General features: G+C 68.7%; 44 protein-coding genes, 1 tRNA gene and 1 pseudogene (1 of these 46 cut by a window edge). 21 read left to right on the top strand and 25 right to left on the bottom strand.

Going from position 1 to position 50,435, the window contains the following annotated elements; all coding sequences use genetic code 11:
* Positions 1-29: 29 nt before the first annotated feature.
* The 5 genes and pseudogenes from FHR90_RS10470 to FHR90_RS10455 form a co-directional block, all read right to left on the bottom strand.
* Complete coding sequence (locus FHR90_RS10470) at positions 30-425, bottom strand: hypothetical protein (protein ID WP_183275183.1); 396 nt, start codon at positions 423-425, stop codon at positions 30-32.
* A complete protein-coding gene (locus FHR90_RS10465) occupies positions 422-928 on the bottom strand; it encodes a hypothetical protein (protein WP_176625433.1) in 507 nt (168 codons plus the stop codon). The genes FHR90_RS10470 and FHR90_RS10465 overlap by 4 nt, the downstream gene beginning before the upstream one ends.
* A gap of 131 nt (positions 929-1,059) precedes the next feature.
* On the bottom strand, positions 1,060-2,238 hold the full coding sequence (locus tag FHR90_RS10460) for a tyrosine-type recombinase/integrase (RefSeq protein WP_183275182.1): 1,179 nt from the start codon (positions 2,236-2,238) through the stop codon (positions 1,060-1,062).
* Positions 2,239-2,421: 183 nt separating this feature from the next.
* A pseudogene (locus tag FHR90_RS17805) lies at positions 2,422-2,589 on the bottom strand (DUF6538 domain-containing protein); the annotation flags it as partial.
* 101 nt (positions 2,590-2,690) lie between these two features.
* A tRNA-Gln gene (locus tag FHR90_RS10455) sits at positions 2,691-2,764 on the bottom strand.
* A 145-nt stretch (positions 2,765-2,909) separates the two neighbouring features.
* Between FHR90_RS10455 and FHR90_RS10450 the strand changes: the two genes are divergently transcribed.
* From FHR90_RS10450 to FHR90_RS10435, 4 genes are all read left to right on the top strand, one after another.
* Entirely contained in the window at positions 2,910-4,064 is a 1,155-nt protein-coding gene (locus FHR90_RS10450; protein WP_246330196.1) for a Ppx/GppA phosphatase family protein, read from the top strand.
* 12 nt (positions 4,065-4,076) lie between these two features.
* Positions 4,077-4,790 (top strand): RlmE family RNA methyltransferase, encoded by a 714-nt coding sequence (locus tag FHR90_RS10445; protein ID WP_176624088.1) that lies wholly within the window; start codon positions 4,077-4,079, stop codon positions 4,788-4,790.
* Positions 4,791-4,860: 70 nt separating this feature from the next.
* The gene (locus tag FHR90_RS10440; RefSeq protein ID WP_176624089.1) at positions 4,861-7,635 is read left to right on the top strand and encodes an MGH1-like glycoside hydrolase domain-containing protein; all 2,775 of its coding nucleotides are present in this window, start codon (positions 4,861-4,863) and stop codon (positions 7,633-7,635) included.
* Between the two features lie 44 nt (positions 7,636-7,679).
* Positions 7,680-8,171 carry an Mpo1 family 2-hydroxy fatty acid dioxygenase gene (locus tag FHR90_RS10435; protein ID WP_176624091.1) on the top strand — a complete coding sequence of 164 codons (492 nt, stop codon included), beginning with the start codon at positions 7,680-7,682 and terminating at the stop codon, positions 8,169-8,171.
* On the opposite strand, the gene FHR90_RS10430 is transcribed toward FHR90_RS10435, so the two are convergent.
* The 11 genes from FHR90_RS10430 to gltX form a co-directional block, all read right to left on the bottom strand.
* Positions 8,172-9,140, bottom strand: coding sequence for an alpha/beta hydrolase (locus tag FHR90_RS10430; protein ID WP_183275181.1), 969 nt, complete (start codon positions 9,138-9,140; stop codon positions 8,172-8,174).
* Positions 9,140-10,279 carry an OmpA family protein gene (locus FHR90_RS10425; protein ID WP_176625411.1) on the bottom strand — a complete coding sequence of 380 codons (1,140 nt, stop codon included), beginning with the start codon at positions 10,277-10,279 and terminating at the stop codon, positions 9,140-9,142. Before FHR90_RS10425 ends, FHR90_RS10430 begins: the two co-directional genes overlap by 1 nt.
* Positions 10,280-10,420: 141 nt before the next feature.
* Positions 10,421-10,759, bottom strand: coding sequence for a DUF1491 family protein (locus tag FHR90_RS10420; RefSeq protein WP_176625413.1), 339 nt, complete (start codon positions 10,757-10,759; stop codon positions 10,421-10,423).
* 12 nt (positions 10,760-10,771) lie between these two features.
* Positions 10,772-12,445, bottom strand: a complete 1,674-nt coding sequence (locus FHR90_RS10415; RefSeq protein ID WP_183275180.1) for a S41 family peptidase — start codon at positions 12,443-12,445, stop codon at positions 10,772-10,774.
* Between the two features lie 10 nt (positions 12,446-12,455).
* The gene (gene rnr / locus FHR90_RS10410; protein ID WP_183275179.1) at positions 12,456-14,657 is read right to left on the bottom strand and encodes a ribonuclease R; all 2,202 of its coding nucleotides are present in this window, start codon (positions 14,655-14,657) and stop codon (positions 12,456-12,458) included.
* A gap of 96 nt (positions 14,658-14,753) precedes the next feature.
* Positions 14,754-17,423, bottom strand: a complete 2,670-nt coding sequence (topA, locus tag FHR90_RS10405; protein ID WP_183275178.1) for a type I DNA topoisomerase — start codon at positions 17,421-17,423, stop codon at positions 14,754-14,756.
* Positions 17,424-17,665: 242 nt separating this feature from the next.
* Complete coding sequence (dprA, locus tag FHR90_RS10400; RefSeq protein WP_266153024.1) at positions 17,666-18,802, bottom strand: DNA-processing protein DprA; 1,137 nt, start codon at positions 18,800-18,802, stop codon at positions 17,666-17,668.
* Positions 18,799-19,437, bottom strand: coding sequence for a glycerol-3-phosphate 1-O-acyltransferase PlsY (gene plsY / locus FHR90_RS10395; RefSeq protein ID WP_183275198.1), 639 nt, complete (start codon positions 19,435-19,437; stop codon positions 18,799-18,801). The genes dprA and plsY overlap by 4 nt, the downstream gene beginning before the upstream one ends.
* On the bottom strand, positions 19,437-20,714 hold the full coding sequence (locus tag FHR90_RS10390; protein ID WP_183275177.1) for a dihydroorotase: 1,278 nt from the start codon (positions 20,712-20,714) through the stop codon (positions 19,437-19,439). Before FHR90_RS10390 ends, plsY begins: the two co-directional genes overlap by 1 nt.
* Positions 20,715-20,904: 190 nt before the next feature.
* On the bottom strand, positions 20,905-21,867 hold the full coding sequence (locus FHR90_RS10385) for an aspartate carbamoyltransferase catalytic subunit (RefSeq protein WP_176625418.1): 963 nt from the start codon (positions 21,865-21,867) through the stop codon (positions 20,905-20,907).
* Positions 21,860-23,293: a glutamate--tRNA ligase gene (gene gltX, locus FHR90_RS10380; protein WP_183275176.1), complete on the bottom strand. Its 1,434-nt coding sequence runs from the start codon at positions 23,291-23,293 to the stop codon at positions 21,860-21,862. The genes FHR90_RS10385 and gltX overlap by 8 nt, the downstream gene beginning before the upstream one ends.
* Here gltX and FHR90_RS10375 point away from each other — a divergent pair.
* The 3 genes from FHR90_RS10375 to FHR90_RS10365 are packed head-to-tail and all read left to right on the top strand — an operon-like array spanning position 23,292 to position 25,629.
* Positions 23,292-24,218 (top strand): alpha/beta hydrolase, encoded by a 927-nt coding sequence (locus FHR90_RS10375; RefSeq protein WP_183275175.1) that lies wholly within the window; start codon positions 23,292-23,294, stop codon positions 24,216-24,218. The genes gltX and FHR90_RS10375 overlap by 2 nt on opposite strands.
* Positions 24,215-24,823: an alpha/beta hydrolase gene (locus FHR90_RS10370; protein ID WP_176625978.1), complete on the top strand. Its 609-nt coding sequence runs from the start codon at positions 24,215-24,217 to the stop codon at positions 24,821-24,823. The genes FHR90_RS10375 and FHR90_RS10370 overlap by 4 nt, the downstream gene beginning before the upstream one ends.
* Positions 24,820-25,629, top strand: a complete 810-nt coding sequence (locus FHR90_RS10365) for a hypothetical protein (RefSeq protein WP_176625980.1) — start codon at positions 24,820-24,822, stop codon at positions 25,627-25,629. Before FHR90_RS10370 ends, FHR90_RS10365 begins: the two co-directional genes overlap by 4 nt.
* A 1-nt stretch (position 25,630) precedes the next feature.
* On the opposite strand, the gene FHR90_RS10360 is transcribed toward FHR90_RS10365, so the two are convergent.
* Both FHR90_RS10360 and gpmI read right to left on the bottom strand, forming a co-directional pair.
* Positions 25,631-26,911, bottom strand: a complete 1,281-nt coding sequence (locus tag FHR90_RS10360; protein ID WP_183275174.1) for a peptidoglycan DD-metalloendopeptidase family protein — start codon at positions 26,909-26,911, stop codon at positions 25,631-25,633.
* A 4-nt stretch (positions 26,912-26,915) separates the two neighbouring features.
* The gene (gene gpmI, locus FHR90_RS10355; protein WP_246330174.1) at positions 26,916-28,436 is read right to left on the bottom strand and encodes a 2,3-bisphosphoglycerate-independent phosphoglycerate mutase; all 1,521 of its coding nucleotides are present in this window, start codon (positions 28,434-28,436) and stop codon (positions 26,916-26,918) included.
* Between the two features lie 100 nt (positions 28,437-28,536).
* On the opposite strand from gpmI, the gene FHR90_RS10350 reads away from it, so the two are divergent.
* Positions 28,537-28,680 carry a hypothetical protein gene (locus FHR90_RS10350; protein ID WP_176621793.1) on the top strand — a complete coding sequence of 48 codons (144 nt, stop codon included), beginning with the start codon at positions 28,537-28,539 and terminating at the stop codon, positions 28,678-28,680.
* 3 nt (positions 28,681-28,683) lie between these two features.
* On the opposite strand, the gene ypfJ is transcribed toward FHR90_RS10350, so the two are convergent.
* The gene (ypfJ, locus tag FHR90_RS10345; protein ID WP_176621794.1) at positions 28,684-29,589 is read right to left on the bottom strand and encodes a KPN_02809 family neutral zinc metallopeptidase; all 906 of its coding nucleotides are present in this window, start codon (positions 29,587-29,589) and stop codon (positions 28,684-28,686) included.
* Between the two features lie 137 nt (positions 29,590-29,726).
* Here ypfJ and FHR90_RS10340 point away from each other — a divergent pair, with 137 nt between their 5' ends.
* From FHR90_RS10340 to FHR90_RS10295, 10 genes are all read left to right on the top strand, one after another.
* On the top strand, positions 29,727-29,993 hold the full coding sequence (locus tag FHR90_RS10340; RefSeq protein WP_176621795.1) for a neutral zinc metallopeptidase: 267 nt from the start codon (positions 29,727-29,729) through the stop codon (positions 29,991-29,993).
* Complete coding sequence (msrB, locus tag FHR90_RS10335; RefSeq protein ID WP_176621796.1) at positions 29,983-30,396, top strand: peptide-methionine (R)-S-oxide reductase MsrB; 414 nt, start codon at positions 29,983-29,985, stop codon at positions 30,394-30,396. Before FHR90_RS10340 ends, msrB begins: the two co-directional genes overlap by 11 nt.
* A gap of 17 nt (positions 30,397-30,413) precedes the next feature.
* A complete protein-coding gene (gene upp, locus FHR90_RS10330; protein ID WP_176621797.1) occupies positions 30,414-31,094 on the top strand; it encodes a uracil phosphoribosyltransferase in 681 nt (226 codons plus the stop codon).
* 200 nt (positions 31,095-31,294) lie between these two features.
* Positions 31,295-32,260 carry a GAF domain-containing protein gene (locus FHR90_RS10325; protein ID WP_176621798.1) on the top strand — a complete coding sequence of 322 codons (966 nt, stop codon included), beginning with the start codon at positions 31,295-31,297 and terminating at the stop codon, positions 32,258-32,260.
* A gap of 143 nt (positions 32,261-32,403) precedes the next feature.
* Positions 32,404-33,924: an aldehyde dehydrogenase gene (adh, locus tag FHR90_RS10320; protein WP_176621799.1), complete on the top strand. Its 1,521-nt coding sequence runs from the start codon at positions 32,404-32,406 to the stop codon at positions 33,922-33,924.
* A gap of 73 nt (positions 33,925-33,997) precedes the next feature.
* Positions 33,998-35,032 (top strand): alcohol dehydrogenase AdhP, encoded by a 1,035-nt coding sequence (gene adhP, locus FHR90_RS10315; protein WP_176621800.1) that lies wholly within the window; start codon positions 33,998-34,000, stop codon positions 35,030-35,032.
* Positions 35,029-35,415 carry a DUF779 domain-containing protein gene (locus FHR90_RS10310; RefSeq protein WP_266152641.1) on the top strand — a complete coding sequence of 129 codons (387 nt, stop codon included), beginning with the start codon at positions 35,029-35,031 and terminating at the stop codon, positions 35,413-35,415. The genes adhP and FHR90_RS10310 overlap by 4 nt, the downstream gene beginning before the upstream one ends.
* Positions 35,416-35,452: 37 nt before the next feature.
* Positions 35,453-35,683 (top strand): dodecin, encoded by a 231-nt coding sequence (locus tag FHR90_RS10305; RefSeq protein WP_176621801.1) that lies wholly within the window; start codon positions 35,453-35,455, stop codon positions 35,681-35,683.
* Positions 35,684-35,792: 109 nt separating this feature from the next.
* Complete coding sequence (locus FHR90_RS17470; RefSeq protein WP_176621802.1) at positions 35,793-38,156, top strand: TonB-dependent receptor plug domain-containing protein; 2,364 nt, start codon at positions 35,793-35,795, stop codon at positions 38,154-38,156.
* 10 nt (positions 38,157-38,166) lie between these two features.
* Positions 38,167-39,246 carry a pyridoxal phosphate-dependent aminotransferase gene (locus tag FHR90_RS10295; RefSeq protein WP_176621803.1) on the top strand — a complete coding sequence of 360 codons (1,080 nt, stop codon included), beginning with the start codon at positions 38,167-38,169 and terminating at the stop codon, positions 39,244-39,246.
* On the opposite strand, the gene FHR90_RS10290 is transcribed toward FHR90_RS10295, so the two are convergent.
* A complete protein-coding gene (locus FHR90_RS10290) occupies positions 39,221-40,768 on the bottom strand; it encodes an FAD-dependent oxidoreductase (protein WP_176621804.1) in 1,548 nt (515 codons plus the stop codon). The genes FHR90_RS10295 and FHR90_RS10290 overlap by 26 nt on opposite strands.
* 97 nt (positions 40,769-40,865) lie before the next feature.
* On the opposite strand from FHR90_RS10290, the gene FHR90_RS10285 reads away from it, so the two are divergent.
* Positions 40,866-41,417, top strand: coding sequence for a YceI family protein (locus FHR90_RS10285; RefSeq protein WP_176621805.1), 552 nt, complete (start codon positions 40,866-40,868; stop codon positions 41,415-41,417).
* 3 nt (positions 41,418-41,420) lie between these two features.
* Here FHR90_RS10285 and FHR90_RS10280 read toward each other — a convergent pair whose 3' ends face one another.
* The 5 genes from FHR90_RS10280 to carA all read right to left on the bottom strand — a co-directional run bounded on the left by FHR90_RS10280 (position 41,421) and on the right by carA (position 49,064).
* A complete protein-coding gene (locus FHR90_RS10280; protein ID WP_176621806.1) occupies positions 41,421-42,617 on the bottom strand; it encodes a threonine ammonia-lyase in 1,197 nt (398 codons plus the stop codon).
* A gap of 13 nt (positions 42,618-42,630) precedes the next feature.
* Positions 42,631-43,104, bottom strand: a complete 474-nt coding sequence (greA, locus tag FHR90_RS10275) for a transcription elongation factor GreA (RefSeq protein WP_176621807.1) — start codon at positions 43,102-43,104, stop codon at positions 42,631-42,633.
* 96 nt (positions 43,105-43,200) lie between these two features.
* Positions 43,201-46,461, bottom strand: a complete 3,261-nt coding sequence (gene carB, locus FHR90_RS10270; protein WP_176621808.1) for a carbamoyl-phosphate synthase large subunit — start codon at positions 46,459-46,461, stop codon at positions 43,201-43,203.
* A 13-nt stretch (positions 46,462-46,474) separates the two neighbouring features.
* The gene (locus FHR90_RS10265) at positions 46,475-47,644 is read right to left on the bottom strand and encodes an ATP-binding protein (protein ID WP_176621809.1); all 1,170 of its coding nucleotides are present in this window, start codon (positions 47,642-47,644) and stop codon (positions 46,475-46,477) included.
* Positions 47,645-47,699: 55 nt separating this feature from the next.
* On the bottom strand, positions 47,700-49,064 hold the full coding sequence (gene carA / locus FHR90_RS10260; protein WP_176621810.1) for a glutamine-hydrolyzing carbamoyl-phosphate synthase small subunit: 1,365 nt from the start codon (positions 49,062-49,064) through the stop codon (positions 47,700-47,702).
* Positions 49,065-49,194: 130 nt separating this feature from the next.
* Between carA and FHR90_RS10255 the strand changes: the two genes are divergently transcribed.
* Both FHR90_RS10255 and dnaG read left to right on the top strand, forming a co-directional pair.
* On the top strand, positions 49,195-49,650 hold the full coding sequence (locus tag FHR90_RS10255; RefSeq protein ID WP_176621811.1) for a GatB/YqeY domain-containing protein: 456 nt from the start codon (positions 49,195-49,197) through the stop codon (positions 49,648-49,650).
* 18 nt (positions 49,651-49,668) lie between these two features.
* Positions 49,669-50,435, top strand: the 5' end (the start) of a protein-coding gene (gene dnaG, locus FHR90_RS10250) for a DNA primase (RefSeq protein WP_183275173.1). Its footprint extends 1,084 nt past the window's final position; 767 of the gene's 1,851 nt are visible here — the first part of the coding sequence; the start codon lies at positions 49,669-49,671; its stop codon lies beyond the right edge, outside the window.

Here is a 50,435-nt window from a genome sequence, read left to right as displayed (position 1 = left end):
TCCCATTCCGACCGGTCTATTTACGGAATCTATAGTCTAATTATGCGGACTTTCGGCCAGGCCACTGCTCGCAGCACCATCACGCGCAGCAGCTGCTCTGGCGCCGGGTGACACAGCCCATCATCGCGATACCTGCATACACCGCCGCCCACCCACCGCATCCGGGCATCGAGCTCATTCCGCGACAGCACGAGCTCACCGCTGCAGATATCGGCTCGGCCGACGATGACCGGCATATCGCCCGGGTCCGCGGCAGCTACCGGCAGCCGGCACAGACGCATGATTTCGAGCGCCGCAATGTCGCAGTCGGGAGACCAGGACCTGAACATCCGCATCTGATGTCTGATGAGCTGCATCTGCGGCGCGGTCAGGGTCCATAGCGTCGGCGGGCGGGGTGCTGGCGGCCGGATGATGCGGCGCCTCAAGATTCTACGCCGGCGAATTTCAGCAGATGGCGGCGGTTCTGCTGCGCGTATGCGTCGTCGGCGCGCTTGTATTTGTGCAGCTGAGCGGACCGCTCGCCCGCTTCGATATCCTGCTCTTCGAGGTGCTGATACAGGTCCGCCCAAGCCCGTTCCCACGGTTCCGAAATGCCGTGCAGCAGACATGCTTGGGCGCATCCGCGCGCCAGGAATGCATGTCCGCTGAGCGCGGCGTAGACGAAGATTCTGATGCGAGCCCAGAGAACCTGGCTGTTATCGCCGAGGCCGAGCGCAACCAAGTCTGTGTTCGCTTGCATCATGTCTGCAATCGCGGCTCCGCCTTCCAGCGGAGCGATGCAGCTCAGAATCTGCTGGGCGGCATGAGACTGCTCGGCGGCAATGCGGAATCGCATCACCCAAGACGTCATGTCGGCGCTGATGGAGTTGTGCAGGAAAACAGCGCCAGCTAGCAGCTCGCGCTCGGTCGGCAGGGTGGGGTCGGGCACATGTGACTCCTGAGATATCGATGATGAAGACGACAGCGGCCGCGCGATGGCGGCCGAGGCTTCAAATCGATATCGAGGAGCGAATGCTGGTCATGTGCGGCGGTGTTGGTAGCCGAGATGGATGCGATTTGTCAATGAGTATGAGCGCCCTGCCCCGTCTCCCAGCGTAGCAGCGCTGGCAGGTCGACGTCATCGTATCTAATAGAATCAATCGTCCGGCACAGATTCTTGGCGCCGATTTTGTGCAGATACGTGCGGGCGCCCTCACTACGCTCTGAGCTGCGATGGCCGAGCACGGCATCAATCCAGCTCTCTCGAATCTCCGCCGCCTGGTTTCGCAGCATCGTTGAAATGTTGTGCCGCCAGGAATGAAAGACGGTCGAGTCTGATACGCCGGCGGCGCGTTTATGATTCGAGAACGCCTTGCTCAGCATAGCTGACAATTCACCATCTCGGCTGCCTGGTCGCAGGTCATGGAACAGATGCTGTGAGTCTCTCCGCTTCATTCGTTCGACGTGCTCCATCAGACCAAGGGACAGCAGTTCCGGATGCACCGGGACCGCACGCTCGCCGGAGTCGGTTTTCGGGCTCCATCCATCTGGATGACGCTGAATAATCATCATCCAGCGCCCATCGTGCCGCTCGAAATCGTGAGCAGGACGCAGTCGGCAGATTTCTTCCATCCTCATGCCGCTGTAGGCAGCGATGCCCACCGACAGCCTGAACGTGTTGTTCGAAACCGCGGTCGAGCGCCATGGCCGAGCGAACAGTGCCCTGATGTCAGACGGGCTCCAGACGTCCCTCGGCGACGGCGCCCTCGTGCCGGCAAACCGGAAACCCGACCAAACATTTCGCTCGACCAGCTCTCTTGGCCGGGCGTAGGTCCAGATGGCGCTGACCGACGAACAGTGCCGTTTGACCGTTTTCTCGCTGATGCGCGGGACGGTGGCCCGGCTCGCATCCGCGGCAGCGATGGCCTTGGTGGCGGTCATCGGCCTGCCAGATTTCCCATGATTCGACGGCAGCCTCCGCAGCCAATCCAGGAACCGCCCTGCATCTCGGCCGGTGTACTCGCCGATTGGACGGTCGCCGAGGTGCTCGGTCAGCAGGTCCGCCGTGAGACGAGTCTGCCGGCGAGTGGTCTCCGTATAATGAGTAGCTCCGGCTAGGAATTCGGCCGCGACTAAGCTGAACAGCGGCAATGGCGATGCCTCGGAAGCCGGGGGCGTTGGCGTCGCCGGCGCTTGGGCGGTAGTAGCCGGCTGGTGAGCGACCTGCAGGCCCGCCAGTAGCTCGGCCAGCATCCGCATCATCTCCGGTCGGTCGGGTGCGGCGGCCTGGAGATGGGTCTGACTAGGCAGCTCCAGCCGCTGAAATCGCTCCGCCCGACGGCTGAACCCAGCCACCGCGGCCGCCCACTCCTGCTCAGCTGCTCGCAGGCCAGTTCGCCCCGCCCCGTCGGCCTGGCCGGCGGCCAAGACGGTCCGGGCCGCCTGAAACAGCGCATCGCCGAGCACATACAGCTGGGCAGCTCGACTGGCAGCCTGAGGCCTGGATGAGGTTCCGAGCGATGCCAGCAGCTCCCTGCGGCCTAGAATATCTCGCAGCTCAGCCGGAATCGCTCGGCGAAAATAGTACCCGGAGGCTCGGCGCTGGAGCACGGTAGCGGCACTCTCTGTATCGAGCTCTGTATCCAGGATACAGAAGCCCGGTTGCGGGTGCCTGCTAAGCCGTTGAAATCGTTGATGTTTTTGGAGCGTTTTGGCTGGGGGACCTGGATTCGAACCAGGGCTGACCGGGTCAGAGCCGGTAGTTCTACCGCTAAACTATCCCCCAAGCGGCGTGCGGGGCGGGTCGTAGCACCGGGTGACGGGTTGCGCAACCTCTGTCGTCGCGGACAGTGGGTCATCCTTTGCTTGCGATCGCCTCCGGGTCGGGGGACTATGGCGCCAGCGACACGATAGGGATGCATTCGGTGGATATGGCGGTCAGCGAGGGGGAGGGGGTCAGCAGGGCGCAAGTCGCCGGCGCGATCGGCCTCGCGACGCCGTCTGCCCCCGGGCGGTACCGCGAGTCGCGCCGGACGCGCATGCGGGGCGCGCCGGTGTTCGCTGCGATCGATCTCGGCACCAACAACTGCCGCATGCTGGTCGGCACACCCGAGGCGCGGGGCTTCCGCGTGCTCGACAGCTACAGTCGGCTGACGCGGCTGGGCGAGGGGCTGCACGGCGAGGGACGGCTCGGCCAGCCGGCGATGGAGCGCACGCTCGCCGCACTCGAGGTCTGTGCCGGGCGGCTCGAGCGCACCGCACCGCGCGCGATCCGGGCGGTGGCCACCGAAGCCTGCAGGCGGGCGAGCAATGGCGGCGATTTCCTGCGCGAGGTGCGCGCCCGCACCGGCCTGCCGATCGACATCATCACCACCCGCGAGGAGGCCGAACTCGCCGTCGAGAGCTGCGCGCCGCTGCTGACCGCGGCCTCTGCCGCGGACGGGCGGGCGATCCTGTTCGATATCGGAGGCGGCTCGACCGAGATCGCCTGGCTGCGCGTGCCCCGGGCAAGTGCGGGTGCCGACCGGCGTGCGCCGGCGCGTCCGGAGGTGATCGGCTCGGTGTCGATCCCGTTCGGGGTGGTGACGCTCGACGAGGCCTATGGCGGCATGCTCGATCCCGCCGGCTACAGCCGCATCGTCGACCAGGTGATGGGCGCACTCGGCGATTTCGAGCGCACCCACTGCATCCGCCGCGAGATCGCGCGCGGGCCGGTGCGCATGATCGGCACCTCCGGCACGCTCACCACGCTTGCCACCATCAGCCTCGGCCTGCAGCACTACCAGCGCGAGCGGGTGGACGGGCTGGTGCTCGACGCCGGCACCACGCGGGCCGCCACCCGCACCCTGCGCGGGCTCGGCATGGCGGGCCTGCGAGAGCATCGCTGCATCGGGCCGTCGCGGGCGAACTACGTGCTGCCGGGATGCGCGATCTTCGAGGCGTTGCAGGTGATGTGGCCGGTGGGCCGCGTCACCGTCGCCGATCGCGGCCTGCGTGACGGGATGCTGCTGCGCATGATACGCGACCACGCGAGCCGGCCCGCGGCGATGGGGCGGCCGCATACCGTGGTGCATTGCCGGGGCTGATCGAGACAGACCATGACACAGGGGACAGGGGGCGGTGGCAGATCGTCGGGGGGGAAATCCGGCGGGCAGCGCCTCAAGACCGTCAGCCTGCGCACGGCGCGCAAGCGCACCACCGCCCAGCAGCGCTGGCTTTCACGCCAGCTCAACGACCCCTATGTCGCCGCCGCCCAGCGCGAGGGCTGGCGATCGCGCGCCGCCTTCAAGCTGATCGAACTCGACGAGCGCTTCCACCTCATCAAGCCGGGCATGCGCATCGTCGATCTGGGTGCCGCTCCCGGCGGCTGGAGCCAGGTGGCAGTCAAGCGCGGGGCGGGCGAGGTGGTGGGCGTCGACCTGCTCCCCGTCGACCCGGTGAGCGGTGCGACCATCATTCAGGGCGATTTCAACGATCCCGACCTGCCGGACCGGCTGCGCGAACTGCTCGGCGGCCCGGCCGACCTCGTGCTGTCGGACATGGCGCCCAACACCACTGGCCATGCCGCGACAGACCATCTGCGCATCATCGCGCTGGCCGAACTGGCCCTGCATTTCGCGACCGAGATCCTCGCCGAGGGCGGCGGTTTCGTCGCGAAGGTGTTCCAGGGCGGCTCGGAGCGCGACATGCTGGTGCCGATGAAGCAGGCTTTCGCTTCCGTCCGGCACGCCAAACCCCCGGCCAGCCGCAAGGAATCGAGCGAGCTCTACGTGGTGGCGACCGGTTTCAGGGGCCGTCGCTCCGGCGAGTGAACGTTCGCCTGATCGATACGCTCGACCAATATGCTTGACCGGGGCAGCCGGCTCGGACCTTCATAGGGCAATGAGCGCTGCCCCTCCCGAACAGCCGAGCCCGCCCGATGCGGAGCGCAGGCGCCTCGATGAGCAACGTCATGGCATGCGCGACTGGCGCCTGTGGGGGCCTTATCTCGCCGAGCGCCAATGGGGCACGGTACGGGAGGACTACTCCGAGCACGGCGACGCATGGAACTACATTCCGCACGAACACGCCCGCTCGCGCGCCTATCGCTGGGGTGAGGACGGCATCGCCGGGCTGTGCGACGACAGTCAGGCGCTGTGCCTGTCGCTCGCGCTGTGGAACGGCGCCGACCGCATGCTCAAGGAGCGCATGTTCGGCCTCACCGGCCCGCAGGGCAATCACGGCGAGGACGTCAAGGAACTCTACTGGTATGTCGATGCGCTGCCCTCGCACGCCTATCTGCGCATGGTCTACAAATACCCGCAGGCGGCCTTTCCCTATGACGAGCTCGTCGACGCCAGCCGCAACCGATCGCGCCTCGAGCCCGAGCTGGAGCTGATCGATACCGGGGTATTCGACCAGGATCGTTACTTCGACGTCACGATCGAATATGCCAAGGCCGACGAGGCCGATATCCTGATGCGCATCACCGCGACCAATCGCGGCCCCGATCCCGCGCGCCTGCATCTGCTGCCGCAGCTCTCCTTCGCCAATCATTGGTCATGGACGCAGAGCCACCCGAAGCCCTCGATGCGTGTCGAGGCCGACGCGGTGATCGCGGACCACCGCCGCCTCGGCCGCTACTCGCTGCACCAGGAAATCGCGGCTCCGGTGCTGTTCTGCGAGAACGAGACCAATCCCGCGATCCTCGGCCTGCCTGCCCAGGAAGGCGCGGTCTACAAGGACGGCATCCACCGCCGCGTCGTCGATGGTGTCGAGAGTGCGGTGCGCAGCTATGGCCCGGCGACCAAATGTGCGCTGTGGCACGAGGCGGAGATCGCGCCCGGCGAGAGCTGGACGGTGCGGGTTCGGCTGATGCGCGGCGATCCGATCATTCCGCCCTTCGCCGGGTTCGACGCACTGGTCGACACGCGCCGCAACGAGGCCGACCGTTTCTACGGTCTGTTGCAGACCGACATTCCCGACGCCGACGCGCGTCTGGTGCAGCGTCAGGCCTTGTCCGGCATGGTGTGGAACAAGCAGTTCTATCACATCGACATCTATCGCTGGCTGCGCGGCGACCCGGCTCTGCCCGATCCTCCACATGCGCGCCGGCAGGGGCGCAACGCCGACTGGCGACACCTCTATGCCTGCGACATCATCTCGATGCCCGACAAATGGGAATATCCCTGGTTCGCGGCCTGGGATCTCGCCTTCCACTGCGTCACCTTCGCGCTCATCGACACCGACTTCGCCAAGGCGCAGCTCCTGCTGCTGGCGTCGGAAACCTACATGCATCCGAACGGGCAGATGCCTGCCTATGAGTGGAACTTCTCCGACGCCAACCCGCCGGTGCATGCCTGGGCGGCCTGGCGTGTCTATCAGATCGAGCGCGAGCTGCACGGCACCGAGGATCGCGTGTTTCTCGAAACCGTGTTCCACAAGCTGCTGCTGAACTTCGCCTGGTGGGTGAACCGCAAGGATGCGCAGGGTCACAACGTGTTCCAGGGCGGCTTCCTCGGCCTCGACAATATCGGCGTGTTCGACCGCTCGCGTCCGCTGCCGATGGGCGGCCATATCGACCAGACCGACGGCACCGCCTGGATGGCGATGTTCGCGCTGTCGATGCTGCGCATCGCGATCGAGCTCGCCTTCAGCGACCACGCCTTCGAGGACATCGCCTCGAAGTTCTTCGAGCATTTCCTCTACATCGCCCAGGCGCTCAACGACGCGCAGGACGAGGGCGTCGGCCTGTGGAGCGAGACCGACAAGTTCTTCCACGATATCCTGCGCCTGCCCGATGGCCGCGTGCAGGAACTGCGCCTGCGCTCGATGGTGGGGCTGACGCCGCTGTTCGCGGTCGAGACCATCGAGCCGGAGACCATGCGCCGACTGCCGCGCTTCGCCGCCCGCATGCGCAGCTTTCTCGACCGTCGACCCGACCTCGCCCGCCATGTCGCGCACTGGACCGAACCCGGCGTCGGCGAGCGGCACCTGCTGTCGCTGGTGCGCGGCCACAAGCTCAAGCGGCTGCTGCACCGCATGCTCGATCCCGAGGAGTTCCTCTCCGATTACGGCATCCGTTCGCTGTCGCGCGTACATGCGACACAGCCCTATGTCTATGAGAACGACGGTTCGCGGGTCAGCGTCGGCTACGAGCCGGGCGAGAGCCGCACCGACATGTTCGGCGGCAACTCCAACTGGCGCGGTCCGGTCTGGCTGCCGATGAACTACCTGATCGTCGAATCGGTGCTCAGCTTCCACCATTATTACGGCTCGGATTTTCTCGTCGAATTCCCGACCGGCTCGCGTCGCTTCCGCACCCTGCGCGATGTCGCGCTCGACCTTGCCGAGCGGCTGACGAAGCTGTTCCTGCGCGACGCCGACGGTCGACGGGCCGCACTCGGCGACCGCGAGATCCTCCAGTCGAACCCGCATTTCGACGGGCTGCTGCTGTTTCACGAATATTTCCACGGCGACAGCGGCGCCGGACTGGGCGCCGAGCACCAGACCGGCTGGACGGCGCTGGTCGCCAACCTGATCATCATGCTCGCCGCCCCGCGCGGTCCGGCCGAGGCTGCCGACGCGCAGACGGTGCCGGAGGAGCCCGTCATCCGCGCCCGCGAACCGGTGGTCCCGCTCGGTCCGATCCGCAGTGGACGCGGCCCGATCACCTGACGTCACATTCTGCTATCCTGCCGCAAAACCAACGGGAGGACGCGATGCTCGTGCATCATCTGGCGAAATATGCCGCCTATCACCGCAATCCGCGCAACATCGCCACCCACATGATCGGCATTCCGCTGATCGTGCTGGCGGTGGTGGTGCTGCTGTCACGGCCGGTGGTGCCGGTCGGCGCTGTCGCGCTCACGCCGGCCATGCTTGCGGCCCTGGCCGCGACGATCTGGTATCTGCGGCTCGACCGGCCGTTTGGCTGGGCGATGGCGGCGGTACTGGCACTTGCCTGCCTGGCCGGGCTCGCGATCGGCCGTGCCGCAACACCGGTCTGGCTCGCGACCGGGATTGGCACGTTCGTGCTGGGTTGGGCGATCCAGTTCGCCGGCCATGCCATCGAGGGCCGCAAGCCGGCCTTCATCGACGATCTGCGCGGCCTGCTGGTCGGCCCGCTCTTCGTGCTCGCTGAAATCGTGTTCGCGCTGGGCGGCCGCCCGGCGATCCATCGCGCAGTGCAGGCGGAACAGACGCGCTTCTGATCAGGGGCTGGCGAATCCTCGCGCCGCCAGCCAGGCCCGTCCGGGCCCGGGCCATAGCATCGACGCCGTGCCGGGGCGACCCATCCCGAAACCATGCCCGCCGGTGGCATAGAGATGTCGCTCGCAGGGTACGCCCGCCGCCTGACAGGCCGCGAGCATGATCGCGGTGTTGTCGGGGCTGGCGACCGGATCGTCTTGTGCCTGGGCCATGAAGACCGGCGGGGTGGCGCGACCGACATGGGTCTGCGCCGACCAGCGGGCGGCATTGGCGGCGCCATCATCCCCGGCGAGCAGCACCCTGGCGGTATGGGTGGTCTGATAGGGTGCCTCGACGGTGATGACCGGATAGACCAGCATCGCCAGGGCAGGGCGGTCGGACAGCCGGTCCGCCGCATCGATCGGCGGATAGGCCGGCCAGGAGGGGCTGGTCGCCGCCATCGCGCTCAGATGTCCGCCGGCGGAGAATCCCATCACGCCCACGCGGTGCGGATCGAGTCTGTCGGCCGCGGCACCGGCCCGGATCAGCCGGATGGCGCGCTGCGCATCGGCGAGCGGTGCGAGGCCGACACCCGCCCAGCCCTCCGGTGGCAGGCGGTAGCCGAGCACGTAGGCGGTGATGCCGAGACTGTTGAGCCAGCGCGCCGCCGGCAGTGCCTCCGGCCCGATCTCGATATACTCATATCCGCCGCCCCCGCTGACCAGCATGGCCGCGCCGTTCGGTCGTTCGGGACGGAAAATGGCAAGAAATGGCGCGGCGATATGGTCGATCGCGCCGTGACGGGTCGGGCGCGGCGGGCCCGACAGCCCGGCGCCGGCACGCAGCCGGCCGGGCGGCGGCCCGGGCCAGAGCACGCGCCGAGGCGCCGAGTCCAGCTCCATCAGTGCCCGCGCCTCGTTGGCCCGCGCGGCCGACAGGACGGCTCCGGCCGCGCCCCCGGCGATGACCGCCCGCCGGGTCGGCAGCCGCATCAGTGCAGGATGATTTCCACGCGGCGGTTCTGCGGCTCGCGGGCGTTCGGGCCGGTCGGCACCAGCGGATGGCTCTCGCCATAGCCATGGATGTCGATCGCCGAGGCCGGCACGCCGTCATGGATCAACTCGGCCTTGACGGTGGTGGCGCGACGGACCGACAGGCCCTCGTTGTATTTCGCACCCGCAGCGCCGCCGCGGGCGGAGGAGGTGTCGGTGTAGCCGTTGACCTCGATGCGCGTGGTCTGCACGTGGGTGGAGGCCTGGGCCGCCTCGGCGACGATCTGGCGTGCGCGGGGCGTGAGGTTCGAGCGATCCCAGTCGAAGAACACCAGATAGGTGCGCGCCGCCTCGGGGGCCGGGGCGCTGACTGGGGCAGGGGCCGCGACCGGCGGCGGCGCGGTGTCGAACGCATAGCGCAGGCCGAGCATCGCCGAGTGGTTGTAGTCGGTCTTGATCGACTGACGGCCCTGCTGGACGCCGTGGGTGAGGCTGTTGTTCGCACCGAACGCGTTGCCACCGAAATGCTCGTCGCCGAGCACGCTGAAGAAGCGGTATTCGGCGGTCATCGACAGACCCGGCGCGAACGCGATCGGGAACGACAGGCCGAAAATGCCCTGGTAGGCGAAATTGCCGTCGGTGCCCTGGATATTGTTCACGTAGGGATAGTTCGACCCCGAATACCAGGTATCGAGTCGCGTCCAGCTGTAACCGACACCGGCGCCGAAATACGGATAGATCCAGTTGCGGCCGATATCCATGTCGAACAGCACGTTGAGCATGCCGCCATAGTTCTCTTGCTTGCCGCCCGAACTGGTCGGAAACGCCGTGCCGAGAAAATGCTGCAGCCCGTTCTGGCGGTAATTGCCCTCGACCTCGACGCGGAAGCCGTTGCCGAAGCCCCAGCCGACCGCGCCCGCCCCGGCGAGGCCGCCGCCGAAGCGCAGCCGCCCGGAGGGGAACTGCGACGACTGCTTCAGCGTCTCGTCCTGCAGCAGATTGCCGCCGGCGCCGAGGCTGACATAGATGCCGTGGATCGGCTGCGCGAAGGCGACGGTCGGAGCAACAAGCAGTGCCGTTGCGCCGCAGGCGGCCAGGCTGGCGAGCGCGGTTGATACCCGCAGGTTCAGCTTCGTCATCTCAATTCCCCAACCGACCCGTCAGCGGGTCGCATCCCATCCGGCACCGATCCTACGCCCCGGCGACGGTTTCGTTCTGTCCCACGTCTGGACTGAACGATCGGTCAGCGCAATCTGTGGCACAGACGCCACAGGGCTGGACTACAGCAGTTTCGCCTCGAACGGCGGCATCAGGGTCGGGCCGTCGAACTCCACCACCCACAGATCCGGGTCGCGCGCCGTCTGCCGCGCAACATAGGCATTCGCGGTCGCCTCGTCGACCGGCTCCGGACCGGTGCCGCGCAGCCAGGCCTGCCGACCCTCCGCATCGCGGGTCTGGCTCAGCACGCTGAACTGTCCGGAATGGTCGCGCAGCACCGCCAGCACGCCACCCGCATCGTCGTCGCCATGCCTGAGCACCAGCGCGAACACGCCCTGCTGGCCGGCGTGCAACGCGGCCATGCCGACCCATAATCCGGTGCGCAGCCTGGGTTCGCTCATCGGGACGGACCTTCACTCTGGGGGTGCATTGGGGTCCTGCGGCGGCACCAGCGCGGCGTGGTAGCGGGTGGGGTCGCCGACCAGCGTGCGGGCGACCTCCAGATCGGCATCCGTGCCGATCGCGGCCGGGCAGTTCGCACGCAGATCCAGCACCCGTGACGACGGCAGCGGCGCGCGCGACCGGCGCCACTCCACCAGCGCGTCCTCCAGCAGGTCGTGGCCGCCGCCCAGTGCGGCCATCTGGTTGGCGATCTGGTCGGCACCACCCGCGGTGCAGATTTCCGGCAGCACGCCCAGGCCCTGCAACGGCCAGCCCTGGGGGGCCAGCATCCGGCTCCAGGTCACGAACAGCTCGCCGCCATCCGGCATCTGGCCGATCGTCTGCACCAGCCCCTTGCCCAGCGTCGCCGAGCCGATCACCACCGCACGGCGCTGGTCGGCGAGTGCGGCCGCCATGACCTCGGCCGCACTCGCCGTGCGGCCATCGACCAGGATCGCGATCGGCGCGCCATCGGTGAGATCGCCCCCGGCGACCGACCAGACATGGTTGGCCTCCGGATCGCGCCCCCTGGTGATGACCGCCACGCCCCGATCGAGCAGCAGCGCCACGGTGGTCACCGCCTGCTGGAGCACGCCGCCGCGATTGCCGCGCAGGTCGATGATGACCCCCTTGAGCTTCGCCGAGCCCTGATGGGTGGCCTCGTCGAGGAACTCGCTCACCTCCTGGGCGGTGTCGCCGGCGAAGCCGGTGATGCGCAGGATCAGGATGTTGTCGTTGCGGAACGCGAACACCGTCTCTGGCGGCACCGACGCACGCTGCAGGCTGACGGAGCGGGTCTCGCTGCGACCTTCACTGCGTCCTGCCTGCCGCCCGCGCGCGCCGCGCAGGGTCAGGCTCAGCGGTGTGCCGGCCGTCCCGCGCATCCAGCCCTCGACCACCGCAGCCGGCTGGCCGCGCGTCGAGCGGCCATCGACCTCGATGACCGACCAGCCGGCACTGACTCCGGCCGCCCAGGCAGGCCCGTTGGCGTTGACGTCGCTGATGGTGGGGTAGCGGTCGCCATCGACAAGGCTGATCCCCGCGCTGGCTGCCCCGCCGGTGCGACGGTCGCGCTCCGCATCCGCCGGCTCGGGCGGCACGTAACGCGAATACGGGTCCATATGGTTGAACATCTCGTCGAAGAAGCTCTGCAGCATCGCCTGCGCGCCTGCCGCGCGCACCGTCGGCGATCCGCCATAGGCGCGCGCGGCCATCGCGCTGGCGCTGCGCGCCCAGCCCTCGATGTCACCGGCTGCCGGGGCAGGTCCGACGAACAGCGTCAGCCGCCCCTGGGTGAGGCGCAGCGCGCCGCCCTGCTGGGATACGAGCAGCGACGGATCGATCGCGGTCAGCCCGTTCAGCCCCCACAGCGCGAGCTGGGCCGCGGTGTAGGGTTCGAGCGTGCGTGGCAGCATGAAGCGCAGGCCGGCGCCGATCACCGAGGCCGACAGGGCCGGATCGAAGCCGCCCGCATCGGGTGCGGCCGTACCGGCGGCCTGGTCGGCGCCGTCGAGCGTGGTCTGTGCCACCGCCCGGCCCAGGGACGCCGTCAGACAGACCGCCAGCAAGAGGGCGGCGACGCCGGCGCGCACGCGGCGCGTGCGCCACGCCGGTGTCAGACCGGACGGGAGGCGAGGCGGCCGCATCGCGCGCGCCTCAGCGTCGCCGGCCCGGCTTGCGGGAGCTCGTGCGGCCGTCCTGCCGCCCGGTCCCATGGCGGGACGGGCCTTCTCCGGCCAGCGCGAACACCATCCCGCCGGTGATCGGCGTCGCCTCGACCAGCACCACCTCGACGGGTTGCGCGAGGGTGAAGCGGCGGTGGGTGCGCCGTCCGATCAGCGCCTGTGCGGTCTCGTCGTGCACCCAGTAATCGTCCGGCAGAGTGGCGATCGGCACCAGCCCGCTGGCGCCATTCTCGATCACCGTCACGAATAGCCCGAAACGGGTCACCCCGGATATACGGGCGGCGAAGCGGGCGCCGATTTTGTCGGCCATGTAGGCAGCAAGGTAACGGTCGATCGCATCGCGCTCGGCGAGTGCGGCGCGCCGTTCGGTGGCGGTGATGTGTTCGGCGGTCGCCTCGAACTCCGCCGCCTCGCCGTCGCCCAGGCCGCCCAGGCCCAGTTTCAGCCCGGTGATCAGCGCGCGATGCACCATCAGATCGGCATAGCGACGGATTGGCGAGGTGAAATGGGCGTATTTCGGCAGAGCGAGGCCGAAATGACCGATATTGTCGGGGCTGTATTCGGCCTGACTCTGCGCGCGCAGTACTGCCTCGTTGACCTGCGCCGCCGCCTCGGTCCCCACTACCTGTTGCAGCACCGCATCGAGATCCGCCGGCCGCAACTCACCGCCCGGCTTGAGGCTCAGGCCGAGGGTGGAGAGAAACCCGCGCAGGTTCTCGAGCTTCTCGTCGCCGGGCGGGGCATGGACGCGATATTGCGCCGGCTGGCGCAGCCGTTCGAGTTCCTCCGCGGCGGCGACATTGGCCAGCACCATGAATTCCTCGATCAGCCGGTGGCTGTCCAGACGCGGGCGCGGCTTGATTTCGGCGACCTTGCCCGCCTCGTCGAGCACCACCTTGCGTTCCGGCAGGTCGAGATCGAGCGTGCCGCGGTCCCGCCGTGCGCCCAGCAGCGCCCCGAACGCCTCGTACAACGCGTCGATCAACCCGGGCGGCACGCCTTCGGGGGTCGAGCCCTCGTCGCGTGCCTGCTGTACCTCGGTGTAGGTGAGGCGCGCGAAGCTGCGCATCAGTCCGCGCCCGAAGCGATGGGCGATCTTGCGCCCCTGCGGGTCGATCTGCATCTCGACGAACAGGCAGCCGCGTTCCTCGCGGGGCTTGAGCGAGCACCAGCCGTTCGACAGCGCCTCCGGCAGCATCGGCACCACGCGGTCGGGGAAATAGCACGAATTGCCGCGCTTCCTCGCCTCCACATCCAGCGGCGTGCCGGGCCGAACATACCAAGCGACATCGGCGATCGCGACCACGAGCCGCAATCCGCCGCCCTCGACCGGTTCGGCGAACACCGCGTCGTCGAAATCACGCGCATCCTCGCCGTCGATCGTCACCAGGGGCAGGTCGCGCAGGTCGGTGCGCCGGCCCAGCGCGACACCGCGGGCCTTTCTCGCCTGTTCCAGCGCTTCCGGCGGGAACACCTGCGGAATATCGTGCGTGTAGAGGCAGATCAGGCTCACCGAGCGCGCATCGCCCATCCGCCCCAGCCGCTCGACGATGCGCACCGGCTTCAGCCCGTAGGGTGCGCGGTGCAGCGATTGCGGCAGGGGCTCGGCGAGACAGATTTCTCCCGGCTCGGCGCCCATCGTCTCGCCCTCGGGCACCAGCCACTCCGCCTTGGCGCGCCGGTCGGTCGGCACCAGCCGCAGCGCACCCTCATGGCGCACATCCTCGCTCGCGCGCAGCAGCCCGAGCACGCGCGGGGCGCTCTCGCCGAGCCGCTTGAGCGTGCGCCCCTCATACTTGTTGCCGCCGATCGGGCGCAGTTTCGCCAGCACACGCTGTCCCGGCGCGAGTGCTGCGCGCCCGCGCGGTTCCGGCGCCATCAGCACCATCGGGACCGGACCTTCGCCCTCCCACTCCACCGGCCGGCCGATCGGATCGCCGTCGCGGTCGGTGCCGGTGATCTGCACCACCGCCGCCTCCGGCAGCCGCCCCGGAGCCCGGAACCGGCGCGCGCCGGCGGGCGCGACCTCGCCCTCATGCGCCAGCGAACGCAGGATGCCGCGCAGGGCGACGCGGTGCTCGGGGCCGAGACGGAAGGCGCGCGCGATCTCCCGCTTGCCGACCCGGCCCTGCTGCGAGGCGATATAGGCCTTGATTTCGGCCCGCGACGGCATCGCGACGGGCGCCTCGCCGCCGCCCTTCTCCCGCTTCGGCTTTCCGGGTCGCGCGGGGGAGGGCCCGCCACCCCCCTTGCGACGCCCGGCCACCGCTCAGCCGGCCTTCTTCGCGGCGGGCTTCGCGGCGGCCTTCTTCGCGGCGGGCTTGCGTGCCGCGGGTGCCTTCGCCGGCGCCTTGCGCGGAGCGGCTTCGCCTGTCGCCGGCGCCGCCTTTTTCGCCGGCGCCTTCGCGGCCTTGCCCTTGGCGCCCTTCGGCTTCAGCGGCTTGCCCTTCTCGGCCAGCAGTGCGACCGCCTCATCCATCGTGAGATCGTTCATGTCGACGCCGCGCGGCAGGTTGGCGACCATGCTGCCATGCTGGACATAGGGCCCGAACCGACCCTTCTTGATCACCACCGGGGCGTGGTCCTTCGGGTGCTCGCCGAGTGCGCGGATCGAGGCCAGCTTGCGCGCCAGCACGTCGACGGCGCGATTGAGCCCCACCACAAGAACGTCGTCGTCGCGATCGAGCGAGGCGAAGATCGCCCCCATCTTCACGAACGGCCCGAATCGGCCCAACCCCGCCTCGATCGGCTCGCCGGTCTCCGGATGCAGGCCCACCAGCCTCGGCAGTGACAACAGCCCGAGCGCCTGTTCGAGCGTGATGCGGTCGCCCTCCAGCCCGCGCGGCAGCGAGGTGCGGCGCGGCTTGGCCTTCTTGTCCGCCGGATCGGGCTCACCCTGCTGCACATACAGCCCGTAAGGGCCGCGCCGCACGGTGATCTCCTCGCCGGTCTCGGGATGGGTGCCGAGCGAGCGTTGTCCCTCGCTGAGCGTATCGCCGCCCTCACCGCCGGCCTCTGCGACCTTGAGCGGCCGGGTAAACTGGCAGGCCGGATAGTTCGAGCAGCCGATGAAGCTGCCATGCCGGCCGAGCTTGAGCCCGAGCCGACCGGTGCCGCAGGCAGTGCAGGCCCGCGGATCGCCGCCATCTTCGCGCTCCGGGAAGAAGTGGTTGCCCAGATCGCGATCGAGCGCGTCGATCACATCGGAGATCTTCAGCTCGGTGGTCTGCCCGACCGCGCGGGAAAAATCCTCCCAGAAGGCGTGCATCACCGCATGCCAGTCGATCCGCCCGTCCGAAATCTCGTCGAGCTGCGTTTCCAGACCGGCGGTGAACTGCGGATCGACATAGCGCTCGAAGAAGCTGACCAGGAAGGCGGTCACCAGCCGGCCGCGATCCTCGGGCACGAAGCGCCGGCTCTCCAGGCGCACGTAATTGCGATCGCGCAGCACCGACAGGATCGAGGCATAGGTGGAGGGCCGGCCGATGCCGATCTCCTCCATCTTCTTGACCAGACTCGCCTCGGAATAGCGTGGCGGCGGCTGGGTGAAATGCTGCTCGGCGTCGATCTGGCCGGTGGCGAGCCCGTCGCGCTCCGCCATCGGCGGCAGCATGCGGCTTTCATCGTCCTCGCCCTTCGTATCCTCGTCGGTCCCCTCGCGATACAGCCGCAGGAACCCGTCGAAGGCGATGATCGAGCCGGTGGCGCGCAGGATCACACCCCCCGCGCCCGCGATGTCGACACTCACCTGGTCGAGCTCGGCCGAGGCCATCTGGCTGGCCACCGCACGCTTCCAGATCAGCTCGTAGAGCTTGGCCTGCTCGGCCGACAGATAGCGGGCCACCGAGGCCGGCGTGCGTGCGACATCGGTCGGCCGCACCGCCTCGTGCGCCTCCTGAGCGTTGCGCGCCTTGGTCGAGTATTCGCGCGCCGCGGCCGGTCGATAATCGGCGCCGAACTCGGCGGCGACATGGGCGCGGATCGAATCGATCGCCTCGCGCGCCATCTGCACGCCGTCGGTTCGCATGTAGGTGATCAGACCCACCGTCTCGCCGCCGACCTCCACCCCCTCGTAAAGCTGCTGGGCGACGCGCATGGTCTGCTGCGCGCCCAGGCCCAGCTTGCGCGAGGCGTCCATCTGCAGCGTCGAGGTGGTGAAGGGCGGCGGCGGGTTGCGCTTGACCCGCTTGCGCTCGACAGAGGCGACCGACAGCGCGGCCTGCTGCACCGCCGCCTTCGCAGCCTGCGCCGCCGCCTCGTTCGCAAGCGCGAACTGGTCGAGTTTCTTTCCGTCCAGATGCGTCAGCCGGGCGGTGAACGGCGCGCCGGCCGGGGTGGTCAGATGCGCCAGCACGGTCCAGTATTCCCGGGCCCGGAACACCTCGATCTCGGCTTCCCGCTCGCAGATCAGCCGCAATGCCACCGACTGCACGCGCCCGGCCGAACGCGAACCGGGCAGCTTGCGCCACAGCACCGGCGACAGCGTAAATCCCACCAGGTAATCGAGCGCGCGCCGCGCCAGATAGGCCTCGATCAGCGGATGGTCGAGATCGCGCGGGTTGGCCATCGCATGGCGCACGGCGGTCTTGGTGATCTCGTTGAAGGTGACGCGTTCGACCTCGACGCCCTTCAGCGCGCCCTTGCTCTCCAGCATGGCACGCACGTGCCACGAGATCGCCTCGCCCTCGCGATCCGGGTCGGTGGCCAGATACAGACGCCTGGCCCCCTTGAGCGCCTTGGCGATCGCCGCGACCTGCCGCACGCCGCGCTCGTCGGCCTCCCAGTCCATGGCGAAATTCTCGTCCGGCCGCACCGAGCCGTCACGCGGCGGCAGGTCGCGCACATGGCCGAAACTGGCGAGCACGGTGAAATCGTCGCCGAGATATTTGTTGATCGTCTTCGCCTTGGCCGGCGATTCGACGACGACGACATCGGTCATGCGCTGCTTCATGCCCCTCGCGGCGGTCTGACCGGATGGTCAGCCAGACAGCCCATATAAGATGAGTCCCGGCCAAGTCGAGCCCCGACCCACAGGCAGCGAGAGTTGGCAGTGCAACCCCGGGGCGTCAATGCGCCATCGTCAGGGGGGGGATCACCGCTCACCAGTGCGCCTGCAGGCACGGAATCGGGCGTCGGCAGACGGAGTGTTTCCGAGACCGGCGCAGACGCCCGACGATCGCGTCAGAATCGCCCGAGCAGGCAGACGCGGTGGCCCGGCAGCGTCTCCGCCCGCCCGGCCAGCTCGAGTTCAGTCAGCACGGTCAGCACCGCCGGGGCGGAGGCGCCGGCGCGGCGGATCAGGTCGTCGATCGGGGCCGGCGAGGGGCCGAGCAGTTCCACCACCCGGTCGCGGATCGCGTCCAGCGCCGCCCAGTCCTCGGGGCCGCCGCCCCAGCCGGATGCCGACTCGGCAAATCCCGCCGGCGTCCCGGGCGGCAGCTCGCGCAGGATGTCGGCGATCCCCTCGGTGAGCACCGCGCCCTGTCGCAGCAGGTTGTTGGCTCCCCGCGAGCGTGGATCGAGCGGCGAGCCGGGCACGGCGAACACCTCGCGGCCATTCTCCACCGCCAGCCGCGCGGTGATCAGGCTGCCCGACTGCATCGCCGCCTCGATCACCACAGTGCCCAGGCTCAGCCCGGCGATCAGCCGGTTGCGCCGCGGGAAATGCCTTGCCTGCGGCACCGTGCCGAACGGCGCCTCCGTCACCACGCAGCCGACCTGCGCGATCTCGGCCTGCAGTGGTGCGTTCTCGGGTGGATAGGGCTTGTCCAGCCCGCCGGCGATGCAGGCGATGGTCGGACCGCTGCGCCCCGGATGCGGCGCCACCGCGAGAGCGGCCCGATGCGCCGCCGCGTCGATGCCCCGCGCCAGCCCCGACACCACCACCAGCCCCGCCAGCACCAGCTCGCCCGCCAGCATCTCGGCCATGCGCAGCCCGTTGCTCGACGCGTTGCGCGCGCCCACCACGCCGACCCCCCGGCAGGCCAGCAGCGTCGCATCGCCCAGCACGCTCAGCGCCGGCGGCGCATCCGGCAACCGGGCCAGCAGCGGCGGATACAGCGCCTCGCCCAGCAGCACCAGACGCGCATCGGCGCGCGCCAGCGCCCCCAGCTCGCGCTCGGCCTCGTCGCGTCCGGCCACGCGCAGCTTTTCCGCGCGGCCCCGGGCGCGCGCCAGCCCCGGCATCGCGTCGAGCGCCGACAATGCATCGCCGAACCGCCCCAGCAGCGAGCGATAGCCGACCGGCCCCACCCCCTCGCTGCGGATCAGCCGCAGCCGCGCGAGGCGCTCGGCGAACGGGAGCTCGCCGCCGCTCACGCCGAGCGCGAACGTTGCCCGATGCGCGGCTCGGTGCCCGCCCGCAGCCGGGCGATGTTCTCGTGATGGCGTCCGAACACGATCACCGCCACGGCGAGCCCTGCCACTGCCGGCCAAACCCCGTCCAGCGCCCACAGAAACACCGGCAGCAGCCCGATCGCCACCAGCGCGCCGGCAGAGGAAATCCGCGTGAGCCTGGCCGTCACCAGCCAGCACGCCGCGCACAGCAGCCCCACCCGCCAGTCCAGCGCGAACGCCACCCCCAGCGCGGTCGACACGCCCTTGCCGCCATGAAAGCGCAGCCAGACCGGAAAGCAGTGCCCCACCACGGCGGCCACCGCCGCGATGCAGGCCGCGGCCACCGCCACCGAGGGGATGGCGGCGAACCACAGATGCGCCGCCATCCGCGCGCCCGCCACCGCCACGACCCCCTTGAGCCCGTCCAGCAGCAGCGTCGCCGCGGCGAGACCCTTGCGCCCCGTGCGCAGCACGTTGGTCGCACCGATATTGCCCGAGCCGATGGCGCGGATATCACCCGCGCCGCCCAGTCGCGTCACGATCAGCCCGAACGGGATCGACCCCAGCCCATACGCCACCACCGCCACCGCGAGGCGGAACATCGCCGTCGAATCCATCATCCGAACACCCGCGCGCCGTCTTTCCACGTGCCCAGCACGCGCCCCTCCAGCGCCCGCCCGTCGAACGGCGTGTTCTGCGCCCGGCCAGGCAGTTCGCCCGCCTCCACGCGCCACCCCCGCTCGGGATCGAACAGGCACAGATCCGCCGCGTCGCCCACCGCCAGCCGCCCCGCCCGCAGCCCGAACAGTGCCGCCGGGCGCGCGGTGACCAGCCCGATCGCCTCGATCAGCGACAGCGTGCCGTCATGCACCCGCGCCAGCGTCACCCCCAGCAACGTCACCAGCCCGGTTCCGCCCGACGCCGCCTGCGCGAACGGCAGCCGCTTGTCGTCCGCATCGCGCGGCATGTGGTCCGACGCGATCGCGTCGATGGTTCCGTCGGCCAGCGCCTCGCAGACCGCGCGGCGGTCGCTCTCGGGGCGCAACGGCGGCGACAGCTTCGCATAGGTGCGGAAATCGCCAATCGCCGTCTCGTTGAGATCGAAATAGGGCGGTGCGGTGTCGCAGCTCACCGCCAGCCCTTCGGCCTTCGCCGCCCGGATCAGCCCGATCGCTTCGCCCGTCGAGACATGGCCGAAATGCAGCCTGCCGCCCGTCAGCTTCGCCAGCCGGATGTCGCGCGCCACCATCAGCGCCTCCGCCGCCGCCGGGATTCCCGGCAGCCCCATCCGCGTCGCCAGCTCCCCCTCGGTCGCCGCCCCACCCTTCGCCAGTGCCGGCTCCTCCGGATGCTGCACCACGATCGCCCCAAACGCCCGCGCGTAACTCAGCGCCAGCCGCATCAGCCGCGGGCTGGCCAGTGCGCGACGCCCATCCGTCAGCGCCACACACCCCGCCTCGTGCAGCAGCCCGATCTCCGCCAGCTCCTCGCCCGCGCAGCTTCTGGTCAGCGCCCCATACGGCAGCACATCGACACTGCCCGTCTCGCCGCCGCGCGCCGCGATGAACCGCGCCATCGCCGGATCATCCACCGCCGGCGCGGAATCCGGCAGCACCGCCAGCGTCGTGATCCCGCCCGCCGCCGCCGCCTTCGCCGCCGACTTGAACGTCTCGCGATACTCATGCCCAGGCTCGCCCAGCGAGGCCCGCAGATCGACCAGCCCGGGACACAGCACGGCCCCCCCGCCATCGATCCGCTCCACCCCCTCCGGCGCCGCCCCCGAGGGGCTCTCGTCGATGCCGACGATCCGCCCCCCCTCGACCCGCAGCCGCCCCGGCCGGTCGAGCCCGCTGGCAGGGTCGATCAGCCTCACATTGTCGAATATCGTGGTCATGTGTGGTTCCGTCCCGGGGGCTCTGCCCCCGCACCCCCGGCAGGAGGCTCGGCCTCCTGCACCTGCGATTTATGAAGACCGATGACAGGGAGGGGCGCGCCCCTCCCTGTCATCGGTCTTAACAAGCGGATTGCAAAGGGCTGAGCCCTTTGCCGGGGGTTCGGGGGCAGGGCCCCCGAGACAGGCCCGCTCATGTCTCGTTCCTGCGGCGTGAGAGCAGATCGAGCACCGCCATGCGCACGGCGACGCCCATTTCGACCTGTTCGGCGATGACGCTGTGGCGAGCGTCGTCGGCGACGGGGCTGTCGATCTCGACGCCGCGGTTCATCGGGCCGGGATGCATCACCAGCGCGTCGGGGCGGGCGAGGGCGAGGCGTTCGGCATCGAGACCGAAGAAGCGGAAATACTCGCGCGCGCTCGGCACCAGGCCGGCGCTCATGCGCTCGCGTTGCAGGCGCAGCATCATCACCACATGGGCGTCGGCGAGGCCGCCGGCCATGTGGTGAAACACCTGCACGCCGAGCTGGTTGATCGCGCCGGGCAGCAGGGTGGGGGGTGCGACGACGCGGACTTCCGCGCCCATCGCGGTGAGCAGATGGATGTTGGAGCGCGCGACGCGGGAGTGGGCCACGTCGCCGCAGATGGCGACGGTGAGCCCGTCGAGATGGCCGAAATGGCGACGGATGGTGAGCGCGTCGAGCAGCGCCTGGGTGGGGTGTTCGTGCATGCCGTCGCCGGCGTTGATGACGGCGGCATCGACCTTCTGGCTCAGCAGGGCGGGGGCGCCGGACTGGGCGTGACGCACGACGAGCAGGTCGGTGCGCATGGCATTGAGGGTGGCGGCGGTATCCAGCAGGGTCTCGCCCTTGTTCACCGACGAGGTCGAGACCGACATGTTGATGACATCAGCGCCAAGACGCTTGCCGGCGAGCTCGAAGCTGGTGCGGGTGCGGGTGGAGTCCTCGAAGAACAGGTTGATCAGCGTCAGCCCACGCAGCACGTCGCGCTGTGTCTTGCGCGAGCGGTTGAGCAGCGCGTAGCTCTCGGCGAGATCGAGGATCGGGACGATCTGGCTGGGGTGCATGCCCTGCAGCCCCAGCAGATGGCGCTGGGACTGCATCCTCGCGAAGAAATGCGGCGTGCCGTCACGCATGCTGGGCGACGGTCGCGATGGCCGCACCGATGCGGGCGAGACATTCGTCGCGGCCGAGTGCAGCGGCGGTGGCGTCGATGCCGGGGCTGGTGGTGGACCCGGTGAGGGCGGCGCGCAGCGGCTGCGCGACCTGGCCGAGCTTGTGTCCCGAATGCTCGGCGAAGGCGCGGAGCGCTGCGTCGATGGCGTCGGCGGTGAACGGTTCGACGGGTGCGAGCGTGGCGGCGAGGCCGCGCAGGAGTTCGGCTCCCCCCTCGATCAGTGCGCGCGCCTTGGGCTCGTAGTCGAGCGGCAGCGGACGGGCGAGGAAGGCGGCGTTGTCGGCGAGATCGGCGAGCGATTTCGCCCGCTCCTTCAGTCCCGGCATCAGCGCGCGGATGCGGACCCGCGCGGTGTCGTCGAGCACCAGCCCCGGCCGCCCGGACAGACGCGCGATCACGTCGTCGGCAAGCCGCCCGTCATCGGCGCCGCGGAGATACACGCCGTTGATATGGGTGAGCTTGGCGTAGTCCATGCGCGAGGCGCCGCGCCCGACCCCGTCGAGATCGAACAGCCGGATCTGCTCGGCGCGGTCGATGATCTCGGTGTCGCCATGTCCCCATCCGAGGCGCAGGAGGTAGTTGCACAGCGCCTCCGGCAGCAGCCCCTGGTCGCGGAATTCCGTCACCGACTGCGCGCCGTGCCGCTTCGACAGCTTCGCCCCGTCCGGGCCATGGATCAGCGGGATATGGGCGAAGCGCGGTCGCTCCCAGCCATTGGCGGCGTAGATCTGCGCCTGGCGGAAGGTGTTGGTGAGGTGATCGTCGCCGCGGATCACATGGGTGATGCCCATGTCGTGGTCGTCGACGACCACGGCGTGCAGATAGGTCGGGCTGCCGTCGCTGCGCAGCAGGATCATGTCGTCGAGCTCGGCATTGGCCACCGTGACCGGGCCCTGCACCAGATCGTCGATCGTCACCTCGCCGGTCTGCGGCGCGCGCAGGCGGATGGTGAAGGGGGCGCCGGGCGGGGCGGTGGCCGGATCGCGGTCGCGCCAGGTGCCGTCATAGCGCGGCGGCCGCTTCTCGGCGATCGCGCGTTCGCGCATCTCGCGCAGCTCCTCGGCGGTGCAGAAGCAGCGATAGGCCTGCCCGGCCGCCAGCATCGCGTGCGCGACCTCGGCATGACGCGCCGCCCGGGTGGACTGGAACACCGGCGGATGGTCCGGATCGAGGCCCAGCCAGTGCAGCCCGTCGAGGATCACGTCGACGGCCGCCTGCGTGCTGCGCTCGCGATCGGTATCCTCGATGCGCAACAGGTACTCACCGCCATGGTGCCGGGCGAAAAGATAGTTGAACAATGCGGTGCGTGCGCCGCCGATATGCAGCATTCCGGTCGGCGAGGGAGCAAAGCGGGTGCGGACGGGGCCGGGCAGGGGGGTCGACATGAGAGGCGTCTGTATCACGCCAGCCGCGCGCCGGGGAGCGGGCTTCGCGATCGGTCTGGCCTGCGTCTCGCTGGCCTGGGGCGGCGTGTGGTGGATGGGCGGGCTGATGGTGCGCAATGTCGGCCGCCAGCGCGGGCTGGAGCGATCCGCGGTCACGAAGCCGCCGGCGGTCGATCTGGGCCTCGTCGCCTCCGACGGCACCGCCATCGCCGCCACCTACACGCCCGGCCGCACGCCTCATTCCCCTGCCGTGCTGCTGCTGCACGGGATCGGCGAGTCGCGTGCGGCTCTGGCGCGGCACGCATCGTGGCTCGCCTCGCTCGGCTATGCGTCGCTCAGGCTCGATTTCCGCGGCCATGGCGGCTCCGAGCGGGTGGCGTGCAGCTTCGGGCTGCGCGAGGCGCGCGAGGCGCGGGCGGGATTCGACTGGCTGCGCGCGCATCAGGGCGGTGCGGCGATCGCGGTGATCGGCATCTCGCTCGGCGGGGCGGCGGCACTGCTCGGGCCGGACGGTCCGCTGCCGGCCGAGGCGATGGTGCTGCAGGGTGTGTATCCCGGCGCGCGGCAGACGATCCGCAACCGCATCGCCGAGTGGCTCGGCCGCCCGCTGGCCTGGCTCGCCGAGCCCTGGGTAAGCTTCCAGTCGCGGCTGCGTTTCGGCGCCTGGCCGCAGGCCTATGCGACGCTGCCGGCGCTGCCGCGGCTGCGGGGGGCGGTGCTGGTGATCGGTGGACTCGATGACAGCGCCGTGCTGGCATCCGAAACGATGCAGATCTTCGATGCCGCACCGGAGCCCAAACAGCTCTGGCTGGTGCCGGGCGACCATATGGCGATCTGCCGGCTGTGGGGCGAGGCCTATCGCAGCCGGGTGGGCGCGTTCATCGGATCGGTGCTCGGCGCGCCGGAGGCGGGGGAAGGGGCATGAGCGAGTCACTGGTGGTCCTGCTGCATGGCGTCGGTGCGAGCGGTGCCGATCTGGTGCCGGTCGGACAGATGGCCGCACCGGTGCTGCCGCGGACGCGCTTCGTCGCCCCTGATGCCCCGTTCCCGTTCGACCAGGCGCCATTCGGCCGGCAATGGTTCAGCCTGGCCGGCATCGGCATCGACAATCTCGGTGGCCGGGTCGCCGAGGCACGCGCGGCGTTCGACCGCACCGTCGCCGACGCCATCGCCGGGGCCGGTTTCACCGACCGGCTCGACCGCGTCGCCCTGGTCGGCTTCTCTCAGGGCGCGATCATGTCGCTCGATGCGGTCGCGACCGGGCGCTGGCGCGGCGCCGGCGTGGTGGGGTTCGCCGGCCTGCTGCCGTTGGTGACCCCGATCTCGCCCGCCGTTCGCGGAGCCAGGGTGCTGATGGTCAACGGTGAGGCCGACGAGGTGATCCCGCTCGCCGCCGGCCGTCACACCGCCGCGATGCTCGAGGGGGCAGGCGCGGATCTGCGCTTCATGACCGAGCCCGGGCTGGGCCACACGATCTCGCCCGACGGGTTGCGTCAGGCCGCCGCTTTTCTGGCGTTGATCCTCGGGTGAACAACGAGACACGCGCGCCCGTCATCGAACCGGTCACCGTCATCGGCTGGGGTCTGCTGCTGATGCCGCTGCTGACGATGTGGCACGAGATCGGTGGTCATGCGACGTCCTGCATCGCGCTTGGCGGTCATGTGGCAACGATCGGCGCCTTCTATGTCGATTGCACGGGGCTGTCGCCCTTGCGTGACGTCGTCGTCGCCTGTGCCGGTCCAATGGCCAACGTCGCGCTGGCGATCCTCGCCTGGTCGCTCGGCCATCGTCCGGCAGGGGGGCCGACTCGCATCGTGCTGTGGTGGATCTGGGTCAGCGAGGCCTTCGTCGCTTCCGGCTACGTACTGTTTTCCGGGGTCAGCGGGTTCGGCGATCTCGGCATCGGCGAGGGCGGCAGCCTGTCGGGCCTGGGTCTCGGCTGGTGGTTCCGCCTCGTCGAGATCGCGATCGGTGCAGCGAGCTATGCCCTTCTCGTCGTCGCCGCGATCCGCGCGCTGAACCGCATCATCGGCCTCGGTCCGCAGACCCGCATGGCGCGACGCCGGCTCGCCCATCTGTATTATCTCAGCGCCGGCATCGCCGCGGTGCTGGTCGGGCTGCTCAACCCGCTCGGACTGGTCATCACGCTGATGTCCGCCGCCGCCTCGTCGCTGGGCGGTCTGGCCGGCTTCATCTCGATCGGCTACGCGACCGGCGAGACTGGCGAGGCACGGCAGGTCGCGCTGCCACGCAGCCGCGCGATGCTCGCGGCGGGCCTTGCGGTGTCTCTCGCCTTCGCCCTGATTCTCGGCCCGTCACGACACTTCGCGCCCTGACCTACTGGCCGAGATAGCGCCCCGGATCGATCACGTTCGTGCCCTGGCGGAGCTGCACGTAGAGCGTCGGTCGCGCGGCCCCGCCGGTCGGGTTCCAGGCCGGCATCCGTCCCAGCGCCTGACCCTTGCTGACCCGGGTGCCGATCGTAGCGTCGATATGGTCGAAGCCGGCCAGGATGAAGCGGAAATTCCGTCCGCAATCGAGGATCATCATCTGTCCGTAGCTGCGGAACGGGGCGGCGAATTCCACCCGTCCCTGACAGGGCGCCGACACCACCGATTGTGACGCCGTCGCATAGGTGATCCCTTCCGACAGCCCCGCTTCGGTCTGGCTGTGCCAGCCATGCAGCACCGTGCCGGTCACCGGCGCACTGCCGCCGGCCGCAACGCCGGGCCCGGCGGGCGCGCTTACCTCGGCATGCGACTGCCGCAACTGTCGCATGCGCGCCGCATCGCTTGCCTTCGCCGCGGCCGCGAGGTCGCGCGCATATTGTGCCTGCGCCGTACGCTCGGCCTGCGCGATCGCGTCGATCGCGTCGCGCAGCGAGGCGGTACGCTGGGCGGCATCGGCGGCGGCGCGTGCGGCGGCATCGGCATTGGCCTGCGCCGTGGTCGCCACCTTCGTCGCCGCCCGGGTACGGCTGGCCAGCGCGTCGCGCGCCTGCTGTTGGTCGGCTCGCGCCGCCTCCAGCGCCTGCGCCCGCGCGGCGAGTTCCGCATCCAGTCGCGCGATCGCCTGCTGGTCGGCGCGGATGTCGGCGATCTGCGCGGCGATGTTCGCACTGATCCCGTGCAGCAGGGTGATGCCGCTGGTCGCCTCCGCCGCATCGCCGCCGATCGCCAGCAGCGTCTGGTCGGGATAGAGCGACAGGCGCTGCATCAGCGGCAGCAGCGGTGCGAGGCGCGCCGTCGCCGCAGCGAGCTTCGCCTGCGCGTCCGCACGTCGCCGGGCAGTGTCGGCCACCTGATCGGCCACGTCGTCGGCGCGCCGCTCGGTGGCGCGCAGCGTGGCCGCGGCGTCCTTCGTCGCCGCGGCGAGTGCCGCGGCCCGCGCGGCATCGGCGGCGGCAACCCGCGCGGCCGCCGCCCGCGCCGCCTCGCGTGCCGCCCGGTCGGTCTCGGCGCGCTGCAATCGCGCCCGCGCCTCCGCCTCGCGCCGCACCGCGGCCGCATGCGCCGCCTGCCGCGCCTCTGCCGAAGGATGCGGGTGATGCGGGGCGGCGAGGGTAGAGCCCGGCAGCAGCGCGATCGCGGCGAGGACCGCCCTGCCGGCGCGCAACACGGCGTCAGTCCAGCAGCGAACGGCCCGTCATGTCGTCCGGCTGCGCCACCCCCATCAGCGCGAGCAGGGTCGGGGCGAGATCGGCCAGGCGTCCGTCATGCAGCGTCGCGCCTTCGGGCCCGCCGGCCAGCGCCACCGGCACCAGGTTGAGCGTATGCGCGGTGTGCGGGCCGCCGGTCTGCGGATCACGCATCGTCTCGCAATTGCCGTGATCGGCGGTGACCAGCAATGCGCCCCCCTGGGCTGTCACCGCTTCGGCCAGCCGGCCGAGCCCGGTATCGACCGCCTCCACCGCCCTGATCGCCGCCCCGAGATCGCCGGTATGCCCAACCATGTCGGGATTGGCGTAGTTCAGCACGATCAGGTCGTATTGCCCGGTCCCGATCGCCGCCACCGCCTTGTCGGTCAGCTCGGGCGCCGACATCTCGGGCTGGAGGTCGTAGGTCGCCACTTTCGGCGAGGGCACCATGATGCGGTCCTCGCCGTCGAGCGTGACCTCGCGGCCGCCGTTGAGAAAATAGGTCACATGCGGGTATTTCTCGGTCTCCGCCATGCGCAACTGGCGGCGTCCGGCCGCTGCCACCGTGTCGCCGAGCAGATTGTCGAGACGCTGCGGCGGGAAGATCACCGAAATGAACGGCGCCAGCTTGTCCGAGTAGCGCGTCATCGTCGCGACCGCGGCGAGGCGCACGGGCTGGACGGCAAACCCGTCGAAATCCGGCAGCAGGAACGCCCCCAGCAACTCGCGGATGCGGTCGGCGCGGAAATTGAAGCTCAGGATGGCGTCGCCATCGCGCATGCCGGCGTAATCGCCGATCACGGTCGCCGGCACGAATTCGTCGCTGACATCGGCGTCATAGGCCGCCTCGATCGCCGCATCGGCGGAGGCGGCGCGATGCTCCGCATGCGCCGACCGGATCGCGTCATAGGCGGTCCGCACGCGCTCCCAGCGATTGTCGCGGTCCATCGCGTAATATCGCCCCGTCACCGTGCCGACGCTGACCGAGGCGGGCAGGGACGCGACTAGGGACGCCACGAAATCGCGCCCGGAGCGCGGTGCGGTGTCGCGGCCATCGGTGAAGATGTGCAGGATCGTGGCGATCCCCTCCGCGTCGAGCAGCTTCGCCAGCCCCAGCGCATGGTCCTGATGCGCGTGTACGCCGCCATCGGAGACCAGCCCCATCAGGTGGCAGCGCCCGCCGGATGCTTTCAGCGCCGCGACCAGCCCGGTGAATGCCTCGGTCCTGGCGATCGAGCCGTCCTCGATCGCGCTGTCGATCCGCGGCAGTTCCTGCATCACCACCCGGCCGGCACCGATATTGAGGTGGCCCACCTCCGAATTGCCCATCTGCCCGTCCGGCAGGCCCACATCGCGGCCGCAGGTGCGCAGGAAGGCGCGCGGGCCGTTGCTCCAGATCCGGTCGAAATTCGGCGTGCGGGCCTGGGCGACGGCGTTGTCGGCGCTGTCCTCTCGCCAGCCGAACCCGTCGAGGATCACCAGCATGACGGGTTTCGGGGTCGGCATGGTCGATCGTCTCCTGAAGCGTCGGGTGGCGCGGAGCATGCCACCAAACCCGCCGCCTGCGAACCGCGTTGCCGAGTGCAGTGGATCAGGAGGACACGAGATGAACGACCCCAAGCCCGACCCGAAAGTCGAGGATGGCGAGATCGATGAGGCCTTGGAAGAGACTTTCCCGGCCTCCGACCCGCCGGCGATCGGAGGTGTCACCGGTCCCGAGGACGGCGTCGCCAAGACCGGCGACGCCTGACGGCTACTCCACGTCGGCGTTCCGGGCGAAGGTATCGCAGGCCCCGATCGCGCCGCCGGCGAAGCCGCGCTTGAACCACGCCACCCGCTGCGCCGAGCTGCCATGGGTGAAGCTGTCGGGCGACACCGTGCCGCGCGACATCCGTTGCAGCCGGTCGTCGCCCACCGCGGCGGCGGCAGTGATGCCCTGCTCCACATCACCGGTCTCAAGGATGTGCTTCGCATCGTCGGCCTGCTTGGCCCACACCCCGGCATAGCAGTCCGCCTGCAGCTCGACGCGCACCGACAGTGCGTTGCGTCCACGCTCGTCGAGGCGCTGGCGCAGTTCGTCGGTGCGCTGCATCAGCCCGAGCTCGTCCTGCACGTGATGGCCGATCTCGTGCGCGATCACGTAGGCGCGGGCAAAATCGCCGCCCGCCCCCAGCCGTCCCTGCAGTTCCTGGAAGAAGGCGGTGTCGAGATACACGCGGCCGTCGGCGGGGCAGTAGAACGGCCCGGTCGCGCTCTGCGCCACCCCGCAGCCCGACTGGATCACATCCGTGAACAGCACCAGATGCGGCGGGTGATAGGTCCGGCCCATCGCCTGGAACTGCTGCGTCCAGACATCCTCGGTCGAACCCAGAACCTTCGCGACGAAGCGGCGCTGGCTGTCCTCCTGGGCGGTCTGCTGTGGATGAGGCGCCTGAGACTGCTGGGTCTGAACGCTTCCGCCGGAGCCATCGAGCAGGCCGAGGATCAGCCGCGGATCGATGCCGAAATACATCCCCACCAGCACCACCGCGATCGCGCCGATGCCACCGATGCGCATCCGGCCGCCGCCAAATCCGCCGCCTGCGCCGCCGATGCCACTGGTATCCGCACCGCGCTCGTCGTCGATATTGGAGCTTTCGCGCTGGTCGTCGAGCCGCATGGTGTTCCTCCGGCGAAGTGTTCTGCTTGTGGGCCGATCTGGCGCCTCGGGCGGGGGGCGGTCAATCGGCCGGTTGCAGAACCGATGCACCATCGCCACGTTACCGATCGAGGGATCGCAGTTTCGCGGGAGGCCTGATGGCATTCAATTCCAGCGGTGGCACACCCACCGGCACCAGCCCGGGCGGCCGTCCAGGCGGACGTCTGGGCATCATCGGGATCATCATCGTGGCCCTGGTCGCGCTGTATTTCGGCGTCGATCCGCGCTCGGCGATCGCGCTGTTCAACGGCACGCCCACCGCCCAGACCGCACCCGCCACCACGGCACCGACGACGACCGCCCCCACCCAGACCGCCCCGACCCAGACCGCCCCCACCCAGCAGGCACCCGCCAATGGCCAATGACACCGACCTCCCCGCGGGTGCCACCTGCAGCGACGCCGAGTGGCGCTCGCGCCTGACCCCGCAGCAATATCGCGTGCTGCGCGAGCACGGCACCGAGCGGCCGGGATCGAGCGCGCTGAACTACGAGAAGCGCGACGGCACCTTCCGCTGTGCGGCCTGCGGACATGCGCTGTTCTCGTCCGACACCAAATACGAGAGCGGGTCCGGCTGGCCGAGCTTCTTCGCCCCGCTCCCGGGCGGTGTCGCCACCAGCGCGGACGACAGCCATGGCATGCGACGCATCGAGGTGCACTGCGCCAACTGCCAGGGGCATCTCGGCCATGTCTTTCCCGACGGGCCGCGTCCGACCGGGGAGCGCTACTGCATGAACGGGCTGGCACTGGATTTCATCCCGGCGGCGTGAGTGTTAGCGTCGGTGCCATGACCGATGCCCCCCTGCCTCGCCCCGTCCTCGCTTCCGGATTCGACATCCCGGCCAATGTCGTGGTCGTCGATCATCCGCTCGTGCAGCACAAGCTCACCCGACTGCGCGAGGCCGCGACCTCCACCGCCGGCTTCCGCCGCCTCACCCGCGAACTCAGTCTGCTTCTCGCCTACGAGGCGACCCGCGACCTGCCGCTGGAGATGGAGCAGATCGAGACCCCGCTGGAGCCGATGACCGCGCCCAAGCTGTCGGGCAAGAAGCTCTGTTTCGTCTCCATCCTGCGCGCCGGCAACGGCATCCTCGACGGCATGCTCGATCTGGTGCCGGCCGCCCGTGTCGGCCATATCGGCCTGTATCGCGACCCCAAGACGCTTCAGCCGGTCGAGTATTACGTCAAATTGCCCGAAGACATGGCCGAGCGGGTCTGCATCGCCGTCGATCCGATGCTCGCCACCGGCCACAGCGCCGCCGCCGCCATCGAGCGGCTGAAGCGCTCGGGTGCGAACGCCATCGTGTTCGTCTGCCTGCTCTCGGTGCCGGAGGGTCTGCGCACGCTGTGTGCGGCGCATCCCGACGTGAAGATCGTCACCGCCTCGATCGACCGCGAGCTCGACGGTCACGGCTATATCCGTCCCGGCCTGGGCGATGCCGGCGACCGCCTCTTCGGCACACGCTGAACGCCTGGCGGGAGGCTCCGGAAACGGGCGTTCCCGGGCCCGCACTGACGCATGGGTGAGCCAAATCTGCTGACTCGCTCTCGCAGTTTGCTGCGCCGCATCATGTCACAAGCTGTTTGACGAAGCGTCGCCAAGTCGTCAGGTTGACCTGACACAAGGATGCGCTCCCGCCTCGAACGGGGGCGTTGTGGGCGGAAACCATGTCTCGCTTGCTTCATGACCACGCCGAAATCGTCCTCGACACCGTGCAGTCGGCGAGCCGCGCCGCGGTCTCGCCGGTGGCGGCATCCTGGCGTCGCTCGGCCTTGCATCATCACCTCGACCCCTCGCGCGAGGCGCCTCGGGAGTGCACGCAAAGCTCCGAGCTGCAGCAGTTGCGCGAACTGCATGGCGACCTGCTCGATGTCGCGGCCCCGGTTCTCGACCAGGTGTTCCGTTCCGTCGGCCGCGCGGGCTGCGGCGTGATCCTCAGCGAGGCGGGTGGCGTGATCCTCGACCGGCGCATCGGTGATGCCGACATCCATGCGTTCGCCGATGCCGGGCTGATCGAGGGGGCCTGCTGGAGCGAGGCGCGCGAGGGCACCAACGGGATCGGCACCTGCCTGTTCGAGGGCAAGACGGTGATCATCCATCGCGATCAGCACTTCGCCAGCCGCAACGTCGGCATCAGCTGCATGGACGCGCCTGTGTATGACCCGCAAGGCCGGCTGGTCGCTGCACTCGATGTTTCAAGCTGCCGCGACGATCACTCGCCGGTCACGGCGGAGATGATCGCCGCCCTGGTCCGTGACGCCGCCCGCCGCATCGAGCGCGACTATTTCTGCCGCCACTTCGCCCAGGCCCGCATCGTTCTGGTCGCCGACGATACGTCCGGCGGCAGTGCTCTGCTGGCAGCCGATCGCGACGATCTGGTGATCGGCGCCACGAGGGCGGCCAGAGCGCGCTTCGGTCTCAACGACGACACCTTCGTGAGCCCGATGCCGGTCGCGCAACTGCTTGGCGGCAACGAGATGGCGAGATTCGGTGATGGCGACCGTGCGGTGCTGCGTCAGGCTCTCGCCCGCGCGCACGGCAATGCCTCCGAGGCGGCAAGACTGCTCGGAATCGGCCGTGCGACCCTGTACCGGCGGATGGCACGCGCCGGATTGCGGCCGTCCGGCGAGTAGACGGTCTCTTCGGGGGCCTTGTCTCGCGGGCGAGACACAAACAGACCGGAGTGCTGCGCAACTGCTTTCCTTTGCCCACGCCCGGGAGTTGACTGCCTCTCAAGCGCTTCAACACGGCGCATCGAGGGAAAGGATCGGCTCCAATGGACATGCAGGTCTCGGAGTTCACGGAACTCAAGTCGCCGTTCAAGGCGCGCTACGACAACTTCATCAATGGCACCTGGATGGCGCCGAAATCGGGTCGCTATTTCGACAATACCTCGCCGATCACGGGCAAGGTCGTCTGTCAGATCGCCCGCTCCGATGCGGCCGATATCGACGCGGCACTCGATGCCGCCCATGCTGCCAAGGATGGCTGGGCGCGCACCGCGCCGACCGAGCGGGCCAATCTGCTGCTGAAGATCGCCGACCGCATGGAGGCGAACCTCGAGCGCATCGCGACCGCCGAGACCTGGGACAACGGCAAGCCGATCCGCGAGACGATGGCCGCCGACATTCCGCTCGCCATCGACCATTTCCGCTATTTCGCTTCCTGCATCCGCGCGCAGGAAGGCTCGCTGTCGGAAATCGACGACGACACGATCGCCTATCATTTCCATGAACCGCTCGGCGTGGTCGGCCAGATCATTCCATGGAACTTCCCGATCCTGATGGGCGCTTGGAAACTCGCTCCCGCCATCGCCGCCGGCAACTGCGTGGTCATCAAGCCGGCCGAGCAGACGCCGGCCTCGATCCTGGTGCTGGCGGAGACCATCGGCGACATCCTGCCACCCGGCGTGCTCAACATCGTCAACGGATTCGGGCTGGAAGCCGGCAAGCCGCTGGCCTCGTCGCCGCGCATCGCCAAGATCGCGTTCACCGGCGAGACCACCACCGGCCGGCTGATCATGCAGTATGCGTCGGAAAACCTGATCCCCGTCACGCTGGAGCTGGGCGGCAAGTCGCCCAACATCTTCTTCGCCGACGTGATGGATCATGACGACGATTTCCTCGACAAGGCGATCGAGGGCTTCGTGATGTTCGCGCTCAACCAGGGCGAGGTCTGCACCTGCCCGAGCCGCGCGCTCATTCATGAGAGCATCTACGAGCGCTTCATCGAGCGCGCGCTCAGGCGCGTCGCCGAGATCAGGCAGGGAAATCCTCTCGATCCTGCCACGATGATCGGCGCGCAGGCGTCGTCGGAGCAGCGCGAGAAGATCCTCTCCTACATCGATATTGGCAAACAGGAGGGTGCCGACCTGCTGATCGGCGGCAGCGCGGCCTCGCTCGACGGTGATCTCGCCGGTGGCTTCTACGTGCAGCCGACGGTGTTTCGGGGCCACAACAAGATGCGGATCTTCCAGGAGGAGATCTTCGGCCCCGTGCTGGCGGTCACCACCTTCCGCGACGACGACGACGCGCTCGCCATCGCCAACGACACGCTCTATGGACTTGGCGCCGGCGTCTGGTCGCGCAACGTCAATACCTGCTACCGCTTCGGCCGCAACATCAAGGCCGGGCGTGTCTGGACCAACTGCTACCACGCCTATCCCGCCCATGCGGCGTTCGGCGGGTACAAGCAGTCGGGCATCGGTCGCGAGACCCACAAGATGATGCTCGATCACTACCAGCAGACCAAGAACATGCTGGTCAGCTACTCCCCGAAGAAACTCGGCTTTTTCTGAAAGCCCGCCCGGAGGATTGCAGACCTTCGGGCCTTCTTCGAGCCCATCAGACCAAAGACAGAGGAGACGTCCCATGGCAAAGACCATGAAGGCTGCGGTTGTGCGCGAATTCGGCAAGCCGCTCACCATTGATGAGGTTCCGATCCCCGAAGTCGGGCCGGGCCAGATCCAGGTTGCCGTGCAGGCTTCCGGCGTGTGCCATACCGACCTGCATGCGGCCGATGGCGATTGGCCGGTCAAGCCGAATCCGCCCTTCATCCCCGGCCATGAGGGCGTCGGTTTCGTCTCCGCCGTCGGCGCGGGTGTGAAGCACGTCAAGGAAGGCGACCGGGTCGGCGTGCCGTGGCTGTATTCGGCCTGCGGTTACTGCAAACACTGCCTCGGCGGCTGGGAGACGCTGTGCGAGAGCCAGCAGAATACCGGCTACTCCGTCAATGGCGGTTTCGCCGACTATGTGGTCGCCGATCCGAACTATGTCGGCCATCTGCCGGGCAATGTCGATTTCAACGAGATCGCGCCGATCCTGTGCGCCGGTGTGACGGTCTACAAGGGCCTCAAGATGACCGACGCCAAGCCCGGCGACTATGTCGCGATCAGCGGCATCGGCGGCCTGGGCCATCTTGCCGTGCAGTATGCCAAGGCGATGGGCTTCAACGTGGCGGCGATCGACGTCGACGATGCCAAGCTCGATCTCGCCCGCAAGCTGGGTGCGAGCATCACCGTCAATGCCCGCAACGAGAACCCCTCGGAAATCATCAAGCGCGAGACCGGCGGCGGCGTGAACGGCGTGCTGGTCACCGCGGTGAGCGAGAAGGCGTTCGAGCAGGCGATCGGCGTGGTCGCACGCGGCGGCACCGTGGCGTTCAACGGCCTGCCGCCGGGCGACTTCCCGCTCAACATCTTCGGTCTGGTGCTCAATGGCATCACCGTACGCGGCTCGATCGTCGGCACCCGGCTCGATCTTCAGGAGTCGATCGACTTCGCGACACAGGGCAAGGTCCGCGCCCATATCGAGAAGGCGAAGCTCGACGACATCAACACGATCTTCGAGCGCATGCACAAGGGCAAGATCCAGGGCCGCGTGGTGATGGACCTGACGGCCTCGTGACCGACACGGCGGTGGCGACGCGGCCCCCGCGCGTCGTCGCCACCGACGCCGCCCTCGCCCTGATCGACGAGATCAGGGCGGAGCACGGCGAGGTGATGTTCCATCAATCCGGCGGCTGCTGCGACGGCTCCTCGCCGATGTGCTATCCGCTCGGCGGCTTCCGCCTGGGCGAGGGCGACATCCTGCTCGGCGAGGTCGGCGGCGCGCCGGTCTATATCGGCGCCGCCCAGGGACGTGCCTGGGCGCACACGCAACTCATCCTCGACGTGGTGCCGGGTCGAGGCGGCATGTTCAGCCTCGACAACGGCCGCGAACGACGCTTCCTCACCCGCGGTCGCGTCTTCACCGCCGCCGAACAGGAGGCGCTGGCGAACCCTGCCTGACCTGCCTCGTTGACGGTTTCTCATCAGGGAGAACGTCATGAGCGATCATGTCTACCGGGTCGTCGAACTGGTCGGGTCCTCCGAGACCGGTGTCGACGCCGCCATCGCCGCCGCCATCGCCAAGGCGTCGAAGACCATCCGCCACCTGCGCTGGTTCCAGGTGATCGAGACCCGCGGTCAGATCGAGGACGGCAAGGTCGTCTACACGCAGGTGACGCTCAAGGTGGGCTTCACGGTCGAGGACGAGGCGGCGCAGCTGCAGCCATAATACAACACGACCAACAATAGTGCATACAGACCAGCACGCTTGCAGATCGGTCCACTGCATGCGATGAGTCGATCTCCTTGCGCGACCGCAACCACGTGGTCGCGCGACCGTGTCGGGAGATCGTGTGGTGTCGGCGTGGCGCAATCTCGCAGTCGTTTCGGCGTTCGTCGCGCTACCGCCGGCGGTGCACGCGCAAACCACGCCGGCCACCACCACCGAGAACGTCGTCGTCACCGGCACGCGCGAGCCCGGACGGCTCGCCCGTGACAGCTTCTCCCCGATCGACGTCCTCACCGCTCGCGACCTCGCCGGCACCGGCCAGACCAACCTCACCGATGCGCTGTCGCAGCTGCTGCCGTCGGTCACGCGTCCCGCCGTCGGCATCTTCGATGGAGCGCCGACCGATTTCATCTCGCTTCGCGGCCTGAACCCGGACCAGACGCTGGTCCTGGTCAACGGACGGCGGCGGCACTCGACCGCCTTCATCTACATCCAGGGCTTCGCCGACGGGGCGACGCCTGTCGATCTCGATCTGGTTCCGCCGCTGCTGATCGATCACGTCGAAGTGCTGCGCGACGGCGCCTCGGCGCAGTATGGGTCGGACGCGATCGCCGGCGTGGTCAACGTCATCCTCAAGGCCCGCGATCACGGCACACATGTCGCTGGTGAGACCGGGCAGTTCTACCCCGGCGACGGTTTCACCGCCCGTGCCGGCGCCGAGCGCGGGTTCGCCCTGGGCTCGGGCGGGTTCCTCGACCTCAGCCTGGACTACCGCCACGCCGACCGCACGGTTCGCAACGGCCCTGACAGCCGCACCGGGACGGTGGTGACCAAGATCCTCGGCACCCCCGGCTCGACCCGCTACGTGGCCGGAGCCAATGCCGGCTATGACCTCGCCGACGGCCCCGAACTCTATGCCAGCGCCACCTACGCCTACCGCTTCACCGACATCACCCAGGTCTACCGGCTGCCGAGCCGCCTGCCTTCGATCTATCCTGGCGGCTTCACCCCGCACCAGACCACTCACGAGAACGATTTCTCCTCCGCCCTCGGTGTTCGTGGCCATGATCTGCTCGGCTGGCGCTGGGATCTCAGCTCGAGCTACGGTGGCGACTTCCTCGACAACAATCTGCGCAACACCGCCAATACCGGCCTGCTTGCCGCGACCGGCTCGACGCCGCTCTTTGTGCATCTGGCGGATTTCTCCGCCACCCAGCTCAACGACGATCTCGATCTCAGCCGCGCCTTCCACGTTCCGCACTGGGCGTTTCCGCTCAACGTCGCCGGCGGCATCGAGCACCGTTTCGAAACCTATGGGACCGGCGCCGGCAGCCCGGCCTCGTATCTCTACGGCGGCTCGCAGGCGCAGGCGGGTCTGCTGCCCACCGATGCCGGCCCGCATTCGCGCGTCGTCTACAGCGCCTATCTCGACCTTTCGGGTCATCTGACCCGTGCCTGGCAGGTCGATGCGGCCGGACGGTACGAGCACTACACCGATTTCGGCAACACCTGGAACGGCAAGCTCTCCACGCGCTACGACCTCACGCCGAGACTCGCCCTGCGCGCCACGATCAGCAGCGGCACCCGCGCGCCCAGCCTCGCCAACGAATTCTACAGCGCCCTTGCTGTCGGCCCCGACAGCGCGTCGGGCACGCTGCCGGCCAACTCGGCCGCCGCCGCCCTGCTGGGTGCCAACGCGCTCAAGCCCGAGAATGCGACCAACCTCACCGCCGGGCTGGTGTTCACGCCGTTGCGCGACCTGCACCTCACACTCGACGCCTACCAGATCGCCATCCGCGACCGCATCGTCAGCGGTCCCGGAGTCGCGGGCGAGGCGGCGATCGCAGCACTTCGCCTGCAGGGAATCGCCGTTGATCCCGGCCTCGATGCGCAGGACGTCTCGGCCTCGTTCTTCACCAATGCCGCCAGCACACGAACGCGCGGCGTCGATCTCACCGCAACCTATGTCACCGTCCTCGGCCGGCTCGGCGCGATCGACTGGGATGCGTCGCTGAACGCCACCTACACCCGCATCACCCATACCAACACGCTTGCCAACGGCGAGGCCGACCTGTCGGCGCAATCGGCGGCTTATCTGACCACCAGTACCCCGAAGAACCGCGTCATTTTCGGGGGACGCTGGCACCGAGACCGCTGGGACGTGCTGCTGCACGAGCAACGGTATGGGCAGACGGTCGACGAACTGACCTATTTCTCCGGCCCCAACGCCTACTCGACCACCGACTTCGCCCGTTTCGTCAATCACCCGCGCTGGCTGACCAATCTGGAGTTCGGCTACCGGCCGCTCGCCACCTTGCGCGTCGCACTGGGGGCCAACAACCTGTTCGACGCCACTCCGAGCCGAATCCCGCCCGAGAACGGCTATTACGGGTCGGAGAAATACGACAGCAGCCTCAGCCAGATCGGCATCAATGGCGGATTCTACTATGCACGCATGGACTGGACCTTCTGAGGCACGCGCGATGGGACTGACGAGACGACATCTGCTGGCCGCCGGCGCGACCGCCACGTTCGCCACGCCGGTCGGCCGCGCGCTGGCCAAGCCGGCGCGTCTGTCGCTGAATGAAAACCCGTTCGGCCCATCGCCCAAGGTGCTTGCGGCATTGCGCAGCCAGCTTCCACTGGTCGGACGCTATGGTGACGACGCTCCGGTGCAGGCACTGCTCGACCGGATCGCGGCGATGGAAAACCTGCCGCGCGAACAGATCGTTCTCGGCGAGATCCTCGGCCCGCTCGGGGTGTTTCTCGCCGCCAGGCCGCCGGCGGGCGGACGATTCGTACTCTCGGTGCCAGGTTATCCGCTCGTCGCCGACGCTGCCGCCCCCGAGGGCGGGGTCGCGATCGGCGTTCCGTTGAACGCGAAGCTCGGCAACGACCTGCCAGCCCTGTCACGCGCGGTGATCGGCGACACCCGTGCGGTGTATCTGGTCAATCCGCACAACCCCAGCGGCACCACCAATGGTGCAGCGGAATTCGACGCCTTCATCCGCGACGTCGCACGCCGCACGCTGGTGATCGTCGACGAGGCCTATATCGAATATGATGATATCGCCCACAGCGCAGTCCGCTACACGCGCGAGGGGCTCAATGTCGCGGTGTTCCGGACGCTCGACAAGATCTATGGTCTTGCCGGGCTGCCGATCGGCTACGTGCTCGCGCCGAAATCCCTGGCCGACAGCATGCACAAAGCTGGTTTCGGCGATCCACATGAACTCGGCCGCCTCGCCGTCACCGCCGCCAACGCCGCACTCGCCGACCAGGACTGGGTTACCGATGTGCGACGGCGGGTCATCGATGGCAGGCAGCGCCTGACCGCCGCTCTCGACAGGCTGCATCTCGAACATTCGGATTCGAAGGCCAATTTCGTCTTCTTCCGCAGCCCGCTTCCGGTCGCTCAGGCGCGCACCGCACTTGCCGGCCACGGCATCGAGGTTGCCCGACCGTTTCCGCCGCTCGATGCATGGATCCGCATCAGCGTGGGCACCGAGAGCGAGGTCGAGCGCACCATCGCCGCCCTCAATGCGGTCTATCGCCCGACATGATCGCCCTCGCGGTCGCGACATCCGGCCGCGTATTCATGTGCGGCAGCAGTCGTGCGGTCGCGGTATCGTTGCCGGCGGCGATCACCGCGTCCACATGCCCATCCTTGACCACCAGGGCAGTGAATTTCGCCTCCTCGGGCGTGCCGTCGACGATGATCTCGTCCCAGTCCTTCGCCTGACCGAGATATTCGAACCGTTTGCCAGCGACGAACGTCCAGAAGAACGGCACCAGTTCGAGTGTCAGGTCACGGCCGAGCATGTTCAGCGCCGCCAGTCGTCCATGCTGCTCGGCGACCCGCCAATGCTCGATCCGCGCCAGCTTGCCGGTCGCTGCCAGGGGCGCGGTGGCAACGTCGCCGGCCGCATACAGCCCGTCTGCCGCCAGGAGTCGATCGGACACCACGACACCGCCCTGTTCGTCGTGCTCGACGCCGTCGAGAAACTCTGTGACGGGCCTTGCTCCCGTCGCCACCAGCACCAGTCCCGCCTTCACCTCATGCCCGCCGGTGACGCGTACGCCGTCGACCCGGTCTGCGCCAGTGAACGCGATGACCTCACCGGTGACGAAACGGACGCCCTTGTCGGCCAGCAGGTGATGAATGCCGCCTGCCACCTGGTCACCAAAACGGTTCGCCAGCGGCAGGGGACTGCTGGAGATCAGCGTGACCTCCAGCCCGCGCTTACGCAACGAAGCGGCAGCCTCGATGCTGATAAAGCCGCCGCCGACGATCGCGATTTCGGGATTTGCGGCGATCGCATCGATGATCGCGGCCGCATCATCGCGGTTGCGCAACATCTGCACGCCCGGGAGATCGGCGCCGGGGACGTCGAGTTCGGCCGCGCGCGAACCGGTGGCGAGCAGGGCCGCATCGTAGGTCAGTGCGTCGCCGTTCTCCAACTCGACCCGTTTGTGCCGCGCGTCCAGCCGGGTGATCGACGCAGTGACCCGATCGATCGCATGGTCCTCGAAGAACGCCGCGGGCTTGAGCAGCGGAAGTTCGTCAAGCGGCTTGTCGCCCGCCAGAACCACCTTGCTCAGTGCGGTGCGGTCATAGGGCGGCGCGGCCTCCGGTCCGATCATGGTGATGCGGCCGGCAAATCCGTTCTCCCTCAGGGTCTGCGCCGCCACCAGGCTGGCCGCGCCTGCGCCGGCGAGCACGATATGCTGCCCCGTACCGATCCCGCCCTCCGAGCCGGACGGGGCGGGGAGGGGTGTATCGCCGACCAGAACGTCGTCGCCTTCGAGGCGCACCGGATACTGCTTCAGCGGCGCAAGGGCGGGTGGCGCGAGCATGGCACCGGTATGGATGTCGAACTCCGCCTTGTGGAACGGGCAGATCAGCTTCCCACTGCAGATCGCCCCTTTGGCCAGCGGCGCCTTGGCATGTGGGCATTGCCCATCGAAGGCGCGCAGCGTTCCGCGATCGTCGAGCAGAACCAGCTTGCGCTCGCCATGTGTCGCCGCCAAAGGCAGGCCGGGCTTGATGTCGTCGCGCCGGGCGACGGAGGCAAAGGTCGTCATCCCGCGACAACCAGCCGCCCGTCCACAGGTTGCCGGGCAAACCATCCAGCGTGTCGGATGTTGACGCAAGCGTGATCCGGATCGTGTGGGAGACCCGATGTACCGCCTGCTGCCCCTGTGTGTCGTCCTTGGCCTGGCCGCGCTGCCTGCCCGGGCGGAGACCCAGCAACTGACCCTGACACCGGCCAATACCCGTGCCGAGCTGCATGCGAAATCCGCGCTTACCGATGTCGACGGGCAGTTCGAGCAGGTGTCAGGCAAGCTGAACTACGATCTCTCGACCCAGGCCTGCCACGTCGATCTGACGATGGACGTGAACTCGCTCAAGGTCGGCAGCGCCGTGCTGCGCAGCCTGATGCTGTCAGGGCTGATGCTCGATGGCGATACCCATCCGACGATGCGCTATGTCGGGCATTGCCAGCCAAAGATCGTCAAGGGTCAGGTCAAGACCTATCTCGTCGGCGATCTGACCATGCGCGGCCAGACCCATCCCGTCACGTTCGCGGTGACGATGGCCTTCAAGGGCAACACGCTGACCCGGATCGTCAGCGACGCGACCTTCGATCAGCGCCAATGGGGGCTCAGCACCTTGCTGCATTCGGTCGATCCGATGGTCAAGACCCAGACCGTGATCGACGTTGGCAAGTAGACCTCAGACCCGCGCCACCACATAGCTCTCGCGCAGCGCGGCCAGGATCGCCTCCGCATGCGCGGGATCGCGCGCTTCCGCCATCACCTCGAGCTGGGCGGCCTGCACCGAGGGCGAGGCGAACAGGCGCTGGTGCGACACCTCGATGATGTTGCCCCCCGAGCTGCCGATCTTCGTCGCGATGTCGGCCAGCACGCCGGGGCGGTCGGGGATCTCCATCTGCACCCGCAACAGGCGTCCGTCGCGCAGCAGGTTGCGCAGCAGCACGTTGGCGAGGATGCGGCTGTCGATATTGCCGCCGCAGACCGGCAGGCCGACGCGGCGGCCGGCAAAGCGTTCCGGGTTGGCCATCACCGCAGCCAGGGCGGCCGCACCCGCACCCTCGGCGACCTGCTTCGCGCCCTCGGCAAGCAGGGCGATCGCGCTCTCAACCTCTGCCTCGTCCACCACCAGCACGTCGCTGACATGCGCGCGCACGACCTCGAGCGGCAGGCGGCCGATGCGCATCACGGCGATGCCCTCGGCGATGGTCGAGCCGCCGGTGGGGGTGCGTTCCGGGCCGGGATGGGCGGCGAGGCTGTCATGCCCGGCGACCTGCACGCCGACGATCTCGATCGACGGGTTCAGCGCCTTCGCCGCCACCGCCGAGCCCGAAATCAGCCCGCCGCCGCCGATCGGGATCACCAGCACGTCGAGATCGGGGGCGTCGGCGAGCATTTCCAGCGCCATCGTGCCCTGGCCGGCCATCACCGCCTCGTCGTCGAACGGATGCACAAACACCCGTCCCTCCGCCTCGCACAGGTGCTGTGCATGCGCGGCGGCCTCGGCCAGCGTCGCGCCATGCAGCACCACCCGCGCGCCCCAGCCCTCGGTGCGGGTGACCTTCGCCACCGGGGTGAAGCGCGGCATGACGATGGTGGCGTCGATGCCGAGCAGGCTGGCATGGCGCGCGACGCCCTGGGCATGGTTGCCGGCCGACATCGCCACCACGCCGCGCACCCGCTCCTCGTTGCCGAGCATGGCGAGACGATTTGCCGCCCCGCGCTCCTTGAACGAGCCGACCGCCTGGAGATTGTCGAGCTTGAGCGTGACGTCGGCGCCGACGATGCGCGAGATCGTGCCCGCAGGCAGGGTCGGGGTGCGCAGCACCTTGCCTTCGATACGCGCGGCGGCGCGCTCGACGTCGGACAGCGTGATCATCGCAGCCGCGCCGTCAGGCGTATTTCACTTCCAGAATCTCGTAGGTCCGGTCGCCGCCGGGGGCGGGCACGGAGACGCTGTCGCCCTTCTTCTTGCCGATCAACGACTTCGCCAGCGGCGACGACACCGACAGCAGCCCCTGCTTGATGTCGGCCTCGTAGACGCCGACGATCTGGTAGGTGGCTTCCTTGTCGGTTTCCTCATCGACCAGGCTGACATGGGCGCCGAACATCACCGAGCTGCCCGACAGGCTCGCCGGGTCGATCACCTCGACGGCGCCGACGATCTCCTCGAGCTCCTGGATCCGGCCCTCGATGAAGGACTGGCGTTCGCGGGCGGCGTGATACTCGGCGTTCTCTGACAGGTCGCCATGGCTGCGCGCTTCCGCGATGGCGCGGATGATCGACGGCCGCTCCTCGCTCTTGAGCTGACGCAGTTCCGCCTCGAGCCGGGCCAGACCGGGGGCGGTCATCGGAAATTTCTGCAACGAACGGGTCCCCAAACCACCAGTTAAAGACATTGCAGGCGCCCGAAGGCAGGCCCGTAGGCCCGACCGCGGACGCCTGGAAGGACGCGAACGTCCCTAGAACGATCCCTGAAGGTAGGACTGAAGCGGCGCGACTTCAAGCGCTCCCGCGCGCATCGCCGCGATCGCATAGACCGCGGCCCGCGCGCCGGCCATGGTGGTGTAGTGCGGTACGCCTTGGGTGAGGGCGGAGCGGCGGATGTCGAAACTGTCGGTCACCGACTGCGCCCCGCCGGCGGTGTTGATCACGAGCTGCACGTCGCCGGAGCGGATCGCGTCCACGCAATGCGGGCGGCCCTCCAGCACCTTGTTGACCGCGGTGACCTCGATGCCGGCCTCGCGCAGGGCGGCCGCGGTGCCGCGCGTCGCCATGATCGCGAAGCCCATTTCGGCCAGGCGACGGCCGAGCGGCAGCAGCGCGGTCTTGTCGGTGCCACGTACCGAGAGGAACGCGGTGCCGGTCTGCGGCAGCTTCACCCCCGCGCCGAGCTGCGCCTTGGCAAATGCCCGCTCGAAGCTGGTGTCCAGCCCCATCACCTCGCCGGTGGAGCGCATCTCCGGGCCGAGGATCACGTCCACGCCCGAGAAGCGCGCGAACGGGAACACCGCCTCCTTCACCGCGACATGCGGCAGCGCGGTGCGGGCGTCGAGGTTGAAGCTGGCCAGGCTCTCGCCGGTCATCAGCCGCGCGCCGATCTTGGCCAGCGGCACGCCGGTCGCCTTGGCGACGAACGGCACCGTGCGCGAGGCGCGCGGATTGACCTCCAGCACGTAGATCGCATCGCCCTTGATCGCATACTGCACGTTCATCAGGCCCACGATGCCGAGTTCGCGCGCCATCGCCTCGGTCTGGGCGCGCAGCTCGAAGATGATGGCCGGCGACAATGTGTAGGGCGGCAGCGAGCAGGCGGAATCGCCCGAATGGATCCCGGCCTCCTCGATATGTTCCATCACGCCGGCGACATAAACGGTGTGGCCGTCGGCGAGGCAGTCCACATCCGCCTCGATCGCGTCGTTGAGATAGCGGTCGAGCAGCACCGGACCGGCCTCGAACGAGCCGTCTCCGGAGGGGCGGATGGTCTCGCGCAGGTAGCGGGCGAGCTGGTCGGGGCTGTGCAGGATCTCCATCGCGCGGCCGCCGAGCACGTAGCTGGGCCGGATCACCAGCGGGTAGCCCAGTTTCGCCGCCAACGTCTCCGCCTCGGCCGCCGAGCGGGCGATGGCATTGTCGGGCTGGCGCAGGCCGAGCTTGTGCAGCATCGCCTGGAAGCGCTCGCGGTCCTCGGCGCGGTCGATGGCATCGGCCGGAGTGCCGAGGATCGGGATTCCGGCCTTCGACAGCGCGGTGGACAGCTTCAGCGGGGTCTGGCCGCCATACTGCACGATGCAGCCAAGCACCCGGCCGGATTGCTGCTCGCGGCGGATCAGCGAGATCACGTCCTCGTCGGTCAGCGGCTCGAAATACAGCCGGTCCGAGGTGTCGTAATCGGTCGAGACGGTCTCGGGATTGCAGTTGACCATGATGGTCTCGAACCCCGCCTCGCGCAGGGCATAGGCGGCGTGCACACAACAATAGTCGAACTCGATGCCCTGGCCGATCCGGTTCGGACCGCCGCCGAGGATGACCACCTTGTCGCGCGCGGTCGGCTCCGCCTCGCAGCGCGGCGCGCCATAGCCGCCCTCATAGCTCGAATACATATACGGCGTGGCGGAAGCGAACTCGCCCGCGCAGGTGTCGATCCGCTTGTAGACCGGCGTGACACCGAGGCGCTCGCGCAGGGCTGCGACCTTGTCGGGCGAAGTGTGAGCGAGACGGCCGAGTTGTCGGTCGGAGAAGCCGAGCGCCTTGAGCGCGCGGAGCGACAGCGCATCGGTGGGAAGGCCGTTCGCCGTCACACCCCGCTCGGCCTCGACGATGCGGGCGAAGGCGTCGAGGAACCACGGGTCGAACTTCGCCGCGTCATGGATGTCGGCAAGCGGAATGCCGGCACGGATCGCCTGCGCGGCCATCAGGATGCGCTCCGGGCGCGGCTGCGAGAGTGCTGCGCGGAACGCATCCGCACCGCCATCGCCGGGGGGCGGGACCGGATCGAGACCCGAAAGCCCCGTCTCCATGCTGCGCAGCCCTTTCTGCAGCGCCTCCTCGAAGCAGCGGCCGATCGACATCGCCTCGCCGACCGATTTCATCGCGGTGGACAGCAGCGGCTCGGTGCCGGGGAACTTCTCGAAGGTGAAGCGGGGGATCTTGACCACCACATAGTCGATGGTGGGCTCGAACGAGGCCGGGGTGGCGCCGCCCGTGATATCGTTGGCCAGCTCGTCGAGCGTGTAGCCGACCGCCAGCTTGGCGGCGATCTTGGCGATCGGAAATCCCGTCGCCTTCGAGGCCAGTGCCGAGGAGCGCGACACGCGCGGGTTCATCTCGATCACCACCAGCCGGCCGTCCTCGGGATTGACCGCGAACTGCACGTTCGACCCGCCGGTCTCCACCCCGATGCGGCGCAGGCACGCGATCGAGGCGTCGCGCATGCGCTGGTATTCCTTGTCGGTCAGCGTCAGCGCGGGAGCGACGGTGATCGAATCGCCGGTATGGATGCCCATCGGATCGATGTTCTCGATCGAGCAGATGATGATGCAGTTGTCCGCGCGGTCGCGGACCACCTCCATCTCGAATTCCTTCCAGCCGAGCACGCTCTCCTCGATCAGCACCTCGTCTGTGGGCGAGGCGTCGAGGCCGGAGGCAACGATCTGGTCGAACTCGGCGCGGTTGTAGGCGATGCCGCCCCCCGTTCCGCCGAGCGTGAAGGAAGGGCGGATCACCGCCGGCAGGCCGATCTCGGCGAGCGCGGCGCGCGCCTCGTCCATGCTGTGGGCGATCGCCGAACGCGGCCCCTCGATGCCGATCTCGGCCATCGCGTCGCGGAACTTCAGCCGGTCCTCGGCGCGGTCGATCACATCGGCCTTGGCACCGATCATCTCCACACCGTGCCGCTCCAGCGCGCCCGACTTGAACAAGGCCATCGCGGTGTTGAGCGCGGTCTGCCCGCCCATCGTCGGCAGGATCGCATCGGGCTTCTCGCGCGCGATGATGCGCTCGACGAATTCCGGCGTGATCGGCTCGATATAGGTGGCGTCGGCGAGATCGGGATCGGTCATGATCGTCGCCGGGTTCGAGTTGACCAGGATCACCCGGTAGCCTTCCTCGCGCAGCGCCTTGCAGGCCTGCGCGCCGGAATAGTCGAACTCGCAGGCCTGGCCGATGACGATCGGCCCGGCGCCGACGATCAGGATGGAGTTCAGGTCAGTGCGTTTTGGCATCGGTCGGAACCCCTCAATGGCCTTGGAGACGGTGCAGGTACTGGTCGAACATCGGAACGGTGAAGGCGGTATCGCCATGGGCCGGGCTGTAGACCATGCCCTTGCGGATCAGGTTCTGGCGCAGCGGGCCGACCGTCTGCACCCGCAGGCCGAGCCGTGCCGCGATGTCGCCGGAACGGTGCGGGCCGGGGCCGAGTTCAGCCATCGCCTGGCAGTAGGCGCGCTCGCGCGGCGTCAGCCGCTCGTAGCGCATGCGGAAGAAACTGCCATCGAGCTGCTCGATCGCCGCACCGGTGGCCTCACTGACGTCGGCCGCGTCGATCACCGGACCCTCGGCGACGTTCCAGGCCTGATACGCCCATTCCTGGAGGAAATAAGGATAGCCCTCGGTGATGCGCAGGATCGCGTCCAGTGCGGCGTCGGAGAATGCCACCTCCTCGCGCCGCGCCGGCTCGACCAGGGCGGTGCGCGCATCCTCGTCCGACAGCGCGCCCAGTGCGGGGTAGTCGAACAGCCGCTCCGCATAGGATTTCGACCGGCCCGACAATGCGACCACCTGCGGCAGCCCGGCCGCGACCATCACCACGGGAAGCTGCTCCTGCATCACGCGGTGCATGGCGATGATCAGTGCGCTCATGTCGCGCTCGCCGAGGAACTGGATCTCGTCGATGACCAGCGCGATGCCGGTCTCGCGCGCCTTCGCAGCCCGGCCGAGGGCGGCGATCAGCTCCGGCAGGTCGGCTTCGAGATCGCCGCTGTCGGCCACGCCGGCCTCGGCCTGCACGTCGAGCTGGAGGTCGCCGTAACGCACCTTCAGCCCGGTGGTGAAGCTTTTCAGCACCCGCAGCGCGCGCTTGACGTGTTCCGACAGCGCGCCGATCCGGTCGAGTTCCAGCGTCATCCGGCGCAGGTGCGGGATCAGCAGCTCGGGCAGCGATTTCGCCTCCTGCGCCTCGATCGCGCAGGAGCGGTATCCGAGCTCATCGGCGAGGTTGCGGACCCGGTTGAGTACCACCGTCTTGCCGACCCCGCGCAGGCCGACGGCGATGAAACTCTTCGCCGGGCGTCCCTGCAGGGCGCGGCGCAGCGCGATCTCGGCACGGCCGATCAACCGCTCGCGCCCTGCGATTTCGGGCGGTGCGGCCCCGGCGCCGGGCACGAAGGGGTTGCGGATCGGATCCATGTGAATGAAGTTTACGGAAATATACGACCTGCGTCATATACTTCAGTAAACATGCTCAATCCGCGTCCATCAGGGCGACGAAGCGGTCGAACAGATGCGCACTGTCGGACGGTCCGGGGCTCGCTTCCGGATGATACTGCACCGAGAACACGCGGCGGTCGGTGCAGCGCAGCCCCTCGTTGCTGCCGTCGAACAGGCTCACATGGCTGACCTCGACGCCGTCCGGCAGGCTGTCGCCATCGACTGCGAAGCCGTGATTCTGGCTGGTGATCTCCACCTTGCCGGTGGCGAGATCCTTGACCGGCTGGTTCGCGCCGCGATGGCCCTGCGGCAGCTTGTAGGTGCGCGCTCCAAGGGCGAGGGCGAGGAGCTGGTGGCCGAGACAGATGCCGAACACCGGCGTGCCGCTGTCGATCACGCCGCGGATCGCCGGCACCGCATAGGCGCCGGTCGCCGCCGGATCACCGGGGCCGTTGGAGAGAAACACCCCGTCCGGCTGATGGGCGAGGATATCCTCCGCGGTGGCGGTGGCCGGCACCACGGTGACGTCGCAGCCCGCCGTCACCAGCGAGCGAAGGATGTTGCGCTTTGCGCCATAATCCACCGCCACCACCTTGTGCCGCGGTGCCGGGGCTGCAGCGCCACTGAAGTCCCAGCGTGCCTCGGACCAGTGATAGCTCTGCCGGCAGGAGACCTCCTTCGCTAGATCCATTCCCTCCAGCCCGGGCCAGGCGGCGGCGCGGGCGCGCAGGGCTGCGAGGTCGAAGCGTCCGTCGGCCGGATAGGCCAGCACCGCGGTCTGCGGGCCGCCTTCGCGCAGGGCGAGGGTGACGGCGCGGGTATCGACGCCGGCGATGCCGGGGATACGCTGGCGCTTGAGCCACGCATCGAGCGTCTGCGTGCTGCGCCAGTTCGACGGCGCGGTAACGTCGGCCCGCACCACCAGCCCGCGTGCGGCGATCGTGGCGGCCTCGAGATCGGCCTCGTTGGTGCCGACATTGCCGATATGCGGGAAGGTGAAGGTAATGATCTGCCCGGCGAAGGACGGGTCGGTGAGGGTCTCCTGATAGCCGGTCAGCCCGGTGGAGAAGCACAGCTCGCCGATCGCCTCGCCGTCGGGACCTGTATGGGCACCGAAGCCACGGCCCCAGAACACCGATCCGTCGGCGAGCACCAGCGCGGCAGTCGCCCCTGGCGGAACAGAGGATTCGGGATCGGTCATGCCGGGCTCCTGCGCGGGTTGGGAAGGGGTGAAGGCGTCCAGCCCGAGGCCGCTGGCCTCGATCAGCTTCGGCCAGTGCTTCGCCGGGATCGCCCGGCTCTGGCGCCATTTGCGGATCGCCTCGAGCCCGACGCCGGTGAGAGACGCCACCGCGGCCGCGCCGCCGATCCGTTCGATGATGCTGTCGACATCGCTCATGCACTCTATATAGCGGCCACAACGATGGCCGGGAAAGTAAATTGGGAAATTTCTTCCCGGTTTGCGACGCATGGCTGGGTTGGGAAAAGGTTTCCCGTCCGGCCACACAAGAGGAAAGAAGACGACGCTCATGGCGCTGCGCGACCAGTTCACCGATTCTCTCAAGACGGCGATGAAGGCCGGCGACCAGCCGCGCGTCTCGACGCTGCGCATGATCGCTGCCCGGCTGAAGGACGTCGACATCGCCGCCCGGCCGAAGGGCATCGACAAGGTGGGCGACGACGAGGTGATCGGCATGCTGCGCGGCATGGTGAAGTCGCGCACCGAATCGGCCGGCATGTACCGTCAGGGCGGCCGGCCGGAACTCGCCGAGAAGGAGGAGGCCGAGATCGCTGTGATCGAGGGCTTCCTGCCCAAGGCGATGGACGAGGCGGCCCTCGCCGAGGCCGTCGACCAGGCGATCGCCGCCACCGGGGCTGCGAGTGCCAGGGACATGGGAAAGGTGATGGCCGAACTGAAGTCGCGCCACGGCGCCGCCCTCGACATGGCCCGCGCCTCGCCGCTGGTCAAATCGAAGCTGGCCTGAGACAGGGCCGGCTGACGGGTGGCCTTCGACCCCGCCTTCCTCGACGAGTTGCGCGCCCGCACCCCGCTGTCGCAGGTGATCGGGCGGCGCACGCGGCTGGTGCGCTCCGGGCGCAACTGGAAGGCCTGCTGCCCTTTTCACGGCGAGAAATCGCCCAGCTTCTATGTCTATGACGACCATTATCACTGCTTCGGCTGCGGCGCGCATGGCGATGCGATCAGCTTCGTCATGCACAGCCAGGGGGCGAGCTTCGTCGATGCGGTGAAGTCGCTGGCCGCGGAGGCGGGGCTGGAGGTGCCCGAACAGGCGCCGCGCGACCGCGAGGCGGAAGAGCGACGCCTCGGCCTCGCCGACGTGCTCGCCGCCGCCCAGACCGAGTATCGCCGCCGGCTGGACACGGCCGAGGGGGCGCCGGCGCGCGAGTATCTGCGCCGGCGGGGTCTGTCGGAGGGCACCATCGCCGGCTTCGGCCTCGGCTGGTCCGGCGACGGGCGCGGCGGACTGGTCGCACTGCTGGAGAAGGCCGGATTCTCACGGCAGATGATCGCCGGTTCGGGACTGATGCGTCTGGGCGAGGACGGATCGGTACGCGGCGAGCTGTTCTTCAACCGCGTCACCTTCCCGATCCATGACCGGCGCGGCGTGCTGACCAGCTTCGGCGGTCGCCTGCTGGGCGATGGCCAGCCGAAATACCTCAACGGTCCGGAGACGGCGCTGTTCTCCAAGCGACGCACGCTGTTCGGCCTCGATCGTGCGCTCGCGGCCTTGCGGGCGCCACGCCCGCC

The sequence above is a fragment of the Endobacter medicaginis genome, assembly GCF_014192375.1.
Classification (GTDB): Bacteria; Pseudomonadota; Alphaproteobacteria; order Acetobacterales; family Acetobacteraceae; genus Endobacter; species Endobacter medicaginis.
Note: the sequence above shows the minus strand (reverse complement) of the source record. Positions and strands in the feature narration are given on the sequence as shown.

What these genes read in the sequence shown, in the direction of transcription:
- FHR90_RS10460 (WP_183275182.1), bottom strand. Translation starts at nt 2,238, where the DNA reads ATGCGGATGCTGGCCGAGCTACTGGCGGGCCTGCAGGTCGCTCACCAG.
- FHR90_RS10450 (WP_246330196.1), top strand. Translation starts at nt 2,910, where the DNA reads ATGGCGGTCAGCGAGGGGGAGGGGGTCAGCAGGGCGCAAGTCGCCGGC.
- FHR90_RS10445 (WP_176624088.1), top strand. Translation starts at nt 4,077, where the DNA reads ATGACACAGGGGACAGGGGGCGGTGGCAGATCGTCGGGGGGGAAATCC.
- FHR90_RS10440 (WP_176624089.1), top strand. Translation starts at nt 4,861, where the DNA reads ATGAGCGCTGCCCCTCCCGAACAGCCGAGCCCGCCCGATGCGGAGCGC.
- FHR90_RS10435 (WP_176624091.1), top strand. Translation starts at nt 7,680, where the DNA reads ATGCTCGTGCATCATCTGGCGAAATATGCCGCCTATCACCGCAATCCG.
- FHR90_RS10430 (WP_183275181.1), bottom strand. Translation starts at nt 9,140, where the DNA reads ATGCGGCTGCCGACCCGGCGGGCGGTCATCGCCGGGGGCGCGGCCGGA.
- FHR90_RS10425 (WP_176625411.1), bottom strand. Translation starts at nt 10,279, where the DNA reads ATGACGAAGCTGAACCTGCGGGTATCAACCGCGCTCGCCAGCCTGGCC.
- FHR90_RS10420 (WP_176625413.1), bottom strand. Translation starts at nt 10,759, where the DNA reads ATGAGCGAACCCAGGCTGCGCACCGGATTATGGGTCGGCATGGCCGCG.
- FHR90_RS10415 (WP_183275180.1), bottom strand. Translation starts at nt 12,445, where the DNA reads ATGCGGCCGCCTCGCCTCCCGTCCGGTCTGACACCGGCGTGGCGCACG.
- rnr (WP_183275179.1), bottom strand. Translation starts at nt 14,657, where the DNA reads ATGCCGTCGCGGGCCGAAATCAAGGCCTATATCGCCTCGCAGCAGGGC.
- topA (WP_183275178.1), bottom strand. Translation starts at nt 17,423, where the DNA reads ATGACCGATGTCGTCGTCGTCGAATCGCCGGCCAAGGCGAAGACGATC.
- plsY (WP_183275198.1), bottom strand. Translation starts at nt 19,437, where the DNA reads ATGGATTCGACGGCGATGTTCCGCCTCGCGGTGGCGGTGGTGGCGTAT.
- FHR90_RS10390 (WP_183275177.1), bottom strand. Translation starts at nt 20,714, where the DNA reads ATGACCACGATATTCGACAATGTGAGGCTGATCGACCCTGCCAGCGGG.
- FHR90_RS10385 (WP_176625418.1), bottom strand. Translation starts at nt 21,867, where the DNA reads ATGCGTGACGGCACGCCGCATTTCTTCGCGAGGATGCAGTCCCAGCGC.
- FHR90_RS10375 (WP_183275175.1), top strand. Translation starts at nt 23,292, where the DNA reads ATGAGAGGCGTCTGTATCACGCCAGCCGCGCGCCGGGGAGCGGGCTTC.
- gltX (WP_183275176.1), bottom strand. Translation starts at nt 23,293, where the DNA reads ATGTCGACCCCCCTGCCCGGCCCCGTCCGCACCCGCTTTGCTCCCTCG.
- FHR90_RS10370 (WP_176625978.1), top strand. Translation starts at nt 24,215, where the DNA reads ATGAGCGAGTCACTGGTGGTCCTGCTGCATGGCGTCGGTGCGAGCGGT.
- gpmI (WP_246330174.1), bottom strand. Translation starts at nt 28,436, where the DNA reads ATGCCGACCCCGAAACCCGTCATGCTGGTGATCCTCGACGGGTTCGGC.
- FHR90_RS10350 (WP_176621793.1), top strand. Translation starts at nt 28,537, where the DNA reads ATGAACGACCCCAAGCCCGACCCGAAAGTCGAGGATGGCGAGATCGAT.
- ypfJ (WP_176621794.1), bottom strand. Translation starts at nt 29,589, where the DNA reads ATGCGGCTCGACGACCAGCGCGAAAGCTCCAATATCGACGACGAGCGC.
- FHR90_RS10340 (WP_176621795.1), top strand. Translation starts at nt 29,727, where the DNA reads ATGGCATTCAATTCCAGCGGTGGCACACCCACCGGCACCAGCCCGGGC.
- msrB (WP_176621796.1), top strand. Translation starts at nt 29,983, where the DNA reads ATGGCCAATGACACCGACCTCCCCGCGGGTGCCACCTGCAGCGACGCC.
- upp (WP_176621797.1), top strand. Translation starts at nt 30,414, where the DNA reads ATGACCGATGCCCCCCTGCCTCGCCCCGTCCTCGCTTCCGGATTCGAC.
- FHR90_RS10325 (WP_176621798.1), top strand. Translation starts at nt 31,295, where the DNA reads ATGTCTCGCTTGCTTCATGACCACGCCGAAATCGTCCTCGACACCGTG.
- adh (WP_176621799.1), top strand. Translation starts at nt 32,404, where the DNA reads ATGGACATGCAGGTCTCGGAGTTCACGGAACTCAAGTCGCCGTTCAAG.
- adhP (WP_176621800.1), top strand. Translation starts at nt 33,998, where the DNA reads ATGGCAAAGACCATGAAGGCTGCGGTTGTGCGCGAATTCGGCAAGCCG.
- FHR90_RS10305 (WP_176621801.1), top strand. Translation starts at nt 35,453, where the DNA reads ATGAGCGATCATGTCTACCGGGTCGTCGAACTGGTCGGGTCCTCCGAG.
- FHR90_RS10295 (WP_176621803.1), top strand. Translation starts at nt 38,167, where the DNA reads ATGGGACTGACGAGACGACATCTGCTGGCCGCCGGCGCGACCGCCACG.
- FHR90_RS10290 (WP_176621804.1), bottom strand. Translation starts at nt 40,768, where the DNA reads ATGACGACCTTTGCCTCCGTCGCCCGGCGCGACGACATCAAGCCCGGC.
- FHR90_RS10285 (WP_176621805.1), top strand. Translation starts at nt 40,866, where the DNA reads ATGTACCGCCTGCTGCCCCTGTGTGTCGTCCTTGGCCTGGCCGCGCTG.
- FHR90_RS10280 (WP_176621806.1), bottom strand. Translation starts at nt 42,617, where the DNA reads ATGATCACGCTGTCCGACGTCGAGCGCGCCGCCGCGCGTATCGAAGGC.
- carB (WP_176621808.1), bottom strand. Translation starts at nt 46,461, where the DNA reads ATGCCAAAACGCACTGACCTGAACTCCATCCTGATCGTCGGCGCCGGG.
- FHR90_RS10265 (WP_176621809.1), bottom strand. Translation starts at nt 47,644, where the DNA reads ATGGATCCGATCCGCAACCCCTTCGTGCCCGGCGCCGGGGCCGCACCG.
- carA (WP_176621810.1), bottom strand. Translation starts at nt 49,064, where the DNA reads ATGAGCGATGTCGACAGCATCATCGAACGGATCGGCGGCGCGGCCGCG.
- FHR90_RS10255 (WP_176621811.1), top strand. Translation starts at nt 49,195, where the DNA reads ATGGCGCTGCGCGACCAGTTCACCGATTCTCTCAAGACGGCGATGAAG.